Source organism: Alcanivorax borkumensis SK2 (assembly GCF_000009365.1).
Taxonomy (GTDB): Bacteria; Pseudomonadota; Gammaproteobacteria; order Pseudomonadales; family Alcanivoracaceae; genus Alcanivorax; species Alcanivorax borkumensis.
The window spans coordinates 1,098,744-1,156,414 of the sequence record NC_008260.1 but is presented as its reverse complement, the minus strand read 5'-3'; the positions used below and the strand labels follow the sequence as shown (position 1 = coordinate 1,156,414).

Below are 57,671 nucleotides of genomic sequence, written 5' to 3'. Positions count from 1 at the left end.
CGCGCCCACATGGCCATGGCCGGGAAAGTGCTTGCCCGTGGCCGCCATGCCAGCGGCGCTCATGCCGTCGATAAAGGCGCCAGCCAGAGCAATCATGGCATCGGCATCGCCATGGAAGCTGCGATCACCGATCACCGAGCTGTTGCCGTAATCCAGATCCAACACCGGCGCAAAGCTGATATCGATATCCAGTTCGGTTAGCTCCGAGGCCATCAGCTCCCCTAGCAAGGTCGCTTCCCCCACGGCTTGAGCCGGAGCCTGATCATAACGCTGCCCCAGGGCCGCCATAGGCGGCAAACGCACAAAGCCGTCGCGAAAGCGCTGTACGCGCCCGCCTTCCTGGTCCACGGCAATCAGCATCTCCGGGCGCACAGCACGAACCTGCTGCACCAATTCCGCCAGTTGTTGGCGATCCACATAATTGCGGGCAAACAGAATCAAACCACCGGCACCGGGGTGTGCCAGCATGTCTTTTTCCGAGGCACTGACCTCAAGACCTTCCAGATCAAGCATTAATAGCGGGGACGCGGATGCAGACATGGCAACCTTATAGACAGAGGACATTAATCGGTGATTGTCACCCGGGTGCCAACCGACACTTGGTCAAACAGACGAATCACCGCATCGTTTCGCATCCGGATACAGCCATGGGAAGCGGGTGTTCCCATGGGCTCATAGTCCGGTGTGCCATGAATATAAATAAAGCGCCGAAAACTATCCACGTCACCGCCAAGATTCCTACCTGGTTCCATCCCCCCAAGCCAGAGAATTCGACTGAGCACCCAATCACGTTCGGGGAATCGGGCTCCCAGCTCGGCATCAAACACTTCACCGGAAAACTTACGCCCCAATAGTACCGCTCCGGGCGGTAGGCCCGCACCAAAACGCGCCCGTACCACATGGACACCACGCGGCGTAGCACCACTGCCCATAGCTTCACCGGCACCATTAGCGGCACTGGATATGGCAAACCGTTCAGTAACGTGCTCGCCGCGCAGTGCCAACCACTGCTCAGACAAATTGATCATCAATTTCATGGGAATAGTTTCAGGCTGGGCATTGAAAGTTGCAACGTGCGCGCTAGCGGGACCCGATGATCAAGGTTATCAGCATGGGCACCACAACGGGTCTTTATTGAGAGCCCTTAGTGTCAACGCTTAACAGATCCGGCACATCTGCCTTAATGCCCCCCACCAAAAACGACAAGAGACGGCGAGTGATATCTGCGGCACTGGCATCCACATTGAAGTCGGCCTTGCTAATACTCTGCAGCGATTGCATACCAGACAGGGTAAAAATCACCGCGCCGAGACTGAACTGCACCCGCCAGAATAGCTCCATGGGCGACACACCCGGCACGGCCTGATGCAAATGTCGCTGCAAACGGGCAAAAACGGCGCCGTAGTGTTTGTGAAGATATTCGCGCAGGTGAACCTGCGGCTGACTGTAAGCCTGCCCGGAAAGACGGAAGAAAATCGCCGCCCGTTGAGGGTCATCAGGGTGAGTACCCAACGCCAAGCGGAACACGATACCCAGCACATATTCAGGAGTATCAAGAATACCAGAGGTTTCCATTTCGTCGAGTTTGGCATCCAAAGCCCGGCTAAATGGCTTCAGAAATCGTTCAAACACCGCCTGAATCAAGGCTTCTTTTGAACCAAAATGGTAATTCACCGCAGCAAGATTCACTCCGGCTTTACTAGTAATGGCACGCAAACTGGTTTCTGCAAAGCCCTTTTGGGCGAACAATACCTCTGCAGCATCAAGAATCCGGTCTACTGTTCCCGCCTGTGCCATACCCTGCCCTGTGTGTTCGAAACATACGTTTCAAACATACGTTTGCCCGACAGGAGGGTCAAGAAAGAAAGCCAGGTATCCAGCGTAAACTTCAACGCTCGCCATCTCATGAAAACACGGGTGTTATCACCACGTATTTGGCGCCCAGCATCATGCTAAAAATAATACACCAGCTCCGACTGGATAAAATCAGAGCGGCTGACGGGACCTAGGCCGGGGTTGCTATTCACGTTGCGCAGCGCATCTTGATACAGTTGCGTGGCACTTTGTGGCTTCCCAGCATCGGTATAAAAACGGGCTTCCAGAGTTACCTTCAGGTTGTTGCCAATACGACGGCTGGATTCCACGCTAAACGCTTTTTCTTGCTCTTGCGTATCATAGATAACCCCGGCAAGGATTTCAGTGGAGGCCACGTTGTTGAACGTAAACCGGGTTCCGAACAACACATCACTTGCCATGGGCGAAGCCAAACTATCGGCTCGGTCTTCCCACATATATTCCACGATCCAGCCTAGATCTGCCGCCGTATCAAACAAACCCACTTGGGTATATTCAAAACCGCCATCCACGGCACTGAAACGCTCGCCCTGACCGGATCGACTTATCGCTTCCAGTTTCCACAGCCAACCGCTGTTCAGGTATTGAAGCTCCAGCCCTGTCTGATCAATAACGTTATACAACGGAGTCAATTGCGGATTACTGCCCGCCGGCAACTGCCCGGTGGCAATCAGTGCTGACAACTCCGCCATGGTGAGAGCATCAGGCACCAGCAACGGCTCCCGACTGGTGCCGGAAAAATGCGACAGCGCCAGCTCAAGCCCATTGTCGAAGTACTGCTGGTAGCGAATGGCAAAATCGAACCGCTGATTTTCCTTTGAGGATTCGTAGTAGGCATTGTTGGATATCGGCAAAGGTGTACGCGGTCGACCGTCTTCGCCCGCATAAGTGCGCTCACGAAAGCCTGGTAGAATGAACACATCGACAATCCCCCAGTTGCGAACAGTGGACAGGTTAATCATGGGTTGGCCGAGCTTTTCCTCGCCGTCCACCTGGTCCACCAGATCGGTCTGGTTGATAACGTCCACCAAATGCCGGCCTTCAGTTACGCCCCAAAACACCTTGCGAATACCCACACGCGATTCCCAGCCGTTGCCCACATGAATCCAAGACAGTTCGCGAATATCCCAATGGGTCCGCTCCGTATCGTTTTCATCCACTCGGGCATAGGGAATAAACGTGAGCAGGTCATCACGGTTGTTCCATTCATGGAGGATTTCCGGCTTTAGATACACGGAACCGTTGGTCGAATAATCCGACTGAGGGTAAGGCGAATCCTGGGTAAAGTAACGCCCTTCCAACCCCACTTCACCGCGAAATTCCCACGCAAAGGAAGCCAATGGCATCGTCAACAGCGAAGCCGTAACCAACCCGATTTTCATAGTACTAACGCGCGAGATCAACGTGCGCGTTTCAAGCTATTTTTGTTGAAATCCGCACCGTCCAGCCCGGTACCGTAGCGGTAGTTACTCCAGAATAGGTCGGTGGATTTTCCGGTTTGGTGGTTGACCATGGACATCTTCCCAGGCTGCCAATACTTGTCCTGGTACTGGGAAAAATCACTGGCTTTCAGTGTCTTGAGCAGGCTTTCCTTGCGATCGTAATAATCTACTTTCCAGGTACGGTATTCCTGCTGATCGATCCAGGAAACCTGACGGATATAACCGGAGTCTTCATCTTGCGGGTAACGAGCTACCACAAAACAGGTCAGCTCGCCGCAGGGCTCATCGCGCAGGTATTCGTAGGTGTATTTCTCCACTTCCTGGCCGCGCATGTCTTCAAAACTAAACTCACTGCCCATGAAAGGCCCGGATTTATTCCGCGAGGCGATGGTCTTTACCCGGCGGAGGGCGGGCAGATACAGCCACTGGTCGTCGTCGCGGGTTTTGTAGCTGAACGTGAGCATGGCCGTACCACGTACATCACGGGGGGTATCGAAAATGGTCAAGCTCTTGTCGCCCTCCCCCTCGCCGGTGCCTTCCAGCGTTTTCACTCGCAGCTCCCGCTCAGAGGTCTGGCCGCTCTTACTGATCAGCACCATTTTCATGTCCGCCTGGAAGTCCCCGAAACCCTCGCCACGGCTATCCGCCTCCTGGGCGATTTGCAGCCCTTTTTCTTCCGGGCTCTGGGCCAGCACAGTGGGCGCAGCCAAGCTGATAAACAAAACGGCAGGCAGTAAACGAACGTTCATGGAGTTCCTCACGGTACACATGTCTGGGGCGATGCCGGCAAAGCAAGCAACAGCGTGTTTACCATGATAGCGATTTAAACCAAAACGGCGATGCTCAAAGAGGCCAAAAAATAATTGACTGTTGATAGTGGCCCGCTGAGATTTCCATGAGCCCAAACGCAAGAGGCCGCCCCCTTCTCTGGGAGCGGCCTCTTGCGTTTGCCACCAGAAACATCATCGATGCACCTAGCGCTCAACTGCCTACGATCAACTATCGACTGACCTTCACCACTCTTCCAGATACCCCATGCAGTGCTCTACCAGCTCTCCCACGCGGGTAACGCTGTCAGCAAGGCGTTGCAGGTCACCGTCGGCCAGAGGGGCATAACGGTCTTCTGCCATCAAGTTAAGCGCATCACTTTCATTGGGCGGTGTCGGACGACGGGCCAAACCAGCCGCGCCCAGTGCGGTTTGCATTTCACCATCCAGCCAGGCAATCAGATCACCCCGATCGGCACGGGCACGAGCCAAAATAGCGATTTCCGGCGCCTCCACTCCCGCGTCCCGAAAAGCCTGCTCCAATGCAGCAAGGCTGAACAAGGTATCGGTATGGGCAACCTGAAAGGTCTTTCCAGATTGCCGCGCCAAGCCCACCAGCACGGAATAAAGGTGAAAGACCACCGCCCCACGCAATGCCAGCCGCACGGTTGGGGTGGCATCGGCCTGATCGTGAGTCAGTTGCTGCAACAGCGCGCGGGCAAAGTAGAGCCGCTCGCGCAAACCACTAACGGTATTATCTCGAACCATTCTGGACATAAAAAACACTCTTAAAACAGCTACCCACTACAAGCTTTGAGCTACAAGGCGCGGAGCACACCCAATGAATTGGCTAGCCGTACCCGCGTTCATCCTCTCTTTGCTGCGCGTGACCCTTCATCATTCAAGATACGAAAACAGCGGCCACAGGCTATAGCATGCATGTTACTTCTTGGCCGCGGCTTTTTTCTTCGTGGCCTTTTTCTTGGCCGCGGCTTTCTTTTTCGCGGGGGCTTTTTTCTTGGCCTGTTCCTCGACCCATTTGCCATCACGATAGAACGCCATCCAGCCGGTAGCCTTACCGTCGATCTCGCTCATCACATACTGCTCTTTGGCCTTGCGGCTATAGCGCAGCACGCCTTTATTGCCGTCCGGGTCCGTAGCAGGCGCTTGGGCCAAATAGGCATGTTTGGGATCCAGCTGCTCGGCCACACTCTGAATTTCTTCGATTAGTGGCGGCCGCGTTTCCCGATTTTTGGGGAACTTGCTGGCGGCCAGAAACAGGCCAGAGGCACCGTCACGCAACAGATAATGATCATCCACCTTCTGGCATTGCAGGTGCGGCATAGGAATCGGGTCGGCTCGTGGCGGTGCCGGCTCGCCGCTCTTAAGCAGCTTGCGGGTATTGCCACACTCATCATTGGTGCATTTGAAGAACTTGCCAAAACGCCCTGTGCGCAACTGCATATCATTGCCGCACTTCTCACATTCCAGCACCGGGCCATCATAACCCTTGATACGGAACTCACCCTTCTCGATCACATAACCGTCGCAGTCCGGGTTATTACCGCAAATATGCAATTTGCGCTTTTCGTCGATCAGGTAGTTTTCCATTGCGGTGCCACATTTCTGACAACGCTTCTTACTACGCAATTCATTGGTTTCCGCTTCTTCATCATCATCCGTTTTCACCGCTTCCGCTTCTTCACCAGGCAACAGGTTTAGTGTCGCGGTGCAGCGCTCTTTCGGCGGCAAAGCATAACCAGAACAGCCCAGGAACACTCCGGTGGAGCCGGTACGAATCTGCATCGGGCGGCCACAGCTAGGGCACTCGATATCGGTGTCGGTAGGCAGGTTGGCTCGCATGCCGCCCACTGCCTGCTTGCCAGTGCCTTCACCTTGGGCTGCATCCAGTTTGCTCACAAAGTCTTTGTAGAACTCGTTGAGCACGTCCTGCCAATTACGCCGCCCTTCGGCAACCTCATCCAAGGTTTCTTCCATGCTGGCGGTAAAGCCATAGTCCATCAGGTTGGGGAAGCTCTCTACCAGACGGTCAGTGACGATGTCGCCCATCTTTTCCGCATAGAAACGGCGGTTATCCTGACGCACGTAGCCACGGTCCTGAATGGTGGAGATAATCGCCGCGTAGGTAGACGGGCGACCAATGCCTCGCTTTTCCAGTTCCTTAACCAGGCTTGCTTCGGTAAAGCGCGCCGGCGGTTTGGTGAAATGCTGGTTGGCGTCCACATTATCGATGGCCAGCACATCGCCTTCTTTCACGTCCGGCAGCAAGGTGTCTTCTTGGCCCTTGCGCGAGGCCGGCGGCTGAATGCGAGTCCAACCATCGAACTTCATGATGCGCCCTTTCGCTTTCAGCTCATAGCCATTGCCGATGGCCGTCAGCGTGGAGCTGAGGTATTCCGCCGGGGGCATCTGGCAGGCAATAAACTGACGGCGAATCAATTCATAAAGGCGTTGCGCATCGCGTTCCATATCTTTCAGGGAATCGGAGGTACGCCGTACATCAGAAGGACGAATCGCTTCGTGCGCTTCTTGGGCCCCTTCCTTGCTGCTGTAAGACAACGGCTCGTCGGGAAGATACTTATCCCCCAGCTTTTCGCCGATCCATTCCCGGCAGGCTGCCACCGCATCGGAACTCAGGTTGGTGGAGTCGGTACGCATGTAGGTAATGTGGCCGGCTTCGTAAAGCCGTTGCGCCATCATCATGGTCTTTTTCACCCCGAAGCCCAGCCGCGTACTGGCCGCCTGCTGTAGGGTAGAGGTAATAAACGGCGCGGAAGGCTTGGAACGGGTCGGCCGTTGCTCGCGCTGACTGATGGTCAGGCGGCCGGCATTTTCCAGAGCTTGCTTGTGCGCCGCGGCATCGTCGCCGTTGTTAGGGCGGAACGCCAAACCGTTGTGCTTTGCCACCTGCAAACGCAGGGCTTCACCATCGCCGCTGTGGGTATCGCTGTAAAGCTCCCAGAATTCTTCCGGGATAAAAGCGCGGATTTCACGCTCACGCTCCACTACCAACTCCACCGCTACGGACTGAACCCGACCGGCAGACAATCCGCGGGCGATCTTTTCCCACAGCAGCGGGGAAATCATGAAGCCCACCACCCGATCCAGGAAGCGACGAGCCTGCTGGGCTTCTACCCGGTGCAAGTCCAGCTTGCCGGGTTCTTCGAAAGCCGCCTGAATGGCTTTCTTGGTAATTTCGTTGAACACCACCCGGTCGAAGCGCTCTTCATCGCCACCGATAACTTCCCGCAGGTGCCAGGCAATAGCCTCCCCTTCGCGGTCCAAATCCGTTGCCAGATAGATGCGGTCTGCTTTCGCAGCCAGGCGCTTGAGCTCATCAACCACCTTGTCCTTACCGGGGAGCACTTCATAGTGGGCGGCCCAGCCATTTTCCGGATCGATCCCCATACGATTGATCAGCTGCTTCTTGGCCTTCTTCTTTTTATAGGCATCCCGCTCTTCCTTGGGCAAGGAGCGCGTGTAGGCTGCCTCCTTGGCCCGCTCTTGAGGGGTGCTTTTTTTGGAGCCACCACTGACCGGCAGGTCGCGCACGTGGCCGACGCTGGACTTCACGATGAAGTCGTCGCCCAGGTAGCGGTTAATGGTTTTTGCCTTGGCAGGCGACTCCACAATTACTAACGATTTTCCCATTCTCAGGTACTCAACATCCGGTCTAAGGCGTGTGATGGGCGCTATTTAGACAGCGCCGGTATAGGCGGGTCAAGCAGGAACTGCCCCCTTGCTCCTTTTTTAGTAGTAGTACAAGCCACCCTGTCAGGGCAACCCTCATCTGTAAAACAGCCTGCTAGCAACGCCGCACAAGCACGCTATACTGCAATGAACCTCATTTTTCAGGGAGAGAACCGTGCTGAGTCCCTATCGCAGAATACTGGTTGCCATCGATGGCAGCGATGAATCACCCCAGGTACTGTCCCGCGCGGCTGGCGTACTGTCGGGCAATGACGGCGAACTGCATTTAATCCATGTGATAGAACCGCTGGCTCTGGCCTACGGCGCGGATGTACCCATGGATGTAACCGACCTGCAAAGCGGGCTGATGAAACAAGCCCAAGAAATGGCAGATAAATACGCCGGCCAATACCACGTGCCGGAAGCCAACGTTTACGTGGATATGGGATCTATCGAAAAAACCATTCTCGACAAGGCAGACAAGATAGGCGCGGATTTAATCGTGGTGGGCAGTCATACGCGAAGCGGCCTAGCACTGCTGCTAGGCTCCACGGCCAGAGGCCTGGTCCCCGGTGCGCACTGCGACGTGCTGGCCGTTAAGGTAGACCAGCACTAGCAACGGGGAAATAGCGCAGCGCGTATTCCCCGAAGCAGAGCCCCTCAGGTCAGCTGCAGAGCCCCGGTGCTGGCCTGGCCTTCCTCGTTCCAGCGACACAGCAATTCTGCCAGCCCTTGCGCCTGCGCTTTCAATGCAGCCAGCTCTTGCGGACTGTTTTTCTCGCCATAAAACACTGGCAACTTGCGCATAGACTGAACCAGTTCATGGGTCGGTGCCTGCATTCGCTTCACCTCCAAAGTCCAGCGAATGTGATGCACAATCATATGGAAAAAAGCCAGCCGGGTTGCCAGCGAATAGGCACTGCCATCATCATTAAAATCATTGAAATCCAAGCTTGCCAATACCGCTTCGCGGGCATTATCTGTCACCTTAATAGTCGCACTACGCGGAGTCCCCAGCAGCATAGACAAGGAGCCAAACACCTCACCCGGTGATACATAATACAACGGCGCACCCTGGGGATTCTCCGATAACACTTCCAGCTGCCCCCTCAACAAAAAGTACAGAGTGGAATCCACCTCACCGGCTCGAATTACGCTTTCTCCCGAAGCGGCAACCCAAAGACGGGTGGTCTGTTCAAGCCGGGAAAATTCGTTCTGATCATCACGATTAATTTCATTAAAAAACGGCACGCCCGCTAACAGCTGGCGACGCCGTTGCTGGCCGAAATCATTATTATTGGCCTGCTCCATCCACTACCCCCACTGGTCTGATGGCATTGTAATCAACTACACACATGCTAGAGCGACCTCCACAACAGAGCAACGGCAAGGAAAAAAAGAGGGGTGAACTCTTCTCCCAATGCTGACCAAATAACACTGTTCTTATTGTCAGTAAACATGCTAGCATCCTGAATATAGCACTTCCTGTCAGCCATTACTTACACGCTCAGGCAAGTGACCAATACATAGGCCTACACGCACCGAAAGGCGCCCAACTAGCCCCCCCTAGAGGCCACGGCTAAGCGCCACACTCTGCAGGAAACAGGGAGAAGGTTATGAGCAGCAAACTTACCGACCGGCAGCAACAAGTCCTCGACTGCATCCGTGAATGTCTTAAGGACAACGGCATGGCCCCTACCCGTGCAGAGATTGCCGACATTATGGGATTCCAATCCAAGAATGCGGCCTCAGACCATCTCCGTGCCTTAGAGCGCAAAGGCTATATCAAACTTCACAGTGATCGCTCTCGCGGAATCCAACTACTTGATCATGCCTACTGGGGTGAAGAGGAACTGCCCGTCGTCGGTAAAGTGGCTGCGGGGATCCCCATTGAAGCCATCGAGAACGTGGAACGAACCGTGCCAGTACCCCAAGGCCTGTTTAAACAGCGCCCCACCTATCTATTAAAGGTGCAAGGCGACAGCATGGTGGATGCGGGCATTTTCGATGGCGACCTAATTGCCGTGCGCAAATCCAATGTGGCCCGTTCCGGTGAAATCGTTGTCGCGCGCATTGACGAAGAAGTCACGGTAAAGACCTTAAAGTTGAATAAATCCAGCGCCACACTACTCCCGGCTAACGAAGCCTATGAACCGATCAAAGTGCCCGCTGATCAACTTATTATTGAAGGCATTTTTGTGGGGCTAATTCGTGACCCAAACTCTTTTTAAAGCCTGTATCCGTGCCGGTACAGGCCTTTGCCTGATTGTATGGAGTGCATTTGCCATGGCTGAAACCCATCTTCTGGCACCCTGCCCGGACTCACCCAACTGTGTATCCAGCCTGGCTACACAGAGTGACAAGCGCGTTGACCCGTTACAGGTCGCCGCCGACCGGGAAAGCAGCCTGAAAAAGCTGGAAACACTGCTGGGCAGTCTTCCCCGTGTGGACTACGATGTTGTCGGCCAGTCGCGTATTCAAGCCCGCTTCACCAGTCGGATCCTGCGTTTTGTAGATGATGTCACTTTCTATGTTCGCGAGAATGGCATGGTGGAGGTCCGTTCCGCATCACGGGCCGGTTATTGGGATTTAGGTGCCAACCGTCGTCGGGTAGAATCCCTGCGCGAGCAGCTATTTGAGCAGGAAACCGATGACCGCACTTCACAACAGCCCCCCTTCGGAAACGCAGAAAATCGCGCCTGAACAATGGGCCGATATCGGCGTTAACCTCACCGATCGACAATTTCATGACGACCGGGAGGCCGTGATTGAGCGTGCGGCTTGCGCCGCAGTTACTTGGCAGCTAATTACCGGCACCACTATCGACGATTCCCGCGCGGCCATTGCCCTCGCCGACGAGCACTCAGGGCTTTTCGCCACCGCCGGCCTGCACCCTCACAGCGCTCGTTTTTACTCTGCTGCGCTAGAAGCAGAGCTACGAGATCTACTCGCCCATGAACAGATAAAAGCTGCCGGCGAAATGGGCTTAGATTTCAATCGGGATTTTTCTCCGCGCCCAGAGCAGGAGCGGGCCTTCGAGGCTCAGTTAGCCCTGGCGGCGGAATACAAATTGCCGGTTTTTCTTCACGAGCGTGATGCCCATGAACGCTTTCTGCCTATCCTGAAATCCTTCCGCGATACTCTGCCTGGCGCCGTTGTGCATTGCTTTACCGGTTCCCGTGAGGCTCTGTTCGCCTATCTGGATCTGGATTGCCACATCGGCATTACCGGTTGGGTCTGCGACGAACGACGTGGCAAATCGCTGGCAGAGCTGCTGCCTAACATTTCGGATAACCGCCTGCTTTTGGAAACAGACGCGCCCTATCTACTCCCCCGGGACCTGCCGCAAGCGCCCCCGAAAAAGCGCCGTAACGAGCCTGCGCTACTGCCTTGGATTGGCCAACGTGTCGCACAATTACGCGGGCAGGAGACGCAACAAGTCGCCGCCATGACGTATCAAAATGCGTTAACGCTGTTTCGCTGACCGGAAAAAACGCATCAGGACAATGCGCAGGATGTTTGTCGGGCTAGCCAGAAAGGCGTAACCCGACATCAAAACATCAGCAAAGAAACTGCTGTACGTCGAGCAAGCCAAACGGCCAAGCCAGCTCCTGCCCTTCGCGCATGAATACCGGGATTCGCTCACCATACTGTTCGATCAAGGTGTCATCTTCAGCGATATCTACCAGCGTAATTTCAAGATCCGGCCTGACCATGGCTACCAGCTCCCTGGCCTGATCACAAAGGTGGCACCCCAAGGTGGTATACAACAGCACCGTCATGCATCCTCCACATGACGAATGGCATAGCAATAATGGATTTTTTCATTGCGGCGGAAATCCTCCGGGATACTCCAACGTGAGATATCCTCTACCGCGTACCACTTGCTGATGCTTTCATCCATTTGGAAGCGACGGTAATTACAGGAGAAATACAGCACCCCACCCGGTTCCAAGCAGCGCATAATCTTGCGAATCAAATCACCGTGATGCTCTTCCACCACAAAGTCACTCCGTGACTTATTATTGGAAAAAGTGGGCGGATCGCAGAACACCAGATCAAACTGCTCCTTACACTCATCCAGCCAACGCATGGTGTCGGCCCGAGCCAATTCATGCTGATCGGTGGAGAAACCGTTAGCGGCCAGGTTGCAGGCTGCCCAATCCAGATACCGCTTGGAGGAATCCACCGTAACGGTGCGCTTTGCGCCACCCACAGCAGCATGCACCGTGGCAGACCCCGTGTACGCAAACAGGTTAAGGAAGCGCTTACCACTGGCCTCTTCAGCGATACGCAAACGCGTGGGCCGGTGATCGAGAAATAGCCCGGTATCCAAGTAATCCTGCAAATTAATCAACAACTGCGATTGCCCTTCACGCACAACCCGGTATTGTCCCTGAGCATCCAGCTTTTGATATTGCTGATTCCCCTTCTGCTTTTCACGGGTGCGCAGGTGCACCTGCTCACGGTGAACACCTAAGGCCGCTCGCACCGCTGTCACCGCCCAATCACGGCGCTCTTTCGCTTTTTCCGGATCAATGGTTTTAGGTGCCTTGAACTCCTGCACCAACACCTGATCCGCATAGATATCCACGGCCACATTGAATTCTGGCAAATCGCGGTCATACAGCCGGTAGCACTGAATGTCCTCCCGCTCCAGCCAACGGCGCAGGTGTTTGCCATTTTTACGCAGCCGATTTAATAAGGGTTGCGCGCCCTCGGGCACGTTGAACGCACTATCATCAGCAACTTTCACCACATTGGCTGGCGTCTGCTTACGGGGCGAATAAAGACGGATAAAGTTATTGAACGGGCCATTTTTCAGGCGCCATTGCTGTTCCAAATTCATCCCGGAGCGGTCCATGACTTCCGCATCCGCACCCAGCAACAATGCCTGGTAGCCCGGCGCTCGAACCGACAAAATACGACCCAGCGCATAATGCAGCCAGCCCGCTTGTGGTTTTTCCTCCAGGCGCTCACCCCAAGGCGGGTTACCCACCACAATACCGTTATCAACAAAATCTCGACGCCGCAGAGCACCCAGTTCCCGGCGCTCAAAATGAATTGCGTTACGCACTCCGGCGCGCTCTGCGTTCTGCAAAGCCAATTGCAATGTGCTCGCTTCAGAATCAAACCCTTTCAGCGATACGGCTGGCACTGGCCGCTTACCACTCTCACCTGCTTCCTTCTGGGCATCCAACCACAATTGGCGCCGACAACCACGCCACTGCTGAAAGCCATAGTGCTGACGCTGGGCACCTGCGGCGCGGCCTGCTGCTATCAGCGCCGCTTCAATCACCAGGGTACCACTACCGCAAAACGGATCGATCAGCGCGGAATGACGACCTTCCTTGCCCCACCCTACAGCCCATAATATGGCTGCAGCCAAGGTTTCGCGTAGCGGCGCACGACCGCCTGCGAGGCGATATCCACGGCGATGCAAAGGCTCGCCGGCCAGATCCAACCACAGATGTGCCTCATTCAAATCCAGCCGGGCACGAATACAGCAACTGCCTTTCGGCTCACGGGAGATGGCAAACTGCTCCGGTAATGCATGAATAAACCGTTTGGCACTGATCCGATTATCACCACGCACTTCAGCGCCGTGCTCAATATGCAGATGTACCGGTGCATTGTTCCCCACCAAAGATAGCCAATCCTGGCTAGCCGCCAACTTTTCCGGTGCAATATCCGGTGTTACACCCAACGTGGCCAGATGCAGCAGCACCCGCTCGGACAAACGGGACCAGAGGCACACCTTCAGAGCATCCGCCACGCCCCCGGAGAAACTGACATGCGCACGCCCGGTTTCTGTTACGGATATGCCCAGTGAGCCTAGTTCGTCGCTGAGCAGATCTGCCAGACCTGGCATGCAGGTGGCCACAAATTCCATTATCTAATCCTCTAAAATGACTAATTTATGTGCAAAACAAAAAATAAACCATTATTTTTCAATGTATTACACAAACTGTCATCAAACTGTCCTTTATACGCCATATGCTTAAACAGCAGTGGCCATATTGCTACATGGTATTCGACACTACTTTACCGGTTTCCCATACTGAATGTGTCGGCCCCATACTTGGCTACAGTCTCAGCCGGGGGTCATATTTCGATTCCGCTATCGGTGAAAGGGAAAGCGTTTATGAAGCGACAAAAACGTAATAAAGACGACCGCGCTTACAACCGGGGATATAACGCCGGCCTGGATGGAAAATCTCGCGAAGACTGCCCGTTTGGCACTCTCCAGGCTCGCACCAACTGGATGGGAGGATGGCGCGAAGGTCGCACTGACTTTGCTCACGGTATGCTCGGGGTTGCCAGCATTCAGAATCTAAAAAATATCGGTTAGTTCCTTCCATTTTCACAACACCGGCGCATTCAGCGCCGGCCCGCAGGGCCCCACCCGGGCCCTTTTTAATATCAACTCAAACTCAGATGCTCTTCGGCCAGGCGCGAGCAATATCGCCGATTAAACCGGGCCCCTGATAAATCAGACCGCTGTAAATTTGTACCAAGTCAGCACCTTGGCGCTGCTTTTCCAACGCATCGCCCGCGCTATTAATGCCGCCTACACCGATAATCGGAATGCGGCCATTGAGCGTATTGCGCATAACTGCCAGCGCCCGGTTGGCGATGGGGGTTAGCGGTGTACCACTGAGGCCACCTTGCTCCCCACCATTTTTCAGGTTCTGCACACCATCACGGGAAAGTGTGGTGTTACCAACACAAACCCCATCGATTCCATGCTGTAAGAAGGCTTCAGCCATGCTCTGCAGCTCTTCTTCACTGTTGTCCGGGGCAATTTTGATGACCAGAGGCACTCGACGACGCTGCTCTTGATCCAAGCGTGTCTGGGCTTCTCGCAGCGTGTCCAACAACTCATCCAGTGCCGCGCCATGTTGCAAGGTTCGCAGTCCGGGCGTGTTCGGAGAGGAGACATTCACCACCAGATAGCTGGCATAGGCATGCACTTTCTGCTGGCAAATCAGGTAGTCCTGCACGGCATCTTCAACCGGGGTGTCCTTGTTCTTGCCGATATTGATGCCTAATACGCCCTTGTAGCGGCTGCGTTTGACTGCAGCCACTAGGTAATCTACACCCAGATTGTTGAACCCCATGCGGTTAATCAGCGCTTGGGCCTCCGGCAGCCGGAACAAACGAGGCTGTGGGTTACCCGATTGCGGCCGCGGCGTTACAGTACCGACTTCAATAAAGCCAAACCCCAGATCCGCCAAGCCATCGATGCAGTCACCATTTTTGTCCAGGCCAGCCGCTAAGCCCACTGGATTAGGGAATTCGATCCCCATTACTGTCTTAGGCACCGCCGGTACCGTACCGGGCCATAGCTTGCCTGCACGCTTGCGCAGCAGCGCCAGAGTCAACTCATGGGAATGCTCTTCTGATAGAGAGAACAATAAAGGTCGTGCCAAGGAGTACAGCATGAAAGAGCCCGATCGGTAGTAATCGCCGGCATTATAGCCAAGGGCATCGGGGACTTCGATGTTTTGTGTCGAACAGTAGGAAGAACAGTGAACCAATTGAGCACCCAGCCTACGTCCACAGTCTCAATTGTTGAACAGGTGACATGCTACGGGCGCTCTAGCAGCCGCAAAACGGCATAAAAAAACCCGGCAGAGCCGGGCTAAACACAACCAACGAATCAGCGCGCTGGTTAACTACGAAGGTTCACGCGGACTGAATCAGGCTTGAGCAGGAAACGAGCCAGAGCAGGCAGAAGCCACAGAGCGCCAATCATGTTCCACAGGAACATAAAGGTCAGCAAGATGCCCATGTCCGCCTGGAATTTAATGGAACTAAACCCCCAGAAAATCACCCCCACCGCCAAAGTGATCCCAGTAAAGGCCACCGCTTTACCAGTAGTTTTCAACGTTTGCTTGTAGGCCTCCTCCAAATTCATACCCCGCTTCAGGTACTCGGATAACTTGCTGTAGATATAAATACCGTAATCCACACCGATACCCACACCTAGAGCAATCACCGGAAGCGTCGCCACTTTCACACCTATCCCTAGATACGCCATCAACGCCTGGCAAAGAATCGAGGTCAACCCAAGCGGCACGATGATACAAATCACCGCCCGAAAAGAGCGGAAAGCAATCAGAATCAACACAGACACCACCGCATACACCAGCGCCAACATGGGGTACTGGCTAGCGGCAATGGTCTGGTTTGTGGCAGCCTCCACACCTGCGTTGCCGGAAGCCAGCTTCAACTCCAACACATCCGGGTTGTTACGGATCTGGGAAAAATCAGCCACCGCACGGGTAACACGTTCTAGGGTTTCCGCCTTGTGGTCATCGAGGAACACGAAAATCGGCGTCAGCGAACAGTCCAAGTTGTATAAGCGATCAGGCATGAAGCTCATCACGTTATTCAACGCATACTGGTCTCGAGAAATGGTCGCCCACTTCATGGAGCCTTCATTCATGTTGGTGGATATCTGTTTCGTAGCAGACGCAATCGTGGCCACATCCTGCACCCCTTCTACATTACGCAGGTTCCACGCTAGATCATCCACCGTCTGCATAGCTTGGTAGGTGTTGCAGGATTCCACTGGTGTCTTGCCCATAACCACCAAAACGTCGGCGCTCACTGAATAATTCGATACCAGGAAGTTCACATCGTGGTTATAGCGGTAACGAGGCTTGGGCTCATAGCCACGCGGACATTCCATATCTTCACATGGGTCCGGCCACAGCTCGGGGGCCCCCTTGTCCAAGTCACCGATTTTCAGGTCTTGGCTCATATAGATACCCACTCCGTAACCGGCCACGGCCACGGCAATGGACAGAGCAGCCAAAGGCGTACGCGTGAAGCGGGCAAACAGGCCAGCCAACGGGTGATCTTTCTTCTCTCCTGCCTGAATCTTTCGAATGGACGCATCACTTACGCCCAGGTAGGACAGCACCAACGGCACGATCACCAAGTTGGAAATAATAATCACGGCCACGCCGATACTGGCCGCCATGGCCAGCTCACGAATCACACCCACATCAATCATGTAGAGCGTGAGGAAACCAATGGCATCCGACACCAATGCCACCATGCCCGGCACACACAATGCCCGGAAAGTGGAACGGGCGGCTTCCAGGGAACTGAGCCCTTGCGCTGCGTAGTTAGCCAGGGTATTCACAATCTGGACACCATGAGAAACCGCAATGGCAAAGACGAGGAACGGCACCAGCATGGAGTACGGATCGATGGTAAAACCCAGACTACTCACAATCCCGAGCTGCCAGATTACCGCCACAAAGGAACAAACAGTAACGGTCAGGGCACTGCGCAGGCAGCGAGTATCAATTAGCAGCAGTAGCGCAATTAGCGCCAGGGTGAAGAAGAAGAACATGGCCACTTCTTCCGCCGCGGCCATCACATCACCGGCTTTTTTGGCCAACCCGACAATGTGAATGCGGACGTTAGGGTATTTCTCTTGATACTGACTGCGAATCTCTTCAAGACGGGTAGAGAGAGCCGGAATATCAACCCCATCCTCCCCCAGAGCATCCAGCAAATAAGCATGCACAACACTAGACTGGAAATTATCAGCGACCAGACGGCCTACTTGACCGGAGCGCAAAACATTGGTGCGCAACTGCTCCAGTGAGTCCTGGGAGCCATCGTAACCGGCGGGAATCACCTCACCGCCTTGAAAGCCTTGCTCCGTAACTTCATTCCAGCGCACATTGCTGGTCCACAATGAACGGATCTTGCTGGGATCCACCCCCTCCAATGCGAACACTTCATCGGTGATTTCTTTCAACGCTTTAACGTAATCGTCGTTGAAAATGTCTTCACTCTGGGTTTCAGCAACAATTACCCGGACATCATTGCCCAGGCTCAAGTCGTTCTGATGCTCCAGGTAATTCTGGATATACGGATGATCCAGCGGGATCAACTTGCGAATATCGGTGTTCAGTTCGATCTTACTGGCTTGGAAACCCAACAGCACTGTGGCTGCAATAAAAGCCAGGAGAATTAGGGGCCGAAAAGCAAACAGCCCACTGGCAATACTTCTTGAAATGCGACCAGACATGCTGTGCCCCTTATTTAACGTCTTCGATCACACGCAGCCCACCCTGCCCGGCGACAAGAATGCCGCCCGCATCACGGGGAAGAACAGCGGAGATTGAACGGCGGCCCGGCAGGTACCGTAGGGAAAAGGATTGACCACCATCGCGACTGGTAAGGATGCCGCCAGCATTTGTGACCAGCACCACCGTGCCATCCGCCAGTACGGTGCCATCGTTGATACCACGGGTCAGCTTTGAGGGAATTTTCACCCAGCTGCGCCCCCGATTAGCCGTCAACCACACATTGCCCTGCAAGCCATATGTCAGGACGTTGTTATCAGAAATCGGGGTTACACCGAACAGGGTGCCGCCATAGGGGCTATCTAGCTTTTTCCAACGGATGCCTTTGTCGGCGGAATGGAACATGAGACCTTTTTCGCCTACAACGTAACGGTCATTGCCCCCTTTCACGGCGGTATAATCGTACAGGTGCCAACCCTCACGATTATCCAAGCTGTCCAGGGCTTTATCCCAGGTTGCTCCGCCATCGCTGGTTTTCAGGAAATAACCATAGCCCCCTACGGCGACTGCACTCTCACGGCTGTCGCAAAACACATCCAGCAACGGCGCACCAGATGTATCCACTGGTGCCATGACTCTATCGCTACCATCATAAAGATCACCACCGTCATCCCCGTAAGCATTATCGCTGTAGGGATCACCATAGAGATCATCCATGGAGTAATCGTCCCGTTTTTCTTCCGCGAGCCCTACATCGCCGTCGCCCCCCAAAGGATCACTGTACTGAACGGTCCAGGATTCTCCGCCATCACTGCTGGCTAATACCAACGCATCATGGCCAACAGCCCAACCGTGGCGAGCATCGGCAAAACAAACGGAGGTGAGCAGCACTTCAGACGGTGTGATCGCCTGCGTCCAATGATCACCTTGATCATCGGAATACAGAATTTTGCCTCGGTCACCCACAGCAACGATCCGGTTATCCGCATAGGCGATATCCAAATAGCTGTTTGCCGTAACCAGAGGCCCATTATTGGAAACGAAATCTGCCTGCGAAGGTGCAGACAGCACGGCTGACAAGGCCATTAACACTGTTTTTTTCATTCTTTTTTGCTCTTCCCAAAGGCCCTGCTTCACGGCCAAGCAAAACCAACCGGGTGCCATAAGCACTCCGGTCGCCTTGGCTTTCCGGCTTCATTAAACCGGCATTTTTTTATAATTAACGGCCGCGTCGGCGTAGCGCTGCTGGGTGGAAATAACGGTCGCCGGGTACTGGCTGACTATAATCCAGGATAGAGGACTCCTCGTTATCCAAGAACTGCACGTGGTAACGCTGGGCGCGCAGATCGTGGAACGTATCCAGTGCGGTCCACTGGCTTGGTACTTCGTAGTAATTCTTAATATAGGCTAAGCTGACCCGCCACAACTCACCACGACGGTCGTACTGGTCGATGGCGGCGATCTGCCAGGAGTCCGCATCAATGTAGAAACGGCGTTTGGCGTAGATATGCCGCTCACCCTCTTTCAGGTTGGCTTCCACCACCCAAACGCGATGCAACTCCCAACGCTGGTAATCCGAATTCACATGCCCCTTTTGCAGTAGGGTCTCATATTTCACATTCGGATCATCCAGTTTGTAGTTGTTATACGGGATGAACATTTCCACCGGTTTATCGCTGACTAGCGTCCAGTTGTACTTGTCAGGTGCACCGTTATACATATCGGTGTCATCGGCAGTACGCAGGCCATCCGCTGCAGCAATCGGAGTATCGTATGCTAGGTTAGGCGCACGACGAACACGACGCTGACCTGCGTTATACCCCCAGGCTTGGCGTGGCATTTGTTTCTGGTCCAGCATTTCGTGTACCAGTACGGCACCACCGGCCAGACGGGCCGGGGCCTTAGTAAAGGACAGGTAATAGAAAATGATATTGTCCAGGCTTTCAAAATTGTACTTCGGGTCATAGTAACGGAAGTACACTTCCTGCTGAGAGGTAATCAGCGAGTAAGCACCGCTACGCTGCACCGCTACTTCCGAAGCACGGCGAACCACGTACAAACCGCGCCAGCGCAAAATATGGTTCCAGACAGCCTGCTTGGCTTTTTGCTCATTAGTACCACTGAGAATCGGGAACGGAATGCCACCGAAAGCATTATCCACGCCGGTTTCACCCAGCTTGGCCTTAATGGCATTATTCTTAGTGTTGTCGTATACCCATTGTGGCGCTGAGGTGGAGCGGCGGCTCGGATAGACGTTCATTTTAAACGTATCCGGGTAAGTCTTCAGCATCGCCTGCACGCCGTCAGGCACTTTGTCCGCATACTGGGACACGTTCTGAGCGGTGATCGTGAAAGCAATTTTGTCAGCGGTGTACGGATCTGGGTGATGTTGGCCCGGACGGGTATAGGTCTTGGGAATATCTTTGCGCTGGATGCCGCCGGTGTAATCCGGAATGCCCAGCCCGGTTGAAATGGTTTTGCCGTTACCTTTGACCTGTGCACCGAAAGGCGTCAGCGATTTACCCAATTTCGCCGCCTCTTGGCTAGATACGCCAGCGTGCACATTGGCCGTCACACTCAAGGACAGAGCCAAAGCACCGCCCATTGCGGTCAGTTTCTTCAACATGATTGCTCTCCGTTAACAACAGGCCGGCACTCCGACCTGGAACATATTAGAAAGAGTACTTAACAGAAACGGACGCGTTGTTCCGGTCGGCCAGTTTGTTGGAGTATTTGGCGCCCCAGAACGTGGTAGCAGACATGGCCACTTTTAGGTTATTCAAGTACAGAAAACTCACCCCCAGTGTCGCAGCCTTACGGTCTTCCATAAAGTTGCCGCCAATCGGAGAGTTACCATTTACATCATGAGCAAAACGCACACTCGGGCTCATGGAAACACCAGCAAAGACATTGCTGTAATCCGCTTTCAGCACCGCACGGTAGCCCCAGGAGGTGGGGTCCATGTAATACCTGTTCGGGTCATCAGGGCTGAGAATTTGCGCTTCAGAATCTAGAATTGCCGCCGTAGAGTTGTATTCCAGGTCAGGATTTTCAAGCCCTTCAATGTGTTCGACGCCCAATTCCAGCAATGCAATCAGGCCATCAGCGCCAAACGTCGGGCCGAAATTGAAGATACTGACTAAAGAACCGTTGTAACTTTCTACCTCATCGTAGAAATAGTAGAGATGGCCATCTTGTACTAACGTGTCCGCAGACAAGCAGGAGCCCCCCATTTCCGCGCGAACACAATGCCCTGTCAAATCACCGATAGCCACATCCTGACCCTGCAAAGCGGATTGACCCGCAACACCAGCAAGAGCAGATATCAGGTTATCACCCCCTTCGTTAATAATGGCACGTTTAGGCCTATACGCCAGCTCCCCAGCAAGTGACATATTACCGACACTGGTATTAAAACTTGCGCCGAACATGTCTTGGTCTTCTACATAGGCCATCTGATACTCAGCGGTATCAATGGTTCTAGCCATTTCTGTAACGCCACCACCCTTGCCGTTTTCGAGGTTATTCAGGCTAGAACCAACGACGGGGGTACGAGCATGGGTTCGCGTATAATAAAGCGCAAACTCAGTACCGTTTAGCCCTTCTGCGAAGTAACGGTACGCCAAACCAAACTGACCACTATCGCTAGCCTCTTTATCGCGAATTCGATTTACTGTTACCTGAGTCGCTTCATACTGATAACCAGAACCGTAATTAGACGCGGTATAATTCGCAAAACCAGGCTCAAGGAGCCCCGGCGAAGGAATTGCACCCGCCTGAACAGCGCTCAGCGCAACAACTCGACCATCGACGATGACATTGTCTGCCCCTTTACCCGGGAAGCCATCATGGGTAGAGAAGTAAGTACCCGAGGGCGCATCCTCAGAGTTTTTCCATTCAAACTGGTAAAAAGCTTCCACGGTTGCATTAAAGGTCAGGCCATAAGAGAAGTAGACGCTATCCAGCGGCAGCAAGGCTTCCTTAATTTCGGAGCCCGGCAGGCGCAAGGCATTCAAATCAAAGTAGTTCGCCGTATTCACCCCATTCTGCATAAACAAGGCTTCACCCCAGTTGATCACCTGCTGCCCAAGGCGAACATTCAATGGGCGCTCGAACATATCGAAGTTCCCCCACACATACGCATCTAAAAGACGAGCACGCTGGCCGGCGTATCGTTCAGCGTCACCGCTGAAATCATCACCGGTGCCATTATTCGCGTAATCAGAATACGTGGCGTAACGGGTAAAACCCATGGCGCCAGGGTAGCCAGCAGCCTTAATCAACTGCCCACCATCATGCCCACCGCCCATGATCACCTGATCATAAAATGCGGTGCCGCGGAGAAACATGCCATATTTCCCCTTCCAGCTCAGATCCAGCTCTGGGGTAATTTTGTACACCAACGACGCCAAACCGGTATCGTAATTGTTGTTGGCATCGTTCTTATTGATTTGGGACCCATAACCTTTCGTAGCCATATCGACCACGTCACCGGTGGCCGCCAACATAGAATCCTGGCTCTCGGTTCGAAACAGGGCACCCACAGACAAGGTTGTATCCAGCCGGCCCGACCAGTCCGGGTTCTCGAAATCTAGTTGAACCGCTGAAGCGGGGAGGGAAAGCCCGGTAAGGGCGGTGATACTGGCAACAGCCATCGCCAGCCTGCTTCTACACAGGTGATTATTATTCATGTAGTTCTCCGAATTGCCATGCGCATGGCTTTATTGTTCTTACCCGGTCAACAGTCGCTCCCATTTGCGACAGGTCTCATTATTCTTCCCGACCTGCCGCCCAGGCTAATACATAATTCTTACACACCAGAAAAAAAAATAAATCCCCTGTGTGCTCTATTATTGACGACTAACCAGTCATCGTCCTTTTTCTTTCTATACCCCCATAGAAGATCAGGATGACAGGATCCGCCCAAGCACCTCCGCCACGTTATCGGACGCTGTCTTTTGCACACCCGCAAGGTGCTCCGCCAATAAAGCCTTCCGGCCCGGTTCCAATACAGGCAAACGAGAAGCCCCATTGGCCAAACGGGCCGCAACCTGCGGGTTGATGGCGTCCAAGCGAGACAAGGCAGCCGAAAATAGTTGATACCCTTGCCCATTTTCCGCATGAAATGCCGACGGATTTGCGTTCGTGAACGTGCCCACTAGCGCTCGCACTCGATTCGGTGTCTTCCAGTCAAAAGCAGGGTGTTCAAGCAGGCGGTTTACCTGATCGACGGTGTGAGCCCCCGGCACGGATGCCTGGACAGCAAACCACTGATCCATAACCAACGCCTCATCCTGCCAGCGATCCGCAAATTGCATCAGTGCCTGATCGGCACCGGGCAAACCATGGTGTACCAGCGCTCGCAATGCGCCAAGCTCTTCACTCATACACAGTGGCAGCTCAAATAACTCCACGGCTATCCGACCTGCTTCCGGGTGCTCTCCTGCTGCTAAAAAATCCAACGCCAGATTACGTAACTGCCGCCGCCCCATCGCCCGCCCATCCATACTCAGTTCCGTAGCCAGCAGGTTCTCGGACAGAGACAACCAGTGCGACTGCAACGCCTTTCCTAACGCTTTCTTCATGGCACTGTGCGCGCGATGAATGGAGGCCGGGTTCAGCGGCTTATGCCGGTCTCCCAACGCTACCTCGCCAGGTAATGAAAGCAGCAATGCCGCTTGGGCCGGATCTTCATCACTACGGGCAATCACTTGCTCCAGCACCGGCACCAGCGCTGCGGCTTCTGCATCCGCCTCATCGGTTTCGGTCACTAACCGATCCAGTGCCGCAAAGTACAGGCGCTGGGCGGCATTCCAACGGCAATAGCCGTCACTGTCGTAGGCCAACAGTCGCGCCAATTGATCAACGGAGTAGTCATAATCGAGCACCACTGGCGCTGAGAACCCACGCAGCAGAGAAGGTGTCACCCCAGCAGGCACATTAAACGACACGGTTTGCTCAGCCTGGTCCATGATAACCACCTGCTCCCCCTCAGCCGCACCGTTGCCTCCAGCATCCAACGCACAGGGAGCGCCCTGCTCATCAAGCAACGCCAGACGAATAGGGATAACCAAGGGCTGTTTCTGCTCCTGTCCGGGAGTGGCGGGCGTATGCTGACGGAACCTAAGGTGATACTGCCCGTCCCGGTATTCATCGGTAACCGTCAGTATCGGCGTGCCGGCCTGGCTGTACCAACATTTAAACTGGCTCAAATCGTAGCCGGAAACGGTTTCCATGCTGGCCACGAAATCATCGCAAGTTACCGCCTTGCCATCATTGGTCTCGAAATAATGATCCGTGGCCTTGCGGAAATTCTCTGCCCCCAGCAGGTGATACTGCATACGAACAATTTCTGCGCCTTTTTCATAAATGGTTAGGGTGTAGAAATTGTCAATTTTCTGGTATTTCTCAGGGCGAACAGCATGGGCCATGGGGCCTTGGTCTTCCGGGAATTGATGGTTGACCAGGAAATCCACATCTTCAACGCGTTTCACTGCGGCGGAATGCATGTCCGCCGAGAATTCCTGGTCACGAAATACCGTGAAACCTTCCTTAAGACTCAATTGAAACCAGTCACGGCAGGTCACCCGGTTTCCAGACCAGTTATGAAAGTACTCATGGGCCACTACAGATTCCACCCGTTGGAACCCGGCGTCGGTGGTCGTAGCGGGATGCGCCAGCACACAGGAGGTGTTAAAGATATTAAGGCCCTTATTTTCCATGGCCCCCATATTGAAGTGGCTTACCGCCACAATCATGTAGATATCCAGATCGTATTCGCGACCGTAGGTTTGTTCGTCCCAGCGCATGGCATTTTTCAACGACGCCATGGCATGGTCCAGCTTGTCCAGATCACGATGCTCAGCATAGAGGCGTAACGCCACCTTACGGCCCGATACAGTGACAAACGTATCCTCCAGGCAGGCTAGATCTCCCGCCACCAAAGCGAACAGATAGCATGGTTTCGGAAAAGGGTCTTCCCAAGTCACCCAGTGACGAGCGCCCTCTTCTCCATGACTCTTTTCATCGCCCGAAGCCACCGGATTACCGTTAGACAGCAACAGCGGATAGCGGGCCTTGTCAGCACGTACCGTGGTCGTAAAGCGGGCCAATACGTCAGGGCGGTCCGGGAAAAAGGTAATACGCCGAAAGCCTTCCGCCTCACACTGGGTGCAGACCATGCCATTGGACTGGTATAACCCTTCCAGGGCGGTATTGTTTTCTGGATCAATATCCACCACGGACGTTAACGTGCAGGTATCTGGCAAGCCCCGCACGGTCAGCAGGTTATCTTCATACTGATAGCGAGCACTATTGAGCACCACATCATCCAGCGCCAAAGTGCGTAAGGTGAGCCCTTCGCCATTGAAGGTCATTGTCGTGGAATCAGCAGCAGCCGGATTACGGCGCAGCGATAGACTGCTGGTCACAGTGGTCACCCCATCCCGAATATCCACATCCAGAGCCACTCTATCGACTAGATAGGCTGGGGGCTGATAGTCCGCCAAATGGGTGAATTTCACCATTTCTGCACTTTCCATAACCCTACTCCTCAAAAAGGTTAGTCTGGCGGCCATGCCAATCCGGCCTAGCACCGCTCAAACATCATATCCACGAAAACAACAACACCCCGGCTTGCGGGGTGTTGTTGATGATGCCATTTGTTGTGCTGTAGATCAGCTCACTATCGCGTCGGCATCTGCACATAAGGCGCAGTCGGCGCCAAAACCAAACCATTGCCAAGCAAATCAACTTCAGTGATACCCACTGCGGTCTGGTTCGGAGCCACAACAAAGCTCACTGTTTCGGTCTGTAACTCGGTCAACGCAATGACACCTCCAGCCGTCGCTGGGTCCCCTGGCGTCAACAAAGAAGCATGCTCACCCACGGTCAGATTAACCAACGCATTAGCGGCACTCACATCCGTAACATCAGCAGGCCCGCTTCCAGCAGCTACTGGCTGAGCGTTTAACAAACGAGCCAAAGGCGTAGTCCCTGCCAAGGGGGCTCCGTCAGCGCTGTTCGGCACCACTTGATCGGCCAAGTATTCAGCGTTGTCTCCGTAAGCGGAGACATCACCGCCACCGACAATTTGCTGAACCAAAACAGGAATGGTCAAGCTGCCACAGGTTAGGATACTTGCGTAATCACCCGCCTGAGCCTTTACAGGATCACATGATGCTGCACCAGCTAGAATTTCAGCAAAATTCACCGGGTCACCGGAATCAACTATGCTTTGCGTTACATACAAAAAATTCTCGAAATCAGAGCTGCCCGACTCAACGCCTTCTGCTGCCAAACCATTCTCAATAGACGGCCCCAAACTTTCCGAATTGATCAACAACTGAGTCACTTGCCCTCCAGCAGCAGATATCACCAAGCCGCTCAATGGATTGAGCTTGCTCGCAAATGACGGGGTAGCGGCCTGTGCGGCCAACTGGCCATCCACAGCCACTGCCAGCTGGTTAACAGTTGCGTAAGTCGCTCCCACAATACCACCCAAAGAAACGCCCACCACCTTCACATCACGGGTATCAAGCCCAACCATCCCTTCATCTTCAAGCGCTACGCTGATATTAGAAAGACTGGCGTTGAGGTTCAGCAGGTCCATGACACTTTGGCGCAGGTTGTCACGAGTATTGGTCAATACACCTAAGTTAATGAAATTGAATGCGGCATTGCCTTCTTCAAAAGCGCGAGCCCCATGCAAAGGTAAATCAATCGCCACTGTTGCCACACAGGCTTTAGCAAGGCTATGTGCGAGCGAAACAACAGAAGTGCGGTCGCTGCCAATCCCATGCACATACATAACCACAGGCAAACCATCTGGTTTAGCCATGCCGCAGGTAACACCAGGCTGAACTTCATAAGCCCCATTAGGGAGTGTTAGCTGTAAAGGAACAGATTCAAGGCTAACCTGCTCAACAAAGGGGTACCGATAAGTTACGTTGAAAGTAGAGCCATCCGCATCAGGCAGAGGCAGTTGAGCTGGTAGCTGCGATGCTGCTTCTACAGGAAGGCTTGCTTTTATTTTTGCCAACAATACGGCGCCAAGCGCCTGATCTGGTTGCCAGCTATCCAGCTTATAATTGCCGGAAATCGTTGTCTCGGGGGTGCGCAAATAATAGGGAATATCCATTAACCCGGTGTACAACGACACCACACCGGCCTCCAGAGCCCCATTTGTCAGATCACTTACATCAATACCCGATGCTGACACAGAAACAGCACGGGGCTCAGGCGAATTCAAATCCACGCCCTCCATAAGAATGGCGCCAAGATTCTGCACGGCTAAATTGGGATCCACGCCAAAGCTTTTCTGTTGAGCCTGCACAATCGCCGCCTTTGGAGCTGCATTCGCCAGCAAAGGGGTAATCGGATCGGTAGTAGTAAACGTATAAGAAACCACCACCGACGCTTTCGCCCCTTCCGCGGGAATCCCCCCCCCGGACGCCACACCGATAAAGCCCGCAGCCAACGCTTCCCAGCCCTGAATAGCGTTACGCACAGACAACAAAGTTCCCGTAACCGGCGGCTCAGACTCACCCAACACATTGTAAGCTTGTGATGCACTAACAGAATTGCCATCCGTGTCTTGCAAGCCGGTGGTAACAAAAACCAGATACTTGGTAGCGGCAAGGAGCGGTTTGTACGGCGTAATTCTCAATACATTATTCTGTTCACCATCGAGGGATATCACTGAGGCCGACACTTCAGCCAGAGGGAACAGGAAAGGCGCATCTTGATTCACATCATCTGGATCAAGTGGGTCCCCGCCTTCCTCCGTGTTCAGTGCCAACACGAATACGTTGGATTGTGCACATTCACCAGTAGCCAACATAGATTGCTGACACACCTTGATGGAAGCTTCATCTAGCTCACCACCAGCGAAATAGATATCAAACGGTGCATTCGTCGAGAATCCATCCAGTGCATTGATCCCCACTTCCACAGGGTTCGTAGGAGCACCGATATCCGACGTACCATCCGACATTGCTGCTGCTGCAAAAACCAGATCGGTATTCAGCGGCAAATCAAATGTGACAGGATTAAAACGAGCATGAGTGTCAAAACTGGCGCCTTGACTCTGATCCGGTACGGTTTCACTCCCGCCGCCGCAGGCGGCCAGCGCCATAACCATAGCCACCGGCAGTACCTTCTTGTAAGTATGCATCTTCTCTCCCAAACCTCTTTTTATTATTTAATTCCTGCCGTTGCTCACATCAACAATGGAGGGCGGCGGTGGTGCTTACTACAAATAACAGAAGGCACATAATTAGATGCATTATTTCTGCCTACGCTACCCCCAGTGAAAAGAGGGTGCATAGGAACATTACATCAATTCTATTTCTCCACCAATGCGATATTGAGGAGAATAACGGCGGGAAACGCCCGCAGGCATTTTTTCAGGGACGACTCGCCGGTCAAAACGATTTATCTCATTATAATATGTTTACTGCAGAGTATCCGGGCCACGCAGAGTTACCGGCTGATCCTCGGTTTTTTCCTCCCCGCTTTTACAGGCCTGCTCCATATAACCGCTACGTTGCTCTTCAGGTAAATTCTGGGTTTCCCAAGCAATAACAGCCTGAAGACAAAGCTCTTTTTGCTCGCGGGATAAAACGCGACCATCGGCCCACTTACCCGTTTCAATAGCGCGACGCATGTTATCGCAAATGTTCTGATCCATACTCGCAATCAGGTCGTCAAAACTCTGGTAACTCATGGTTTAACTCTTCAAAAGGTCACGGTACGCGACACGCTACATAGATTTGGGCGGCCCACGGCCTATACAGTATTACTCGGCCTAATTGTTGTCACCGGGCCGGGAACTCCAGCCCAATTTAGACCGACAAGCCTGATAGAAATCGTGCCCCGGGGGATGAATCAAATGTAAGCGGTGAGGTTTTTTGCGAATCGCAATGACATCGTCAACCTGCAAGCGAATCCCCTCTGTGCCATCGCAACTGACCAACGGCCGCACTTTTTCTGTGGTGATGTGAATTTTGATTTCACTATCCCCAGCTACCACCAAGGGGCGACTGGTCAGGGTGTGGGGGTTTAGGGGAACCAAGACCATGGCATCCAGCTTAGGGTGCATGATTGGCCCACCACCGGACAACGCATAGGCGGTGGAACCGGTGGGCGTAGAAACAATCAGCCCGTCGGAGCGCTGCCCGTAGACAAAGTGTCCGTCGATCATCAACTCAAAATCGATCATGTGTACACTGTCACCGGATAGCAGCACGATATCGTTGAGAGCGCTCCCCTCGCCGACCACGGTCCTACCCCGGCGCACTTCCAGATCCAACAAGAACCGTTTTTCGGTACTGTATTCACCATCCAGCACCTGGCCGACCCGGGATTCAATTTCAGAAGGAAGGATATCGGTGAGAAAGCCCAGATGGCCCCGATTCACGCCCAATACCGGCACTTTATAGCGAGCCAGGGTACGCGCAGCACCTAGCAGACTACCGTCCCCTCCCACCACAATCACCAGATCGCAGGCTTCCCCCATTTGTGAGGCACTAGCAGCCTGCAATCCCATTTCCGGAAGATGACCAATAATGTGTTTATCGAGGATAACGGTGCAATCACGGCCATGCAGAAAATGAATGAGCTGGCGTAATGAGTAGAGCGCCTGCTCACTTTCAGACCGTGCGATCAAACCGATGTTGCGAAATTTCTCTTGCGCCACAAGGGATCTCATTCAGGTAGTGCTGCTTAGGTTGTTGCGGAAGCCGGACTGGGCAGCCTCACCAACCGGCAAGCACTACCCCTGAGTCAGGTACTCGTTCAGGGTAACAGCATTGGCATTCAGACCGCCATCCAACACGATCACATCCAGGCCGGCGTTTTTTAACAGAAAAGCGGCGGTGGCGCTACGTCGACCTGTATCACAGTAAGCGATATAGGTCTTGCCTGGGTCCAGTAGGCGAGACTTGAGACGCAATACGTTAAGCGGCATATTGGTCGCTCCTACCAAATGCTCCTGATCGAATTCGTCGCTAGTACGCACATCCAGCCACCAAGCGCCCTTTTCTGCCGAAGACAGCACCTGATCACCCGGCATGGTCTTGATGATCGGCTCGCGGAGCAGGGCATCAAAATCTTGTCGGTCCAACCTCATCAAGACACCATCCGTTGCCATAGATACCGTGGCATTACGGGGCTTGCCAGATAGCAATGCTTCTTCACCAAACCACTCACCCTCTTCCAGCATGGCCACCGAAGTCGGCTCGCCCTCCCCTATGTTAATAGACACCTCACACACGCCTTCTTTGAGGATATAGCAGCAATCAGCAGCCTCTCCCTGTCGAATAATCCGCTCACCTTCTTTGTGACGATTCGCTTTAAGTCGGCTGAAAATCCCCAAGATGTTACTGGGCGGCACTCGATGAAAAAGCTTGGACTTGAGCAGGCGTATCATCCATTCCCTGTCGTTCTGATACGCAGAGTTAGCATTAATGTCTAGAATTACGTAGCCCGCAGATTGATCCCAAGAGAGGATGGTATCGAGTCGGAAACTGTCGAATCGCACCACACTCACATCGCCTACCGCTCTGGCGGTGCTGCGGCGAGGCTGGACATGCTCCAGTGGGTGCCAAGAGGCCGTATCCCCAGCGCTTACTGTCCGCCGATCACCGGTTTCATCGCTCAGCTCAACCTTGCCACTAAGCAGATAGATGGTGGTGTTGTCTTGGTCTCCCAGCGAAAAAAGGACATCACCTGACACATAGCGACACACTTCCTGCTGGTCAAGCAGCCAGTCAAGCTGATCTCCAGACAGAGCATTAACTGGCACAAACGTCTGTAACAGGCTTTTATCGATGGATTGCCGTGTCATAACAGTGGCTCCCGATGTTCTTGTTGTTGCTATGGTGAATACAAGCGTGGCGCGGGCCGAAACCCTCATCGGAGAAATACGCTGCAAAAAGCTTACCAATCAAGCACCTGGCGGAACCAGTTCACAATTGCCGACTTAGCGGAATCGCAGTACGTTATCGATGGCGGAATCATTGCGGCAGTTCTGGCAGCGGTTAGCGTTGCAATCAGACACCCCCGGCTTGAACTGATTGGGAACTTCCACACGAATCACTCGCTTACCACAGGGAGCCCCCTCCGCGCCTATAGGCACCTGGCAGGTCGGGCTTTCATAATGGGATAGCCAAGCACGATAATGATCCTCGGTGACTAGGCATTTGCGCGCCGCAAAGGCAGTGGGATTCTCCATGTAACCGGCCACCTGATCGGCTGCAATGGAGATATGCCCGGCACCAGGATGAAACGCAATAAAACTCAACCCCAGCTCTTCAAGCTTCTCCAGCGTCTTCTGTGCTCCGCTGTTGGCATCTTTCAGCTTGTTGCGTTTCTGCTCAGAAATTTCCTCGCGAAGCTGGCCGATAAGATCATCACGGGTCAGCACATCCATTTCCAGCGAGTGTAGCTGCTCTGACATCTTCGCCCGCTCCTCTTCCAGGCGCTGCTCCAACGCCAGCTTGTACTGCTCAGTCAGCACCTCCATCTCACTACCCTGATGCTCACTGCGCCGGTTCTGCTCTTCCAAACTTTGGTTGAGGGATAATAATTGCCCCTTCAAGGAATCATTCTGCTCTCGCAATGCTCCATTCTGCGATTTGATTGCCTTGAACTGCCCCATTACCTTTTCCAACTGAGCAATAAGAATTTCTTCTTTTTGCTGGGCCGCATAGCGCACCTTAGCCGCGTCTTCTGACTGGGTGTTTTCCAGGGTTTGCACCCGCAGGCGCAGCTCCTTGATAATGCGAGCCAGCCTTACCCGTTCTTGATCCGCCTTCTTCTCGACATCCTTTCTCTCCAGGCCGACCGTCGGTGCAGACGCCCCAATCACAATAGGCACAGCCTCCATTTCATCATCCATTACCAGGCCCATTTTCGGGCCACGCTCTCGGATGGAGTCACGGATAACAATAAAATCGTTGGCGCCGGGCTTCATGCCAGGGTCCCACATTTGATCCTGGTGCCAGGCCACCGGGCATTGGCTACGGCAGGCAAGACGAATCGGTCCAGCCCCCATGTCGGGCCCTTGACCCGCATGCTCCGCCAAATGCCGTAACGGCACATTCCAGGTGGTATCGGCCATGCCATCCTCATCAAAATCGATGGTAAATAACACTACAGAGCGAACCCGTAACTGACCGTTGACCAAACAATAAGCGCATCGCACCTCTTTATCTGCAAATTCCGGCATCCCCACCATGCCATCGAGAATGGCTTCAAAATCGGCGTAGAGCATGCTTTTGGAAATACCCCGGTGGTCAAAAAACAGAATTGCTTCCGAGGTAACAGAGGATGCTGCCATGCTGTCTGTCCTTCTTATGAAGTTATTTATTGTTGGTTGGCACAAGCACACCGACCAAGGTGCGTCATTCACAATCTGACACCCGCCGTCACACTGCAGTCAATTATAGTCAGGCACTATCAAAAGAGTGTGACCTGAATGGCAGTTAAAAAAAAGCGTCAACGCCAGGCTTCCCCATCAAGCCTGAAGACCTTTTACGGCCACAACAATAGCTTGCGGCAACGAACCCAAACAGAAGCGTATCAGGATAACTTTGCGACAGAAAAGGCAGGAACCTCCTCCAGACACAAGAAGCTGAAAGGATAAAACAAAGCATTACAGGGATAAGCGGCGGGGAAGTGAGTACGAAGCAGTAACAAGTAAGAATCAAAGAGCACGAACGGCATTATACATAGACAAACGGTCGAGGATTACAGCTCCTCACCGTCGTCCACCCAGCCATCATCTTCAAGGCACTCTTCCAAGCTTTCCATTAACAGCCTTTGTTCTATGCGTTCTTCCAAATAATCATCCATTGCCTTTTCTTCCTTACCATTTCATTTGTTGTCCAAATGATTAGACAGAAGAAAAGTGACAAGTTCATGAAAGAAAACGCCAGGCAGGAAAAATCTGGATGTAAAGAATCACGAAGGGAGGGACGCTTACTCAAAGGTAAAAGCGACAGTATTACATCAGGCCCCAGAACCCGATGCCACGAAACTAGCAGACACAAAAAAGGCCCTCCATAAGGAGAGCCTTTCTTGCTGAATAGTGGCGGAGCGGACGGGACTCGAACCCGCGACCCCCGGCGTGACAGGCCGGTATTCTAACCAACTGAACTACCGCTCCACTTATCCCTTACGGAATTCTTTCACTTACAAAATATGGTGGGTGATGACGGGATCGAACCGCCGACCCTCTGCTTGTAAGGCAGATGCTCTCCCAGCTGAGCTAATCACCCTTGTTCGCGCTGCGAAGTGGGCGCCATTCTATGGATTGGGCCGAGAGTGTCAACGGCTTTTTTCAGAAAATTGATCGTTTGCCTAGAAAATGGTCGATATGTCTAAAACTTGGGCAAAATGAGAGGGATTAGCATCAAATATCAAAATTCGCGCCACAAACCACAACACAGCTTAGTAGCTTGAAGATTGGAGCTGGACGCTGTCACCCAGCTTCTAGTGCCTCAATCTTCGCTTTAGCCTCTGCCAGGCTGAACTGACCCGGCAGTAACTGTCCATTGGGCTTGGCAAGTAAGTAGTGATGCACATCCAGCGCCCAAGTCTGTCGGTTCAACTCCCCCTCCTCAATAATGGAGTAACCTGTTTTCCCCCAGGCTATCGCGTTACCAATCATCTCTCCGCCTCACCAATCACACGGGCAAGTATAATATCGGCCAAATCATCCAGACTCAGCGGCCCCTCGCGGTCAAACCAATTTGGCGCCCAACCGGTCATCCCTGTCAGCAAACGCCGCATAATGAAGGGATCAGTGGTAAAAACCCCCTCTTTATGTAGGCGTGTTAGCACATCCAGCCACAGTTGCTCGTAGATACCGCGCAACTTTAGTGCCCTGGCTTGCTTATCCTCACTCAGGCAGCGCCACTCGGTGACCATCACCGTCATTGCCTCGGCAGTATCGCCCACAATGGACTGTAACTCCGCTCGGATCAGCGCTCGCAATTGCTCCTGCCCCGTGCTGTGGGCGACCACCGCCTGACGCAAACGCTCAGTATTGAAGTGGATTACCTCTTCCATCACGGCATAGAGGATATCCTCTTTGGTTTTAAAGTGATGAAAAATAGAGCCGCTCTGGATCCCAACTGATGCCGCAATATCGCGGACAGTGGTACGGTCGAACCCCTTATCCCGAAACAGATGCGCCGCCGCGCTGAGCAACCGCCCACGAGGAGAATCATCAATTCCATGAATTGCCATTAAACCAGCCATTGCTTACCCCTATCATTAACGCACACATTATCCCGCTTACGCGCGGGGGGCAGCAAGGCAGGAGCAGGAGAACGTGAAACATTAAAAAACGCAGCCCTGAAATCAGGCAGACACGCTCCCATCCTCAGAGAGTGAATCGCGGCGCATGAAGTCAATGCCTGGCAGCCAACCCAGACCATGATTCAACTTTTCACTTCCAACTGCTGTTCTCGTCCTTTACAAACCAAGCGCTTGCTTGGTAGCTTACGAGACCATGAATTCACACGCAAATGGAGCCACCATGACAAAGCCTGTTCGCATCGGCTGTGCCGCCGGATTCTGGGGCGATACCAACAGTGCTGCTTTCCAGCTCGTCCACCAAACCGAGTTGGATTATTTGGTGTTCGATTATCTCGCTGAGGTTACTCTGTCGATCATGGCCGGGGCACGGATGAAAGATCCCAATGCCGGCTATGCCCATGACTTTGTCACTAACGTGATGACCCCCCTAGCAAAAGACATCAAGGCAAAAAACATCAAGGTTGTCAGCAATGCTGGCGGAGTAAACCCGCGCGCCTGTCGGGATGCCTTGGAAAAAGCCTTTGCTGCTGCTGGCGTGGAAATGAAAATCGCCCTAGTAGAAGGAGACGACCTAAACAGCCGCCGCAACGATTTTGCGGCTGTCACCGAACTGGATAGTGGTGCTCCCCTGCCCCCCATGACAGTCACCATGAACGCCTACCTGGGCGCTCTGCCCATCAAGGCGGCGCTTGACGCCGGTGCCGACATTGTACTCACCGGGCGCATTGCCGACTCCGCCGTCGTACTGGGCCCGCTGATGCACGAGTTCAACTGGTCCACCGAGGATTACGACAAACTGGCCCAGGGCTCCCTTGCCGGCCACGTGATTGAGTGTGGCGCGCAATGTACCGGTGGCAATTTCACCGACTGGCGTGAAGTCCCTGACTTCCACAACATGGGCTTTCCGGTGGCCGAGTGCCATGAGGATGGGCACTTTGTGATTACCAAGCCTGCGGACACCGGAGGGCTTGTCACCTGCGCCACCGTCGGCGAACAAATTGTTTACGAAATTGGCGACCCTCGCGCCTATTTACTGCCCGACGTGGTCTGCGATTTTACCCAAGTAAAACTGGAGCAGGTCGGCGAACACCGGGTTAGCGTCTCTGGCGCCTTGGGCCGCCCGCCCACCGACAGCTACAAAGTGTCCGCCACCTACCCCGATGGCAACCGCATTACGGCCTCATTTTTAATGGGCGGCATTGATGCTCCAGAAAAAGGCCAGGTCGTCGCCGATGCCATTCTTAAGAAAGTGGCCGGCCTGTTTGAAAAACAAGGTATGGCCCCGTTCCGCGACACCAATGTGGAAATACTTGGCAGTGAAACGACCTATGGTGCCAACGCCCGGCGTGCCGACACCCGTGAAGTGGTGGTAAAAATTGCCGCTCTGCACGATGACAAGAAAGCCCTTGGCCTGTTTGCCCGGGAAATAGCCCAAGCAGCCACTGGCATGGCTCCTGGTCTATCCGGCCTAGTCGGTGGTCGCCCAAAACCATTCCCCCGCATCCGTCTGTTCTCCACTTTGGTGGATAAGAATGCGGTCACCGCAAGCATTGATCTGGATGGCAAATCCCACCCCGTGGACATTCCCACAGGCCAGATCTTTGACGCCAGCGCTCTACCAAAGGATAGCGATTATGGTACCGCTAGCGGCGACATCACCGTGCCGTTGATCAAATTAGCTTGGGCCCGTAGCGGCGACAAGGGCAATCACGCCAATATCGGAGTGATTGCCCGCAAAGCGGAATACCTGCCCTACCTGAACGCCGCCCTCAGCGAACAGGCGGTCGGTCATTACATGCAACACGTACTTGACCCGGACACAGGCAGCGTTCATCGCTGGTCCATGCCCGGCATGAATGCCTTCAACTTCCTGTTGAAAAATGCCTTGGGCGGGGGAGGTATCGCGTCGCTGCGTATTGATCCGCAAGGTAAAGCATTTGCCCAACAGTTACTGGATATGCCTATCCCCGTCAGCCAGACCATCGCCGACGCAGTGAGCAAGTAATTTTGATTGTAGCGCGCTGCCTGCAGCCAATGCAGGTTAGCGCCTTTAGGATTTCAAGGATTAGATAATGTCATACCGTTCTGTTTTTAGAGAAAACCTGTTCGCCGGCCAAAACATCATTGTTACCGGCGGCGGCTCCGGCATTGGCCGCTGTACCGCCCATGAACTGGCCGCACTCGGCGCTCGAGTCGTGCTGATCGGTCGCAAGCAGGAAAAACTCGATGCGGTGGCGGCGGAAATTGCCGAAGACGGCGGACAAGCGCTGGGGTTTTCTTGCGATATCCGTGATGAAGAGGCAGTCAAAGCCACCGTGGCCGAGGTCTACAAAGCCGTAGACGTGGTCCACGGTCTGGTCAACAACGCCGGGGGCCAATTCCCTTCACCTCTGGCTATGATCAGCCAAAAAGGCTGGGAAGCCGTGGTGCGCACCAACCTCACTGGCGGCTTTCTGATGGCCCGGGAAGTGTTTCTTCAGGGCATGAATAAAAACGGTGGTGCCATCGTTAATATCGTCGCCGACATGTGGGGCGGCATGCCGGGCATGGGGCACTCCGGCGCCGCCCGCGCCGGCATGGTTAACTTCACCCAAACATCCGCCTATGAATGGGGTAGCTGCGGTGTGCGCGTCAATGCAGTCGCTCCTGGCTGGATCATGTCCAGTGGCATGGACACCTACCCTGAAGGCTTCAAGGCAACGCTTAAGACCTTACGCGCCGCCGTACCCCTTCAACGCATGGGCAATGAAGCGGAAGTTTCCGGCGCGATTTGCTTTTTACTCAGCGACGCAGCTGCCTTCATCAGTGGCGACACCCTACGTATTGATGGCGCTGCCAGCCAGGGCAACGTGGCGATCTTCCCACTGCCCGCCCACGACAAAAGCAAACCGTTCGATGGTTTCCACCGCGCCACCACCCCGGACGTTTTCAAGGATCTCTAATGGCCACTCTCGACAGCGCAATTGACCCCAACAGCGAAGAATACCGCCAAAACCGTGAGGCTCTGCTTGCGGCGATAGAAGAGTTCCGCGCCATCGAACAGGCCGTAGTCGATACCGCGGAAAGCAAACGGGCAAAATTTGAAAAACGCGGCCAACTGCTTCCTCACGAGCGTATTTCCAGGCTGCTGGACGCCGGCTCTCCGTTTTTGAGCCTTATGAACCTGGCCGGCTACCAAATGCACGATGACAAAGACGGCACCGAAGCAGGCGGCGGCACTATTGCCGGCATCGGCTATGTATCCGGTGTGCGGTGTTTGGTCACGGCATCTAACTCGGCCATCAAGGGCGGCACCATTTCTCCCTCTGGTTTGCACAAAACCCTGCGTCTGCAACGCATCGCCCTGGAGAATAAACTACCGGTGGTAAGCTTGGTGGAATCCGGTGGTGCGAACTTGAATTATGCCGCAGAAGTATTCGTGGATGGCGCCCGCACCTTTGCCAACCAAGCACGCTTGTCCGCCGCGGGTATCCCCCAAATCACCGTGGTTCATGGTAACGCTACCGCCGGTGGCGCCTACCAACCAGGCTTGTCTGATTACGTGGTAGTGGTTCGCGAACGCGCCAAGATGTTCCTGGCCGGCCCGCCACTACTGAAAGCCGCTACCGGAGAGATTGCCACCGACGAAGAACTGGGTGGCGCAGAAATGCATGCGGGTACTGCCGGCACCGCCGAGTACCTAGCGCAATCCGATGCAGACGGTATTAGCCAGGCTCGTGATCTGGTGAAACTACTGGGCTGGCGCCGAGCGGCCGCGGACGTTCCCGAACATGAAGAGCCGAAATTCCCACCCGAAGAACTGCTCGGTGTGGTCCCTTGCGATGCCAAGAAACCCTACGACGTGCGCGAAATCATCGCCCGCATCGTTGATGGATCCCAGTTTTTAGATTTCAAAAACGAATGGGACAGCGCCACCGTCTGCGGTTGGAGCACCATCGAAGGCAAACCCGTGGGCATTATCGGCAACAATGGCCCCATTACGCCCCGTGGCGCAGCCAAGGCCGCCCAGTTTATCCAACTTTGCGACCAAACTCGCCGGCCCTTACTGTTTCTTCACAACACCACAGGCTTCATGGTTGGTACCGATGCAGAACAGAACGGGGTCATAAAAAACGGTTCGAAAATGCTGCAAGCTGTGGCCAATGCCCGAGTACCAAAAATTTCTGTGGTGGTGGGCGGCTCCTACGGCGCCGGCAACTACGCCATGTGTGGCCGCGGGCTAGACCCACGCTTCATCTTTGCTTGGCCCAATTCCAAAGTGGCGGTAATGGGCGGCCAACAAGCCGGCATGGTGTTGCGCATCGTGGCCGAGGGCAAACAACGGGCCAACGGCATTGAGCCCGACCCGAAAGTTCTCGACATGCTGCAACAAAGCACCGCCCAGAAACTCGACAGCCAGTCCACTGCCCTATACGGCACCGCACGCCTCTGGGACGACGGTATTATCGACCCACGCGACACTCGCCGGGTAGTAGCTTATGCACTGGACATCTGCGACGACGCCGAACAGCGCCAGCTCCACCCGAATTCATTCGGTGTGGCAAGACTTTAAAAACAGTTGAAGGTCCAGAGCCGCGACCGAGGGGCTACAGGAATGCAGAGGCCCACCTTTTCCGCACACAAAGTGTGCGGCGCGGCTCCAGTTAAGCAGCCAATCGACATGGCACATTGGCGTTTCAACGTTGAACGTTAAACTCAAACGATAAACATAACGAACACAACAGGGAGCTTCCCATGCAATTCACTCAAGAGCACGAAGAACTTCGCCGTACCGTCCGCAATTTTGTCGACAAAGAACTCAACCCCCATGTTCGCGAATGGGAAGATGCGGGTCGTTTCCCCATTCATGAAGTCTTCAAAAAAATGGGCGACCTGGGGTTGCTCGGGGTGACCAAACCGGAAGAATTTGGCGGCATGGGACTGGACTACTCCTACGGCATGGTAATGAGCGAAGAAATGGGTCGCGTTCATTGCGGCGGTGTCCCGCTTGCAGTCGGCGTGCAAACCGACATGGCCACCCCTGCCATCGCCCGCTTTGGTTCTGATGAGCTACGTCGTAACTATCTGGCACCCGCCATCGCCGGTGACATGGTGGCCTCCATTGCCGTCTCCGAACCCCACGCTGGTTCCGATGTGGCCGCGGTAAAAACCACTGCGGTTAAAGACGGTGACGACTATGTGATCAACGGCACCAAAATGTGGATCACCAATTCGCCCAGCGCGGATTTCTTCTGCCTGCTCGCCAACACCTCCGACGGCAAACCCCACGTCAACAAGTCTTTGATCGTGGTGCCAAAAGACGCAGGCGGCATTACCGTGGACAAACCGCTGAACAAGCTGGGCATGCGTTGCTCGGAAACGGCCCAGGTATTTTTCGATAACGTGCGCGTCCCGCAACGCAACCTGATTGGCCAGGAAGGCATGGGCTTCATGATGCAAATGATGCAGTTCCAAGAAGAGCGCTTGTTTGCCGCAGCCAACAGCCTTAAGGGCATGGAACACGTGATCGATGAAACCATCGCCTACGCCAAGGATCGTAAGATTTTCGGCATGCCGCTGATTGATAACCAGAGCGTGCATTTCCGCCTTGCCGAACTGCAAAGCGAGGTCGAATCTCTGCGTGCCCTTACCTATCGCGCCTGCGAAATGTATGTGAACGGCAAGGATGTATTACAACTTGCGTCCATGGCAAAACTGAAAGTGGGCCGTCTAAGCCGTGAAGTGGCCGACAGCTGCCTGCAGTATTGGGGCGGTAATGGCTTCATGTGGGAAAACCCCGCAGGCCAGCTTTTCCGTGATGGCCGCTTGGGTTCCATCGGCGGCGGCGCCGACGAAATCATGCTCGGCATTATCTGCAAGACCATGGATATCCTGCCCGGCAAAAAGAAGTAACAGCCGGACAGCACCACTCTGATCCGTAGGAGCGTCGCTAGCGGCGTGATTGCGAACGTATCGGGCCATCCCGTCGTTTGGCGCGCTTCTACAAAAAAACGAGGTCAAGCATGAGCCTACCCAGCACTGAAACCTTGCTAACAAACCAGGACGGCCCGGTTCTGCATATCACGCTGAATCGTCCCGACAGCCGTAACGCCATGAGCCTGACCATGGTGAATGAACTCATGGCGGTGTTTGAGAGCGTGGCCAACGACACCAACATTCGCGCCATTGTTCTGCGCGGCACTGGCGGCCACTTCTGTGCCGGTGGAGATATCAAAGATATGGCGGGCGCGCGCCAGCAAGCCGCCAGCGGTGACAACAACGCTTTTCAGACATTAAACCGCCGCTTCGGTGAAATGATTACCCTGGCTAACCGTCAACCGCAGGTAGTGATCACAGTACTTGAAGGCGCCGTACTGGGTGGTGGCTTCGGCTTAGCGTGCATTTCAGACGTTGCCCTTGCCAGTGCGAACGCCACCTTTGGCCTACCTGAGACCGGGCTGGGGGTAATCCCTGCCCAGATTGCCCCCTTTGTGGTGGAACGTATAGGCCTGACCCAAGCGCGCCGTTTGGCGTTGACTGGAGTGCGTTTCAAAGGCGACGAAGCACTGCGACTCGGCATCGTCCATGAAGTGGCAGCTGACAGCGAGGCGTTGACCGCAGCACTGGAGAACACCCTCACGGCCGTTCGCCGCTGTGCACCACGCGCCAATAGGGTGACTAAGGAACTGGTCCTGAACGTGGGCCATATTCCTATGAACACCCTACTAGACCAGGCCGCCACCGACTTCGCCGCTGCCGTCAACAGTGAAGAAGGCCGCGAAGGCACCATGGCGTTCGTACAGAAACGCCCAGCAACCTGGAATCAATGAACATTTGATTTACCACAGGAGGCACAACGTGTTCATAGCGAGCCGTGGGCCGATAACAAGGCTTCGGCATCCCCAAAGCGTGTCCATCTTGGCCGCAACGGGATCAGGTTGTGTTTCTCTGTGAACGCTGTGGTGGAAAGCATCATAACCACCAAGCCCCAATACCGGTAAGGAACTCCCATGAGCTTTGAAAAAATTCTGATTGCCAACCGCGGCGAGATTGCTTGCCGGGTGATAGCCACCGCCCAATCGCTCGGGTATCGCACCGTGGCAGTCTATTCTGAAGCAGATGCAGGCGCCCGACACACGGCCTTGGCCGACGAAGCCGTTTGCATTGGCCCGGCCTTGGCTAGTAGCTCCTATCTGAATATGGATGCCTTATTGGCTGCCTGTAAGCAAACAGGGGCCGATGCAGTACACCCCGGTTACGGCTTCCTCTCCGAAAACGCCGCCTTTTCCAAAGCCTGCAAAGACGCAGGCATTACCTTTATCGGGCCCGATGAAGGGGCCATCCAATTAATGGGTTCCAAACGACTCTCCAAGATTGCCATGCAGGAAGCAGGGGTTCCCTGTATTCCCGGCTATCAGGGAGAAGAACAAAGTGACGAAAGACTGCAACAGGAGGCCGAGCGCATCGGCCTACCACTCATGATCAAAGCCAGTGCCGGCGGCGGTGGTCGTGGCATGCGCGTGGTCACCGATGCGAGCGACATCAGCGCGCAGCTGAAAAGTGCCCGCCAAGAAGCCAAAAGCGCCTTCGGCAGTGACGAACTGATTCTGGAGCGGGCGGTGTTGCAGCCTCGTCATGTGGAAATCCAGGTATTCGGTGATCGTCATGGCAACGTAATCCACCTAGGAGAGCGTGATTGCTCCGTGCAACGTCGCCACCAGAAAGTGGTAGAAGAAGCGCCCTCCCCTGCGGTAGACGAATCCCTGCGTCAGCGTATGGGCGAGGCCGCGGTTCAGGCCGCCAAAGCTTGCCAGTATGTTGGTGCCGGCACGGTGGAGTTCCTGCTTGCTCCGCAAGGGGATTTTTTCTTCTTGGAAATGAATACGCGCCTGCAGGTAGAACACCCGGTCACCGAGCTGGTCACTGGGCTGGATCTTGTAGCGTGGCAGATCAAGGTCGCTCGAGGCGAGGCCCTGCCGCTGACTCAAGATCAGGTACAACTGACCGGGCATGCAATGGAAGTCCGCCTCTACGCCGAAGATCCAGCGCAAAATTACATGCCACAAACGGGGCCGATTCTACGCTGGCAGCCCGCCAGCGGTGACGGTATTCGTGTTGACCACGGTCTAATGGAAGGCACCGAAATTGGCAGCCATTATGACCCTATGTTGGCCAAGATTATTGCCGTGGGTGACAGCCGCGAAGACGCCCGCCGCCGTCTTATTCGTGCCGTGCAAGACACCACCTTGATGGGCGTAAACGATAACCGCGAATTCCTGGCGGCCATCCTTGCTCATCCCGTTTTTGCCCGTGGCGATGCCACCACCGCGTTCATCGGCGAAGACTTTGCCGACGATAGCAGCCTGGCCGGCAGCGCCCCTGACAAAACCCTATGGGCACTGGCCGCACTGCACCACTGCCGTAGTGAAACACCCAGTGACGACTTGCGCGGTTGGCACTCCAGTACGCTGGGCGCTCAACCCGTCGTACTTCGCAGCGGAGAGCATAAGCAAACACTCTATATTCGCTATGAAGGCGAACAAGTCCACGTTACGTTTAGTACCGAGCCTGACATTCTTACCCTGACACCGCTAACGGGTGATCGGATAGCCGTGAACGGCGTAGAAGTGACCGCCAGCGTGCTGCAAGATGGCAATCAATATTGGCTGCAAAGTCAGGGCCGCACGGCCTGTTTCAGTGATGATACCCACACCGCCGCCGACAGCAGCGAACAAGCGGGCTCTGGCCTGATCCGTGCTCCCATGGATGGCGCCATTATCGACATTAGCGTCAAGCCCGGCGATACCGTGAGCAAAGGCCAAGTGTTAGTGATCATGGAAGCAATGAAGATGGAACACAGCCTAAAGGCAGACTGTGACGGCACTATTGAAACACTGGATCTGAGCGTCGGCAATCAAGTAAAACGCCAGCAGTTGTTGGTTACGGTCACGCCAGATGTCGGTTAGTTTAGTAACAATTTGCCGACGGAAAAGGACACTGCATCGTGATCCAATAATTTACACTGGGGTAAGTTGTGCCATAACACCCAACTCATTACCCGAGCATTACCAGCATGCAGGGCGCTTGCCCTGCTCTAATGCTGCGGTTAAGGTAAGCGCCCGCTTGCCAACACTGGGTTCCCGGCTTTTCGGGGCCTTCCAAGAACAGACAATGGAGATCCTATGAGCAACGCCGACATCATCACGTTGCCCAAGCTTCTGTCCAAGATCCCAGAGGTGATCACTCATCTTCCCGGCCTGATCAAGGGCTCAAAGCTGACGAAAATCACCGATACCAGCAAACCATTGGGGCTGGGCGTTGCCATTGAGCGCGCCACCAGCATGAACCCTAATGGTGCTGCCGTGATCTACGAAGACACAGAACTTACCTATAAGCAGTTTAACGCCTGGGCTAACCGCCTGGCAGACTACCTGGCCTCTATCGGCCTGAAAAAAGGCGATACCATTGCGGTCAATATAGAAAATCGCCCCGAGCTGCTTGCCACCGTTGTCGCCTGCGCTAAACTCGGCGTCTGTGCGGCCCTTATCAACACTTCCCAACGGGGTAAAGTGCTGATCCATAGTTTCAACTTGGTGAAGCCCAAAGCTGCCATTATTGGTGAAGAACTGGTTGATGCCGTGGAAGAAGTTCGCGGTGATCTGGACCTTAAAGACAACTTCTTCTGCTTCGCAGATCAGAACACCTTAGATAACCCCGGTGACGTACCGAGCGGCTACAAGAATCTGGCCAGCGAAAGCCGTGATTGTTCCAGCGAGAACCCCGCGTCCACTAAGCAAACCTTCTTGCGTGACCCGTTGTTCTACATCTACACCTCCGGCACTACCGGCCTACCCAAAGCGGTTGTCTTCAACCACGGCCGCTGGGAAAAAGCCTATGGTGCTTTCGGTTTCTCTGCCTTGCACCTGACCAAAAATGATCGTATCTACACTACCCTGCCGTTTTATCATGCCACCGGTATGGTGATCTGCTGGTCCTCGGTCATCGCTCCGGCTGGCGCCGTTGTCCTTGCACGTAAATTCTCCGCCAGCGGTTTCTGGGACGATATTCGACGCCACAACTGTACCGCTTTCGGTTACGTGGGTGAGCTGTGCCGCTATCTGCATGAACAGCCAGAAAAACCCACCGACAAAGACAACAAGATCCACACCATTGTAGGTAATGGTCTGCGTCCGAGCATCTGGAAAGACTTCAAGGATCGTTTCGGCATTGAGCGGGTGGCAGAGTTGTATGCGTCATCTGAGGGCAACGTAGCGTTCACCAACATATTCAACTTTGACAACACCGTTGGTTTCTCCCCTGTGAGCTACGCCATTGTCAAATACGACAAAGAACGTGACGAACCGGTGCGCGATAGCAAAGGGCACATGACTAAAGTCGGCAAAGGCGAAGCGGGTCTAATGCTCGGTGAAATCACCGACAAGACTCCTTTCGATGGTTACACCGACCCAGAAAAAACTGAGAAATCTATCTACCGGGATGTGTTCACTAAGGGTGATGCGTGGTTCAACACCGGCGATATGATGCGCGACATCGGCTTCCGCCACGCTCAGTTCGTGGATAGGCTGGGGGACACCTTCCGCTGGAAAGGCGAGAACGTATCCACCACCGAAGTGGAACAGATTCTCGATGGCTACGATGGTATCCAGGAATCCGTGGTCTACGGTGTAGAAATTCCTAACACCAATGGCCGTGCGGGCATGGCCCAGATTCGCCTAACCGGTAACCACAAAGACTTTGACTTCAAAGGCCTGTGTGAGTATCTCAAGCGCGAATTACCCGCTTATGCCATCCCCGTTTTCCTGCGCATCAATGAAGAAGCCATGGAAACCACTGGCACCTTCAAGCACCAGAAAAACAAACTCAAAGAACAGAAGTACGACCTGAAGCAGCAGAACAATGCGGTTTATGCCCTGCTGCCTGGAGAGAGCTGCTACCAGCAACTGGACGAGGCCACGCAGGACGGCATCGACGGTGGCAAGTACCGCTTCTAAGCGATCCAGATGATCTAGGAAAGCAAAAAAGGCGCCGAAAGGCGCCTTTTTTGTGCTCCATTACAGCGCTAGTGGTGGCTTAACCCATTAGCGCAATGCCGCAATAGACATTGTTCTCGACACCGCCAACATAGGCCAGACATAGCGGGGGTTGTAACGTAAGTCCACAGGCGCTCTCCATCGCTACAAGACCATCACCTAACGATTTATGCCACCGTGCCACGCCCGCCTTAGTTTCCTTTACTCCTTTTCTTTACTCCCTTCATTTATCCAAACACGTTCACGTTACCCACATGGCCTTTTCTATCCACGGCATCTGTGGATAACACTGTTAACGAGCCTCGGATAACGCTTCGAAAGCCAGCATTTACGGTAGCTACAGCGACTTGTGTGGTTTTTCATCAAGGACATATGGATATGGATACCTTGAAAAAGGTCAAGACCATCGCCGTTTTTTCTTTGCTGGGATTACTCCACAAAAGCTGTGGATAAATATGTGAACAACTTGACCACAAGTATCTGCATCGCCCGTAATTAGGCGCTTAGCGCACAATGGTTCATTTTTAAACGAATCATAAAGCACTGATTATTCAATAACTTATTATTATATTTTCTCCTGCACACAACTCACCTTTGACCTAATGAACAAACCCCTTAGTCACGATCAGCTTGTGTAAAAGCGCCAGAGAGATCGCAATCCCCTCATGACCCACTGGTTTTATGGATTCAAAAATTACGTCAGCAAAAAACGCGAAGATATTGTCCACAGATCTTGTGGATAACCCTGTGCATAGACAGTAGAAAAGCGAGCATAATCGCCTATAAATCATGCCCCGAGACGATGTGTTCATTTTTTGATCTATATTTTTTCTTTAAATAAATCATATAGTTATACTATTTACCAAGAGATTTTAACGAGATTGTCACTTTTTCGTTCAGAAAAAGAGCATTGACAACAAATCTGTGTACAACATTGGGGCATTCTCACGTTACCAAGAGTGACACCCTGATACAGACACGCACATAACACCAAGGAGGTGAAACGGGGAAGAAAACGCAAGGAGGGGAAACCCCCGGCTATTCTGACAAAACACCAGAATAACCAGGGCTAAACACTAGGTACTCATCAGCCGAATGCTTGCAGCCCGGTCTGGGCCCGGCCCAAGATCAGGGCATGGACATCGTGGGTACCTTCATAGGTATTCACCGCTTCCAGATTCATTACGTGGCGAATCACATGATACTCGTCACTAATGCCATTGCCGCCATGCATATCTCGAGCCTGACGAGCAATATCAATGGCCTTGCCACAGTTATTGCGCTTCATCAACGAGACCATTTCCGGCGCCCAGTTTCCCGCATCTATCAAGCGCCCTAATTGCAGCGCCCCTTGCAAACCTAAGGTAATCTCAGTCTGCATGTCCGCCAGCTTTTTCTGAATCAGCTGGGTAGCCGCCAGCGGGCGGCCAAATTGTTTGCGGTCCAAAGTGTACTGACGAGCCGCCTGCCAACAGAATTCAGCCGCACCCATGGCTCCCCAGCTGATCCCGTAGCGCGCTTTGTTCAGGCAACTGAAGGGCCCCTTTAAGCCCTCCACGTCCAATCGGTTTTGTTCCGGTACAAAGCAGTCATCCAGCATGATCTGACCAGTGATCGATGCCCGTAGAGAGAACTTGCCTTCAATCTTAGGCGCGCTAAACCCGTCAAAGCCCCGCTCTACCACAAAGCCGTTGATCTTACCGTCTAGGTTCGCCCACACCACCGCCACATCGGCTATTGGCGAATTAGTAATCCACGTTTTGGAACCATTTAACAGGTAACCACCATCCACTTTTTTAGCGCGAGTGCTCATGGAACCCGGGTCAGAGCCGTGGTCTGGCTCGGTAAGACCAAAACACCCCACCCATTCGCCACTGGCCAACTTTGGCAGGTACTTGTTGCGCACCGCTTCACTGCCAAAGGTATAAATGGGAAACATCACCAGGGACGACTGCACACTCATGGCGGAGCGATACCCGGAATCCACCCGCTCTACTTCCCGAGCCACCAAGCCGTAGCTAACGTGGTTCACTCCCGCGCCACCATATTGCTCAGGAATGGTGGATCCAAGAAACCCCTGTGCCCCCATTTCTGTCATGATCTCGCGATGAAAAATCTCGTGCCGGTTCGCCTCAAGCACCCTGGTCATCAGTTTACTTTGGCAGTAATCCTGCGCTGCATCACGGATCATCCGCTCATCGTCGCTGAGCTGAGTTTCCAGCAATAGCGCATCATTCCATACAAAAACACTCATGAATCTACCCTCTCCAGCACCATGGCAACGCCCTGACCTACGCCAATGCACAAACTAAGAAGTGCATAACGACCGCGGGTTCGCTCCAACTGACGCATGGCAGTCAAGACCAAACGCGCACCGGACGCACCTAACGGATGGCCGACAGCAATAGCGCCACCATTTGGGTTCAGGCGCTCATCATCCCCAGCCAAGCCCAACTGCTTACAGCAGCCCAGCACTTGGGCGGCAAACGCCTCATTAATTTCAATCACATCCATCTGAGCTAACGCCAGGCCCGCCCGGGCCAATGCCTTGTTGCACGCATCCACCGGGCCTAGGCCCATAACGCGAGGCGCCACTCCGGCAACCGCACCAGACAGAACTCGAGCACGGGGAGCAATACCCGCCGCCACACCAGCCCTACGCGAACCCACAATCACTGCCGCCGCCCCGTCATTTATCCCAGACGCATTACCCGCAGTAATAATGCCCCCATCGACAATAGCAGGCAGTTGTCGCAACTTATCAACGCAGGTTCCGGGGCGGGGATGTTCGTCGTCAGCCACACGCAGTGGTGTCGCCTTGCCCCCCTGGGGCACCGTAACCGGTAACACTTCCTGCTGATAAAACCCTTGCTCACGGGCGACCTCATAGCGTTGTTGAGACTGTATAGCAAAAGCATCCGCATCTTCACGGCTAATACCCAGGTCGTGCGCTACATTCTGTGCCGTCTGCGGCATAGTATCGGCACCAAACTGCTTGAGCACTTTCGGGTTAGGGAAGCGGGCGCCGATAGTGCTATCGAAAACTGTCATCTCCCGGCTAAACGCTTTTTCTGCTTTGGCCATTACATAAGGGGCACGGCTCATCGATTCCGTACCACCGGCAATGATCAACTCGCCCTCGCCCACCGTCACCATACGTGCCGCATCCAATGTTGCGGCGAGGCCGCTGCCACATAACCTATTCACGGTGATCCCCGCCACGGACTGCGGCAACCCAGCTAATAACCCGGCATGACGAGCCACATTACGGGCATCTTCCCCCGCCTGATTAGTATTACCAATGACAACATCTTCATACAGAGAAGCCGCAAAGCCATTTCGCTGTACCAGTTCGCGAATCACTCCGGCCAAGAGGTCATCCGGGCGTACCGATGCCAGAACGCCGCCATGGCGACCAAAAGGGGTACGCAGACCATCGTAGATATAGGCATCAAGCATTACATCCTCCCAGGAGTTACACGCTCAAGCGGCAAAGAGACTCGATATGTAGGTAGAAAGGCCTCTCTCACCCATTTCATTCTGTTCAATCACACAAAGCATTACGAAATAAGGTGGGGGCCGGAAAAAGTGCTTTCAGCCAGTCAATATCCTTAGCGTGTTGTAGCGTAAAGGTTACCGTCTTCCGATCGCTACGTAGAATTCTATTTTTAAATTTCAGAGCAAAGTAAGCAGTAGCCAGAGTGCGATACAAATGATAATCGCTGACAAAGGCTAACCAATATCGTGTGCCTGCCATCGCTACAACCTCGCGTGACTACACCACCGTTATTTTTAGGGTATCCGGAATGGGCTCTTCTTTGTGTTGGCAATGCCAATGCTAACGTTGCGGAATTGCGATAATGGCGCAATGGGCGTGAAAGCAGCTACAAGCTTAAAACTACAAACCACGAGGCGATGAAAACGGCGTAACCAGCTGAGCTGCACATATCTACGTATTTCAATCAAACCGGTAACACAGACACCGCCTAGCTGTTTATCCGTGGCTCGCCCGCGCTTTGTAGTGTGTCGCTTTAAGCTCCTCCTCCTAATCAGGCTGCGAAATACCAAATACCGTTACGCTCTTCGCGCTGCACTTTGCCTTGCTCCAGCAGGCAGTTGAGATGCGCAATGCTTTCCCCCATTGCAAACATCATTTGCTGCACATCCAATTCGCGCTTAAACATTACCGGCAGCATATCGTGAGCATTATGGGGCTGCTGCCCACAGGCAACCAGCACCTGCTCCAGCTGCTGCGAATGATGATCCACTAACGCATTAATGCGCGCATGCAACCCGCGAAATGGCAGCCCGTGGGCGGGCAACACTAGGGTGTCTTTAGGAAGCGCATCGCGTATCACTGTCAGGCTATCGACAAATGCCATCACCGGATTAGCCTCAGGCTCCGTGGGACGTACCATTAAGTTACTGGAAATAGTCGGCAGCACCTGGTCGCCACTGAGTAACACGTGGTCTTTCTCGCGATACAGGCACAGATGCTCCGGCGAATGGCCACGGCCAATATACACCTGCCAAGGCTCACCATTAATAAGCAGCAAATCGCCCTCGCCGATAAAGTCCGGGGATTTAGGCAGCGGCATAACCACGCGGCGAAAGCCATTACCTTTACCCGCCACTTTGTTCAGGTCGTCACCCAATAGTCCATGGCTGGCAAGAAACGCTTTGAAACGCTCAATAGTTTGAGCATCAGAGGCAGTACAAATACTGTCAGCCAGCTGCCACTCACCATGACTCATCGTCACCGGCACCCCACAATGCTGCTCAAGCCAACCGGCCATGCCAAGATGGTCAGGGTGGTAATGGGTAACAATAACCCGAGTTACGGGTTTGCCGTCGAGCTGTTCAGCCAGCAACTGCTGCCAAATTTCGCGACTGCGCCGCACCCCAAGACCGGTATCCAAGATGACCCAGCCATGGGTGTCTTCAAGCAACCAAAGATTGATATGGTCAAGAGCAAACGGCAACGGAAAACGCAGCCAGAAAACACCTTCGGCAACCTTGAAGCGTTGACCCGCCAACGGCAGCTCAGTAAAGGGATAATCTAGTGACATAAGGGACCTTTTGTTTTTGGCGAACAGGGGGTGATCATTCGATACACAGAAAAAACCAGTACCTTTTGCCGTGCCACTGGTCTGTGAGCACAACGACAGGCCTGGCGACAAACCGTTTTCTTTGTAAACCCTGTGACTTTGGCGATAAGCCATCATTGATAGGAGCACGATCATGCGCGCTTGGTGTATTGAAGAGAAGCAATTGCAACTGCATAGCCTTGAGGCACCGCAGCCCGGACCGGAGGAAGTCCAGGTACAGGTCAAAGCCATCGGAGTGAATCGGGCCGATCTGCTGCAGGTTCAAGGCCGCTATCCGGCCCCACCCGGAACCAGCAGCCGCATTCCTGGGCTGGAATATGCAGGGGTCGTCAGTGCCATTGGAAAACGAGTTCAAAAACGAAAAGTCGGCGATGCGGTAATGGGCCTGGTGCCAGGCTGCGCCTATGCGGAGCAAGTGATTAGCCATGAACGCGAAACACTGACGATTCCTCAAGGCATTACTTTTATTCACGCTGCCACTTTGCCCGAAGCCTTTCTCACCGCCTACAGGGCATTGTTTCTGGAAGGCGGCTTGCAGCCGGGCCAGTGGTGCCTTATACGCCCGGCCACCGCCGGCGTCGGCCTCGCGGCTACACAGCTGGCCATCACGCTTGGCGCCCGCCCCATCGGGGCTAGCCGCGAGCCAAACAAACTTACTGCCGCCAACGACCTGGGGCTTGTGGCTCAGGTCCGCGAAAACGGCACCTTTACCGCACAGCTCAACACCATTACTGACGGGGAAGGCGTAGCTGTAATTCTGGATATGGTCGGCCCAGATTGGAACGATCTGCTCGGCGGCCTGCGTGCAGAAGGCAGCTTGGTGAGTATCGGTGTATTGGGCGGCTTGAACACTGAGCTGAACTTGGGCGCACTGCTGATGAAACGCCAGACACTGAAAAGCATGACTATGCGCAGTCAGCCACTGGAGAAGCGAATTCAGCTGGCGCAGGTTTTCAATGACCGGTTGGCGCCTTTGTTCGCCAACGGCCAATTGCGACCGCTGCCACTGGAAACGTTTTCCTTCGAAAACGCCATCGAGGCCCACAAGCATATGGCCAGCAACGACTTCAGCGGCAAGCGAGTGATTGTTGTCAAATAATAAAAGGGCCAGAGGAAGCATTGCGCCCCACAATAAAGCAGTATTTAAAATACTATTTCATGCTTGCTACATCGTCCTCAATGACCAAAATGATCAGTGCCAATCCCTTAAGCACAGAGGCCTGCGGGTTCCTCGAAACAAAAAAAAACGGGTACCCAAGGCGGGCACCCGTCAAAAGACACCACTAAGGGGTTAGCGGTGTGCGCTACAATAGAGTTTGAATAGCTTAAAGGTTTTCAGAGGTTCCTTTAACTTTCCTCCGAGTCGGGCGTTTCGCGGCAGGCTTTTCGGGTTGCTCTTCGGCGTGATCTAGTGCCTGAGTCAATTCCTGCACCCGTTTTTCAAGCTGTTCGATCTCCCGCTTGTTCGGCAGGCCTAGACGGGATAAAGCCTTGTTAAAACGGTCATCAAAGGCTTTTTCCATTTTTTCCATCGTCTCGCCGGTATGATGGCGAACCCGTTCTTTAATCTCTTCCACCCGGGATTCGGTTTTATCCTTGGTATGCCGCTCCACTTCCCGGCCAGCTTCCACCAAGGCATCAAAAAAACCGCTGCCCTCTTCCTCAGCGCGAGCAAAAGCGCCCAGACCGGCTAGCCAGATCTGATGAGTGTATTTACGAATGTCTTTTGAAGCCCCGCTCAGGGCTTTCAGCGGGTTTTGACGCCCGTCTTTTTCGTTCTGGTTCTGTTCTTGGTCGGACATAGCCCAAACTCCCGAAGGCAATTCCACGAGCGAATGCAGCGGGAAAACAACACACAAACATTATCAACGCGTGGGGCGAATTATAGAGGGGTAGAGGCGCCTGATATCGACAAATTGTAGAACAATAAATCAAAAGTGATCCAAGACAACGCTTGCAATACCGGGTGCCCAAAATTCGAACCAACGATACTATTTATCCACATCATCCTTGTCTATGACGCCCTGCTGTCGCCCGCTGATCAAACCAACACCCCGCGCTAGGCTTTTGGCTCTTTCGCGAAGCATGTCCCGTGACCCGCCCGTTAGCATGTCCATGAAACGCCGACGAAGCCGATCTTCAAGCTGTGACGCTCCCTCATCCAGGCGACGATCTACTTTGCGCTCAATCCGTGGACCTAGCCAAAAGTGGCCGATGAGACCCAGTAGAATTAGAGTCAGCAGTGAAGAGCCTGCTGCTGCCGCAAACAACAACCACGCCAAGGTGGCTATATCTATCTGCAGCACCTGCATTCAACTAATCCCAAATATAAACACAAGCTGGAAAAGGCCAGCCATGGCGCCAAGAAAGCCGCCGACCACAATCAGAATCCACTCGTCTTCCTGAAAAGCCGGTCGCAGCAAATCCTGAAACTCATCGGAACTCAATGCCTGCATACGCTCAGACATCAGCCGCTCGACAATCTGACCCCGCTCTTTGTTGAATCCCTGGTCCTCAAAAGGCTCCACCGCCAAGTCCACGGCCTTCTCTTCCACCGCTTTTTTCAAGTCAGCGTAACCCTCTGGCCCTACCGTAAGCTGGGCGGCGGTTCGCACCACCCCACCATTAAGCAGCGGTTTGAGATGACGTTTAATTAACGCTTTGGTGCGATCACCCCGCGGCCCATTCACCACCTGGTACATAATGTTGTGCAAGGTAATCACTTTGGCCGTGGAGAGACGAGCAAAGGACTCAGCCACATCTTTCTGACGCTTTAAGAATAAACCCTGAATCCGGAATGGCCCGACCTTGATCGGGTTCAGTGGGCGGAAAATCAGGTTCAGGGCCAGCCAGTTTGTCGCAATACCCACAATGAAGCCGAACAGTGGCAACACCCAGTTTTCTGGGAAAAAGATAAATACAGGCACCTGGATTAAGCCAAATAGAAAACCGAAATACAGACCGGAGTTAGTAACAAAGCGGAATTCGGGATCACCCACTTCGCGGAACATCTGCACCATGAGCTGCTTGTCTTCGCTCATCTGGGTGATAACCATATGTTTCATGTCAACCAGGTTATCAAGATTACGGCTGATGTCGTCGACCACATTATCCATAACGGCAGGAATGGCGCGCCGAGCACGACTATAAACCCGTTTGCGCACCAGCAAAGGCAAGTTTTCCCACAGAACGGCATTGCGTTCGGTCATCACCTCGTCGGTGTACTCTTCGATACGGAGCTGGATAGTACGAGTGAGGTGGTCAGCGATTTTTTCCGGTTCCATTTCGCGGAAAAATTCATCCAAGCTGCCCAGCTTGGATAGCGCCTTATCCACCACAATGCCGGCCATTTTTTCCACCTTGGAGGGGATAATGCCCTGCCAGCCGAAAAAAGGACGGATACCCAGAAATTCCAGGGGATAGAAAGTCATCTGCACAGCCATCCAGTTGGTTGTCCAACCGACGGTTCCAGCGATGAACGGAATACTGACGTACTTCCAGAAATCCGGGTACGCAAGCAAAGATTCCAGCATTGAAAAACAACTCCCCTTCAAGGGCTGGTGCACTGTAACTCGACAGCGCTAAGGCGAACAGGTCCCGCGTACACCCATCCAAGTCAAAAAAGCCAATGTAGTTTAATTATGAAAATGCATAGTATAGGGAGCAGTCATGCCAAATATAAGCGGCATCGCGTAATTTTTGGCAACAATAAGAGACCGGAACGATCACTCCGGGTCAACATAAAGACAGGATAGCGCTGCCACCATGCCTGAAACCGGTAGTTTCCCCCAACTTATTGTGCTGGGAGGCCTAGAAAGTGCCCTTAATCAGGTGCTCACAGGTACACAGCACGGTCGAGACCATCTCGCCGCCCTCCATGGAACCGTGGTGCGAGTCCGTGCCGAACGCCCCCGGTCAGTTCTGTATGTGCTGATCTATGAAGATGGCGTGGAACTGCTGACCGACTACGAAGGCAATGTGGACATTCGTGTGCGCGCACCGCTGGGGGCAATGATTCACTGGTTGTTTAGCAACGGCCCACTAGAAGACCACGAATCATTGCGTGTAATCGGCAGTGAGCAGCACATTGCCGTGCTCGCTGAACTAATAAATCAATTCAGTCTCTGGCCGCTAATCCGCAACTGGCTGGACGACCATGTAAGGCTCAAGGAGCTGCTTGCCCTGTTACGCCGGGAAGACCCAGTCTGGCTTGAGCAATTAGCCACCCTACCCCAACAGGTCGGTCAGCTGGCCGAACAACAAGCCCAACAACAGTTACTGCAGGAAGACATCCTTGAAGAACTGCGTCAGCTGCGCGGCGAGCTGCAACGGGCGCGCAAACTGGATCAGTTCTTTACCCTCACCGGCATGCTGCTGATTCTATTGTCGCTAATGAAAGCGTCCAGCTTGTGGGAAACCACTTGGCATGCCTTACAACAAGATTTCCTGTCACTGGCCATGCTTAGCCTTGGCATTGCCTGCTTGGTGGTCCGGTTACTTCCTAAACGGCTCCCTTAAAAGCCGGACATTATAAAACATAGGCATAGCGAACCAAGTACGGGTCAGGGTTTGTCCTTGCGTCCGAAAATATTCCCCAGGCGCTCACCCACCATTTCCGCACTGCTACGTGCCAAGTTACGACTAGCGCCTTCCAGTAACTCTTTAGACGGCAAGTTACGCACGCCTTCCGCCAGCCCTCGTCGAACCCCGTCTTCCACTCGATCCGAAAGAACCTGCGCCGCTTTTTCCACCTGCTCATCCAGCTCCCGTTGCAAGCTGTCACGTAAACGGGGCTGAAAATAAAAATTCGCCCATACACCGACAACCAGCAGAGTACAAAAAGAACTGAGTAGTGCCGACGCGACAATCCATGTAACTGACATGATTTCTTCCTCTGCGTGGTCCCGATTCAGGCCCCGGCCTAAAGCAACCACGTGTATAAGGGGGCCGGCATTATTGTTAAGTTGCGCTGTATAAGAGTATGACCTGATAACGGGCAACCGTGAACCCGCTAGAATCTTTGCAGCAGGAGTGGAGGCCAGCAACGACTGAAGCCTCTGCTCGCAGAAATTAACGAGGCTCTCGCATTATCCAGTGCTAACATCAACATCTCAGCCGGGCCGTTACCGGATTGACTCACTCGCCATGAATCCACACTTAACGGATTTAGCATCACGTTGAATGTACAGATCGCTCACATGAGGACAGCGGGGCAGATACAGAGACGGCGGGTCAGCGATACACTGAAACTACTGCGCCAACCGACGGGACGCGGCCAGCGAATTCTGTCACCGCAGGCACAAAACAGTCCGGCCAAAAATAACGTAGGCGGATACTGAACAGGTCCCACACAAGACGCTCAATCACGCTTCTTTGACACAGGCACTCCAAGCAGACTTATCGACACTCTAACGCTCATACTCGCTAGGAGCCCAAACCTTATGGCTTGCGTGCAACCAACACCGCACGGCGTGGTGCCGGGTAACCTTCACGGGTAAGGCTATGATCCTCGGGATCTAAAAAATCAGGAAGCGACTGGAAACGCATCCAGTCGGTAGACCGTTGCTCTTGCACCGAAGTGTTGCTTTCGTCCACACAGCGCACATCCACAAAGCCGCATCGTTCCAACCAGCGCGAGAGCATAGCCACCGACGGCAAGAAAAACACATTGCGCATCATCGCATAGCGATCTTGCGGCATTAACACCGTACATTCATCCCCTTCCACCACTAGGGTTTCCAATACCAGCTCGCCACCAGCGCACAGCGCCCCCTTTAACTCCAATAGGTGATCCAGAGGCGAGCGCCGGTGGTACAACACCCCCATGGAAAACACCGTATCAAACTGCCCGCCTTCTGCTGGCAGCTCTTCCATACGCAGAGGCAGGAACCACACAGGTAAATCCGGCGCAAAACGACGTACCGCCAGATATTGCACCAAGAACAGAATGGTCGGGTCGATCCCCACCACGCAACTAGCCCCAGCAGCTGCCATACGCCAGCAGTGATAACCACTACCGCAGCCCACGTCGAGAATCCGTCGCCCCTGCAACGATGACAAATGCGGTGCTACCCGTTGCCACTTCCAGTCCGAACGCCACTCGGTTTCCACCGGAACGCCAAAAAATTCAAATGGTCCTTTGCGCCACGGGATCAACCCCTGCAATGCGAGTTTCACAGCCTCTTCATTCTGCTCACCCGCTCGTCCAATGGTCAGCGTGTTCTGATCCAGTGCGCAGTTCGTCGGCCCAGCCGGTAGAGCATCCAGTGCCGCCATCCAGCGTGGTAGGTCACCGTGGGGACGCTCGACCAGGCGCTGACGCGACAGCGCCATAACGGCAGACAAAATTTGCGGAGAAAACAGGGGCTCAAGCCCACGTTCGCAGGCCTGCAGGTAATCAGTAAGCATTAACGCACAGCCAGTAATGAAACAAAGTTAAAACAGCGGAACCAGACATGAATCTGGCGGTAGCCCGCTTTTTTCAGTCGCGTCTCGTGGGCCGCCAGGGTTTCCGGAATCAGTACATTTTCCAGCGCATTACGCTTCTGGCTGATTTCCAGATCGGAATAGCCATTATTGCGTTTGAACGCATGGTGCAATTCGGTCTGCAAGGCATTCTCAGCGTCATTGGCGAAACGGATTTTCTCCGATAGCACCAGGATGCCACCAGGCACCGTGGCATCGGCCAGGCGTCGAATCAGGGCATCACGTTTTTCCAGGGCGATGAACTGCAAGGTAAAATTGAGCACCGCCATGGAACAAGAATTGAACGCCATCTCTGCCACATCGCCTTCTTGCAGTGTCACCCGATGTGCCTGACCAGCTTGAGAGAGCAAGTTCTCGGCCTGCTCAATCATGGCCCGGGAATTATCCACCGCAACAATAGGATTACCGGTGTCCCCGGTCAGGGTCGCCATGGCAGTGGCGGCGGCCCCTAGGGAACACCCCAGGTCATACAGGCAAGTATCCGGCTGCGCGTACCGGGCCGCCAGCACCCCAATCATGTCGATAATAGTCGGATAGCCCGGCACCGAGCGGCGAATCATGTCCGGAAAAACCCGCACCACTGTGTCGTCGAAGGAAAAACGCCCCACCTGCGAGTGTGACGTGGCGTAAATACGATCTTGTTGATCAGACATAAAGGCCCCTGTATGCATCTGCGGCGCCGATTATAGCGAGGAGCTGAGCCCGGAAGAAACGCTTATTCGTCCAGGCTAACGGGCACATTACGCCCCTACCGTCGGGCTATCCTGGCAAGAGAGGCAAAGCAACGACCCGCCGAGAACACCATGTAAACAAACAGCACAAATGCTAAACATTACATAATAGGTTCTTCGCCTGCCCAAGCCCATTGCCCCTGCTTTCACAACAAGAGGTT

At 53.8% G+C, this 57,671-nt stretch carries 46 protein-coding genes and 2 tRNA genes (1 of these 48 only partly in view); 14 read left to right on the top strand and 34 right to left on the bottom strand.

Annotated elements, in window-relative coordinates; genetic code table 11:
* From nagZ to topA, 7 genes are all read right to left on the bottom strand, one after another.
* Nucleotides 1–564 carry the 5' portion of a beta-N-acetylhexosaminidase gene (nagZ, locus tag ABO_RS05270; RefSeq protein WP_011588302.1) on the bottom strand. It extends 474 nt beyond the left edge of the window, so only the first 564 of its 1,038 coding nucleotides appear in the window; its start codon is at nucleotides 562–564; the stop codon falls past the left edge of the window.
* The gene (locus ABO_RS05265; RefSeq protein ID WP_035458476.1) at nucleotides 564–1,037 is read right to left on the bottom strand and encodes a L,D-transpeptidase; all 474 of its coding nucleotides are present in this window, start codon (nucleotides 1,035–1,037) and stop codon (nucleotides 564–566) included. Before ABO_RS05265 ends, nagZ begins: the two co-directional genes overlap by 1 nt.
* Nucleotides 1,038–1,131: 94 nt before the next feature.
* A complete protein-coding gene (locus ABO_RS05260) occupies nucleotides 1,132–1,797 on the bottom strand; it encodes a TetR/AcrR family transcriptional regulator (protein ID WP_011588300.1) in 666 nt (221 codons plus the stop codon).
* A gap of 155 nt (nucleotides 1,798–1,952) precedes the next feature.
* Nucleotides 1,953–3,236 (bottom strand): hypothetical protein, encoded by a 1,284-nt coding sequence (locus ABO_RS05255; protein WP_011588299.1) that lies wholly within the window; start codon nucleotides 3,234–3,236, stop codon nucleotides 1,953–1,955.
* Between the two features lie 17 nt (nucleotides 3,237–3,253).
* Nucleotides 3,254–4,045, bottom strand: coding sequence for an outer membrane lipoprotein-sorting protein (locus ABO_RS05250; protein ID WP_011588298.1), 792 nt, complete (start codon nucleotides 4,043–4,045; stop codon nucleotides 3,254–3,256).
* Between the two features lie 264 nt (nucleotides 4,046–4,309).
* Nucleotides 4,310–4,840 (bottom strand): hypothetical protein, encoded by a 531-nt coding sequence (locus tag ABO_RS05245; RefSeq protein WP_035458480.1) that lies wholly within the window; start codon nucleotides 4,838–4,840, stop codon nucleotides 4,310–4,312.
* A 165-nt stretch (nucleotides 4,841–5,005) separates the two neighbouring features.
* Complete coding sequence (topA, locus tag ABO_RS05240; RefSeq protein ID WP_011588296.1) at nucleotides 5,006–7,735, bottom strand: type I DNA topoisomerase; 2,730 nt, start codon at nucleotides 7,733–7,735, stop codon at nucleotides 5,006–5,008.
* Nucleotides 7,736–7,949: 214 nt separating this feature from the next.
* On the opposite strand from topA, the gene ABO_RS05235 reads away from it, so the two are divergent.
* Nucleotides 7,950–8,390, top strand: coding sequence for a universal stress protein (locus tag ABO_RS05235; RefSeq protein WP_011588295.1), 441 nt, complete (start codon nucleotides 7,950–7,952; stop codon nucleotides 8,388–8,390).
* A gap of 44 nt (nucleotides 8,391–8,434) precedes the next feature.
* Here the strand turns inward: ABO_RS05235 and ABO_RS05230 are convergent, their stop codons facing one another.
* On the bottom strand, nucleotides 8,435–9,085 hold the full coding sequence (locus ABO_RS05230) for a cyclic nucleotide-binding domain-containing protein (RefSeq protein WP_011588294.1): 651 nt from the start codon (nucleotides 9,083–9,085) through the stop codon (nucleotides 8,435–8,437).
* Between the two features lie 305 nt (nucleotides 9,086–9,390).
* Here ABO_RS05230 and lexA point away from each other — a divergent pair, with 305 nt between their 5' ends.
* From lexA to ABO_RS05215, 3 genes are read left to right on the top strand one after another with little or no spacing between them, the layout of a single operon-like run.
* A complete protein-coding gene (gene lexA / locus ABO_RS05225) occupies nucleotides 9,391–10,005 on the top strand; it encodes a transcriptional repressor LexA (RefSeq protein WP_011588293.1) in 615 nt (204 codons plus the stop codon).
* A gap of 55 nt (nucleotides 10,006–10,060) precedes the next feature.
* The gene (locus ABO_RS05220) at nucleotides 10,061–10,477 is read left to right on the top strand and encodes a DUF1499 domain-containing protein (protein WP_041704920.1); all 417 of its coding nucleotides are present in this window, start codon (nucleotides 10,061–10,063) and stop codon (nucleotides 10,475–10,477) included.
* Entirely contained in the window at nucleotides 10,425–11,258 is an 834-nt protein-coding gene (locus tag ABO_RS05215) for a TatD family hydrolase (RefSeq protein ID WP_081424056.1), read from the top strand. The genes ABO_RS05220 and ABO_RS05215 overlap by 53 nt, the downstream gene beginning before the upstream one ends.
* Before the next feature lie 76 nt (nucleotides 11,259–11,334).
* Here the strand turns inward: ABO_RS05215 and ABO_RS05210 are convergent, their stop codons facing one another.
* Complete coding sequence (locus ABO_RS05210) at nucleotides 11,335–11,556, bottom strand: glutaredoxin family protein (RefSeq protein ID WP_011588290.1); 222 nt, start codon at nucleotides 11,554–11,556, stop codon at nucleotides 11,335–11,337.
* Nucleotides 11,553–13,667 (bottom strand): bifunctional 23S rRNA (guanine(2069)-N(7))-methyltransferase RlmK/23S rRNA (guanine(2445)-N(2))-methyltransferase RlmL, encoded by a 2,115-nt coding sequence (rlmKL, locus tag ABO_RS05205; protein ID WP_011588289.1) that lies wholly within the window; start codon nucleotides 13,665–13,667, stop codon nucleotides 11,553–11,555. Before rlmKL ends, ABO_RS05210 begins: the two co-directional genes overlap by 4 nt.
* A 252-nt stretch (nucleotides 13,668–13,919) precedes the next feature.
* On the opposite strand from rlmKL, the gene rmf reads away from it, so the two are divergent.
* Nucleotides 13,920–14,126, top strand: coding sequence for a ribosome modulation factor (rmf, locus tag ABO_RS05200; RefSeq protein WP_035458491.1), 207 nt, complete (start codon nucleotides 13,920–13,922; stop codon nucleotides 14,124–14,126).
* Between the two features lie 82 nt (nucleotides 14,127–14,208).
* On the opposite strand, the gene ABO_RS05195 is transcribed toward rmf, so the two are convergent.
* The 15 genes from ABO_RS05195 to ABO_RS05125 all read right to left on the bottom strand — a co-directional run bounded on the left by ABO_RS05195 (nucleotide 14,209) and on the right by ABO_RS05125 (nucleotide 34,095).
* Nucleotides 14,209–15,219 (bottom strand): quinone-dependent dihydroorotate dehydrogenase, encoded by a 1,011-nt coding sequence (locus ABO_RS05195; RefSeq protein WP_035458494.1) that lies wholly within the window; start codon nucleotides 15,217–15,219, stop codon nucleotides 14,209–14,211.
* Nucleotides 15,220–15,449: 230 nt separating this feature from the next.
* Nucleotides 15,450–17,831, bottom strand: coding sequence for an efflux RND transporter permease subunit (locus ABO_RS05190; RefSeq protein ID WP_011588286.1), 2,382 nt, complete (start codon nucleotides 17,829–17,831; stop codon nucleotides 15,450–15,452).
* A gap of 10 nt (nucleotides 17,832–17,841) precedes the next feature.
* Complete coding sequence (locus ABO_RS05185) at nucleotides 17,842–18,933, bottom strand: WD40/YVTN/BNR-like repeat-containing protein (RefSeq protein WP_035458753.1); 1,092 nt, start codon at nucleotides 18,931–18,933, stop codon at nucleotides 17,842–17,844.
* 115 nt (nucleotides 18,934–19,048) lie between these two features.
* The gene (locus tag ABO_RS05180) at nucleotides 19,049–20,455 is read right to left on the bottom strand and encodes a DUF1329 domain-containing protein (RefSeq protein WP_011588284.1); all 1,407 of its coding nucleotides are present in this window, start codon (nucleotides 20,453–20,455) and stop codon (nucleotides 19,049–19,051) included.
* Nucleotides 20,456–20,501: 46 nt separating this feature from the next.
* On the bottom strand, nucleotides 20,502–22,484 hold the full coding sequence (locus ABO_RS05175) for a DUF1302 domain-containing protein (protein ID WP_232501284.1): 1,983 nt from the start codon (nucleotides 22,482–22,484) through the stop codon (nucleotides 20,502–20,504).
* A 249-nt stretch (nucleotides 22,485–22,733) separates the two neighbouring features.
* Nucleotides 22,734–25,370 carry an aminopeptidase N gene (gene pepN, locus ABO_RS05170; protein WP_011588282.1) on the bottom strand — a complete coding sequence of 879 codons (2,637 nt, stop codon included), beginning with the start codon at nucleotides 25,368–25,370 and terminating at the stop codon, nucleotides 22,734–22,736.
* 143 nt (nucleotides 25,371–25,513) lie between these two features.
* Nucleotides 25,514–28,003, bottom strand: coding sequence for a hypothetical protein (locus ABO_RS05165; RefSeq protein ID WP_011588281.1), 2,490 nt, complete (start codon nucleotides 28,001–28,003; stop codon nucleotides 25,514–25,516).
* Between the two features lie 279 nt (nucleotides 28,004–28,282).
* Nucleotides 28,283–28,555 carry a YeaC family protein gene (locus ABO_RS05160; protein WP_011588280.1) on the bottom strand — a complete coding sequence of 91 codons (273 nt, stop codon included), beginning with the start codon at nucleotides 28,553–28,555 and terminating at the stop codon, nucleotides 28,283–28,285.
* A gap of 81 nt (nucleotides 28,556–28,636) precedes the next feature.
* Nucleotides 28,637–29,539, bottom strand: coding sequence for an NAD(+) kinase (locus tag ABO_RS05155; RefSeq protein ID WP_011588279.1), 903 nt, complete (start codon nucleotides 29,537–29,539; stop codon nucleotides 28,637–28,639).
* Between the two features lie 63 nt (nucleotides 29,540–29,602).
* Nucleotides 29,603–30,676, bottom strand: a complete 1,074-nt coding sequence (locus ABO_RS05150) for a cyclic nucleotide-binding domain-containing protein (protein WP_011588278.1) — start codon at nucleotides 30,674–30,676, stop codon at nucleotides 29,603–29,605.
* 135 nt (nucleotides 30,677–30,811) lie between these two features.
* Nucleotides 30,812–32,170: a hypothetical protein gene (locus tag ABO_RS05145; protein ID WP_011588277.1), complete on the bottom strand. Its 1,359-nt coding sequence runs from the start codon at nucleotides 32,168–32,170 to the stop codon at nucleotides 30,812–30,814.
* 751 nt (nucleotides 32,171–32,921) lie between these two features.
* Nucleotides 32,922–32,998, bottom strand: a tRNA-Asp gene (locus ABO_RS05140).
* Between the two features lie 36 nt (nucleotides 32,999–33,034).
* Nucleotides 33,035–33,110 (bottom strand) — tRNA-Val (locus ABO_RS05135).
* A 203-nt stretch (nucleotides 33,111–33,313) separates the two neighbouring features.
* Entirely contained in the window at nucleotides 33,314–33,502 is a 189-nt protein-coding gene (locus tag ABO_RS05130) for a hypothetical protein (RefSeq protein ID WP_035458501.1), read from the bottom strand.
* Nucleotides 33,499–34,095 carry a TetR/AcrR family transcriptional regulator gene (locus ABO_RS05125; RefSeq protein WP_011588276.1) on the bottom strand — a complete coding sequence of 199 codons (597 nt, stop codon included), beginning with the start codon at nucleotides 34,093–34,095 and terminating at the stop codon, nucleotides 33,499–33,501. Before ABO_RS05125 ends, ABO_RS05130 begins: the two co-directional genes overlap by 4 nt.
* A gap of 280 nt (nucleotides 34,096–34,375) precedes the next feature.
* On the opposite strand from ABO_RS05125, the gene ABO_RS05120 reads away from it, so the two are divergent.
* The 7 genes from ABO_RS05120 (at nucleotide 34,376) to ABO_RS05090 (ending at nucleotide 45,146) form a co-directional block, all read left to right on the top strand.
* The gene (locus ABO_RS05120; RefSeq protein WP_011588275.1) at nucleotides 34,376–36,160 is read left to right on the top strand and encodes an acyclic terpene utilization AtuA family protein; all 1,785 of its coding nucleotides are present in this window, start codon (nucleotides 34,376–34,378) and stop codon (nucleotides 36,158–36,160) included.
* 67 nt (nucleotides 36,161–36,227) lie between these two features.
* A complete protein-coding gene (locus ABO_RS05115) occupies nucleotides 36,228–37,097 on the top strand; it encodes an SDR family oxidoreductase (protein WP_011588274.1) in 870 nt (289 codons plus the stop codon).
* A complete protein-coding gene (locus ABO_RS05110; RefSeq protein ID WP_011588273.1) occupies nucleotides 37,097–38,707 on the top strand; it encodes an acyl-CoA carboxylase subunit beta in 1,611 nt (536 codons plus the stop codon). The genes ABO_RS05115 and ABO_RS05110 overlap by 1 nt, the downstream gene beginning before the upstream one ends.
* Before the next feature lie 182 nt (nucleotides 38,708–38,889).
* Nucleotides 38,890–40,047, top strand: coding sequence for an acyl-CoA dehydrogenase family protein (locus ABO_RS05105; RefSeq protein WP_011588272.1), 1,158 nt, complete (start codon nucleotides 38,890–38,892; stop codon nucleotides 40,045–40,047).
* A gap of 110 nt (nucleotides 40,048–40,157) precedes the next feature.
* Nucleotides 40,158–40,964, top strand: a complete 807-nt coding sequence (locus ABO_RS05100; protein WP_041704919.1) for an enoyl-CoA hydratase/isomerase family protein — start codon at nucleotides 40,158–40,160, stop codon at nucleotides 40,962–40,964.
* 180 nt (nucleotides 40,965–41,144) lie between these two features.
* Complete coding sequence (locus tag ABO_RS05095; RefSeq protein WP_011588270.1) at nucleotides 41,145–43,100, top strand: acetyl/propionyl/methylcrotonyl-CoA carboxylase subunit alpha; 1,956 nt, start codon at nucleotides 41,145–41,147, stop codon at nucleotides 43,098–43,100.
* 216 nt (nucleotides 43,101–43,316) lie between these two features.
* On the top strand, nucleotides 43,317–45,146 hold the full coding sequence (locus ABO_RS05090; protein ID WP_011588269.1) for a long-chain-acyl-CoA synthetase: 1,830 nt from the start codon (nucleotides 43,317–43,319) through the stop codon (nucleotides 45,144–45,146).
* Nucleotides 45,147–46,272: 1,126 nt separating this feature from the next.
* Here the strand turns inward: ABO_RS05090 and ABO_RS05085 are convergent.
* The 3 genes from ABO_RS05085 to ABO_RS05075 all read right to left on the bottom strand — a co-directional run bounded on the left by ABO_RS05085 (nucleotide 46,273) and on the right by ABO_RS05075 (nucleotide 50,254).
* On the bottom strand, nucleotides 46,273–47,439 hold the full coding sequence (locus tag ABO_RS05085) for an acyl-CoA dehydrogenase (protein ID WP_011588268.1): 1,167 nt from the start codon (nucleotides 47,437–47,439) through the stop codon (nucleotides 46,273–46,275).
* Complete coding sequence (locus tag ABO_RS05080; protein WP_011588267.1) at nucleotides 47,436–48,644, bottom strand: 3-oxoadipyl-CoA thiolase; 1,209 nt, start codon at nucleotides 48,642–48,644, stop codon at nucleotides 47,436–47,438. The genes ABO_RS05085 and ABO_RS05080 overlap by 4 nt, the downstream gene beginning before the upstream one ends.
* 590 nt (nucleotides 48,645–49,234) lie before the next feature.
* A complete protein-coding gene (locus ABO_RS05075; RefSeq protein ID WP_011588265.1) occupies nucleotides 49,235–50,254 on the bottom strand; it encodes an MBL fold metallo-hydrolase in 1,020 nt (339 codons plus the stop codon).
* A 172-nt stretch (nucleotides 50,255–50,426) separates the two neighbouring features.
* Here ABO_RS05075 and ABO_RS05070 point away from each other — a divergent pair, with 172 nt between their 5' ends.
* Nucleotides 50,427–51,392, top strand: coding sequence for an NAD(P)H-quinone oxidoreductase (locus ABO_RS05070; RefSeq protein WP_011588264.1), 966 nt, complete (start codon nucleotides 50,427–50,429; stop codon nucleotides 51,390–51,392).
* Between the two features lie 226 nt (nucleotides 51,393–51,618).
* Here ABO_RS05070 and ABO_RS05065 read toward each other — a convergent pair whose 3' ends face one another.
* The 3 genes from ABO_RS05065 to ABO_RS05055 all read right to left on the bottom strand — a co-directional run bounded on the left by ABO_RS05065 (nucleotide 51,619) and on the right by ABO_RS05055 (nucleotide 53,826).
* Entirely contained in the window at nucleotides 51,619–52,095 is a 477-nt protein-coding gene (locus ABO_RS05065; protein ID WP_011588263.1) for a phasin family protein, read from the bottom strand.
* A 189-nt stretch (nucleotides 52,096–52,284) separates the two neighbouring features.
* The gene (locus ABO_RS05060) at nucleotides 52,285–52,605 is read right to left on the bottom strand and encodes a hypothetical protein (protein ID WP_011588262.1); all 321 of its coding nucleotides are present in this window, start codon (nucleotides 52,603–52,605) and stop codon (nucleotides 52,285–52,287) included.
* On the bottom strand, nucleotides 52,606–53,826 hold the full coding sequence (locus ABO_RS05055) for a DUF445 domain-containing protein (protein ID WP_011588261.1): 1,221 nt from the start codon (nucleotides 53,824–53,826) through the stop codon (nucleotides 52,606–52,608). It lies immediately after the preceding gene.
* Between the two features lie 232 nt (nucleotides 53,827–54,058).
* Here ABO_RS05055 and ABO_RS05050 point away from each other — a divergent pair, with 232 nt between their 5' ends.
* Nucleotides 54,059–54,811 (top strand): hypothetical protein, encoded by a 753-nt coding sequence (locus ABO_RS05050; protein WP_011588260.1) that lies wholly within the window; start codon nucleotides 54,059–54,061, stop codon nucleotides 54,809–54,811.
* Between the two features lie 44 nt (nucleotides 54,812–54,855).
* Here the strand turns inward: ABO_RS05050 and ABO_RS05045 are convergent, their stop codons facing one another.
* From ABO_RS05045 to cmoA, 3 genes are all read right to left on the bottom strand, one after another.
* Entirely contained in the window at nucleotides 54,856–55,176 is a 321-nt protein-coding gene (locus ABO_RS05045; protein WP_011588259.1) for a hypothetical protein, read from the bottom strand.
* 556 nt (nucleotides 55,177–55,732) lie between these two features.
* On the bottom strand, nucleotides 55,733–56,701 hold the full coding sequence (gene cmoB, locus ABO_RS05040) for a tRNA 5-methoxyuridine(34)/uridine 5-oxyacetic acid(34) synthase CmoB (RefSeq protein WP_011588258.1): 969 nt from the start codon (nucleotides 56,699–56,701) through the stop codon (nucleotides 55,733–55,735).
* The gene (gene cmoA / locus ABO_RS05035; protein WP_035458527.1) at nucleotides 56,701–57,432 is read right to left on the bottom strand and encodes a carboxy-S-adenosyl-L-methionine synthase CmoA; all 732 of its coding nucleotides are present in this window, start codon (nucleotides 57,430–57,432) and stop codon (nucleotides 56,701–56,703) included. Before cmoA ends, cmoB begins: the two co-directional genes overlap by 1 nt.
* Nucleotides 57,433–57,671: the final 239 nt, after the last annotated feature.

Excerpts from the sequence above, each read along its gene's own strand:
- ABO_RS05265 (WP_035458476.1), bottom strand. The coding sequence starts at position 1,037 with ATGAAATTGATGATCAATTTGTCTGAGCAGTGGTTGGCACTGCGCGGC.
- ABO_RS05260 (WP_011588300.1), bottom strand. The coding sequence starts at position 1,797 with ATGGCACAGGCGGGAACAGTAGACCGGATTCTTGATGCTGCAGAGGTA.
- ABO_RS05255 (WP_011588299.1), bottom strand. The coding sequence starts at position 3,236 with ATGAAAATCGGGTTGGTTACGGCTTCGCTGTTGACGATGCCATTGGCT.
- ABO_RS05250 (WP_011588298.1), bottom strand. The coding sequence starts at position 4,045 with ATGAACGTTCGTTTACTGCCTGCCGTTTTGTTTATCAGCTTGGCTGCG.
- ABO_RS05245 (WP_035458480.1), bottom strand. The coding sequence starts at position 4,840 with ATGTCCAGAATGGTTCGAGATAATACCGTTAGTGGTTTGCGCGAGCGG.
- topA (WP_011588296.1), bottom strand. The coding sequence starts at position 7,735 with ATGGGAAAATCGTTAGTAATTGTGGAGTCGCCTGCCAAGGCAAAAACC.
- ABO_RS05230 (WP_011588294.1), bottom strand. The coding sequence starts at position 9,085 with ATGGAGCAGGCCAATAATAATGATTTCGGCCAGCAACGGCGTCGCCAG.
- lexA (WP_011588293.1), top strand. The coding sequence starts at position 9,391 with ATGAGCAGCAAACTTACCGACCGGCAGCAACAAGTCCTCGACTGCATC.
- ABO_RS05220 (WP_041704920.1), top strand. The coding sequence starts at position 10,061 with ATGGCTGAAACCCATCTTCTGGCACCCTGCCCGGACTCACCCAACTGT.
- ABO_RS05215 (WP_081424056.1), top strand. The coding sequence starts at position 10,425 with ATGACCGCACTTCACAACAGCCCCCCTTCGGAAACGCAGAAAATCGCG.
- ABO_RS05210 (WP_011588290.1), bottom strand. The coding sequence starts at position 11,556 with ATGACGGTGCTGTTGTATACCACCTTGGGGTGCCACCTTTGTGATCAG.
- rlmKL (WP_011588289.1), bottom strand. The coding sequence starts at position 13,667 with ATGGAATTTGTGGCCACCTGCATGCCAGGTCTGGCAGATCTGCTCAGC.
- rmf (WP_035458491.1), top strand. The coding sequence starts at position 13,920 with ATGAAGCGACAAAAACGTAATAAAGACGACCGCGCTTACAACCGGGGA.
- ABO_RS05195 (WP_035458494.1), bottom strand. The coding sequence starts at position 15,219 with ATGCTGTACTCCTTGGCACGACCTTTATTGTTCTCTCTATCAGAAGAG.
- ABO_RS05190 (WP_011588286.1), bottom strand. The coding sequence starts at position 17,831 with ATGTCTGGTCGCATTTCAAGAAGTATTGCCAGTGGGCTGTTTGCTTTT.
- ABO_RS05185 (WP_035458753.1), bottom strand. The coding sequence starts at position 18,933 with ATGAAAAAAACAGTGTTAATGGCCTTGTCAGCCGTGCTGTCTGCACCT.
- ABO_RS05180 (WP_011588284.1), bottom strand. The coding sequence starts at position 20,455 with ATGTTGAAGAAACTGACCGCAATGGGCGGTGCTTTGGCTCTGTCCTTG.
- ABO_RS05175 (WP_232501284.1), bottom strand. The coding sequence starts at position 22,484 with ATGGCTGTTGCCAGTATCACCGCCCTTACCGGGCTTTCCCTCCCCGCT.
- pepN (WP_011588282.1), bottom strand. The coding sequence starts at position 25,370 with ATGGAAAGTGCAGAAATGGTGAAATTCACCCATTTGGCGGACTATCAG.
- ABO_RS05165 (WP_011588281.1), bottom strand. The coding sequence starts at position 28,003 with ATGCATACTTACAAGAAGGTACTGCCGGTGGCTATGGTTATGGCGCTG.
- ABO_RS05160 (WP_011588280.1), bottom strand. The coding sequence starts at position 28,555 with ATGAGTTACCAGAGTTTTGACGACCTGATTGCGAGTATGGATCAGAAC.
- ABO_RS05155 (WP_011588279.1), bottom strand. The coding sequence starts at position 29,539 with ATGAGATCCCTTGTGGCGCAAGAGAAATTTCGCAACATCGGTTTGATC.
- ABO_RS05150 (WP_011588278.1), bottom strand. The coding sequence starts at position 30,676 with ATGACACGGCAATCCATCGATAAAAGCCTGTTACAGACGTTTGTGCCA.
- ABO_RS05145 (WP_011588277.1), bottom strand. The coding sequence starts at position 32,170 with ATGGCAGCATCCTCTGTTACCTCGGAAGCAATTCTGTTTTTTGACCAC.
- ABO_RS05130 (WP_035458501.1), bottom strand. The coding sequence starts at position 33,502 with ATGATTGGTAACGCGATAGCCTGGGGGAAAACAGGTTACTCCATTATT.
- ABO_RS05125 (WP_011588276.1), bottom strand. The coding sequence starts at position 34,095 with ATGGCTGGTTTAATGGCAATTCATGGAATTGATGATTCTCCTCGTGGG.
- ABO_RS05120 (WP_011588275.1), top strand. The coding sequence starts at position 34,376 with ATGACAAAGCCTGTTCGCATCGGCTGTGCCGCCGGATTCTGGGGCGAT.
- ABO_RS05115 (WP_011588274.1), top strand. The coding sequence starts at position 36,228 with ATGTCATACCGTTCTGTTTTTAGAGAAAACCTGTTCGCCGGCCAAAAC.
- ABO_RS05110 (WP_011588273.1), top strand. The coding sequence starts at position 37,097 with ATGGCCACTCTCGACAGCGCAATTGACCCCAACAGCGAAGAATACCGC.
- ABO_RS05105 (WP_011588272.1), top strand. The coding sequence starts at position 38,890 with ATGCAATTCACTCAAGAGCACGAAGAACTTCGCCGTACCGTCCGCAAT.
- ABO_RS05100 (WP_041704919.1), top strand. The coding sequence starts at position 40,158 with ATGAGCCTACCCAGCACTGAAACCTTGCTAACAAACCAGGACGGCCCG.
- ABO_RS05095 (WP_011588270.1), top strand. The coding sequence starts at position 41,145 with ATGAGCTTTGAAAAAATTCTGATTGCCAACCGCGGCGAGATTGCTTGC.
- ABO_RS05090 (WP_011588269.1), top strand. The coding sequence starts at position 43,317 with ATGAGCAACGCCGACATCATCACGTTGCCCAAGCTTCTGTCCAAGATC.
- ABO_RS05085 (WP_011588268.1), bottom strand. The coding sequence starts at position 47,439 with ATGAGTGTTTTTGTATGGAATGATGCGCTATTGCTGGAAACTCAGCTC.
- ABO_RS05080 (WP_011588267.1), bottom strand. The coding sequence starts at position 48,644 with ATGCTTGATGCCTATATCTACGATGGTCTGCGTACCCCTTTTGGTCGC.
- ABO_RS05075 (WP_011588265.1), bottom strand. The coding sequence starts at position 50,254 with ATGTCACTAGATTATCCCTTTACTGAGCTGCCGTTGGCGGGTCAACGC.
- ABO_RS05070 (WP_011588264.1), top strand. The coding sequence starts at position 50,427 with ATGCGCGCTTGGTGTATTGAAGAGAAGCAATTGCAACTGCATAGCCTT.
- ABO_RS05065 (WP_011588263.1), bottom strand. The coding sequence starts at position 52,095 with ATGTCCGACCAAGAACAGAACCAGAACGAAAAAGACGGGCGTCAAAAC.
- ABO_RS05060 (WP_011588262.1), bottom strand. The coding sequence starts at position 52,605 with ATGCAGGTGCTGCAGATAGATATAGCCACCTTGGCGTGGTTGTTGTTT.
- ABO_RS05055 (WP_011588261.1), bottom strand. The coding sequence starts at position 53,826 with ATGCTGGAATCTTTGCTTGCGTACCCGGATTTCTGGAAGTACGTCAGT.
- ABO_RS05050 (WP_011588260.1), top strand. The coding sequence starts at position 54,059 with ATGCCTGAAACCGGTAGTTTCCCCCAACTTATTGTGCTGGGAGGCCTA.
- ABO_RS05045 (WP_011588259.1), bottom strand. The coding sequence starts at position 55,176 with ATGTCAGTTACATGGATTGTCGCGTCGGCACTACTCAGTTCTTTTTGT.
- cmoB (WP_011588258.1), bottom strand. The coding sequence starts at position 56,701 with ATGCTTACTGATTACCTGCAGGCCTGCGAACGTGGGCTTGAGCCCCTG.
- cmoA (WP_035458527.1), bottom strand. The coding sequence starts at position 57,432 with ATGTCTGATCAACAAGATCGTATTTACGCCACGTCACACTCGCAGGTG.